The organism is Acutalibacter sp. JLR.KK004, from assembly GCF_036941085.1.
In the GTDB taxonomy this organism is placed as follows: domain Bacteria; phylum Bacillota; class Clostridia; order Oscillospirales; family Acutalibacteraceae; genus Acutalibacter.
The window spans coordinates 1-54,954 of the sequence record NZ_JAYMNQ010000001.1 but is presented as its reverse complement, the minus strand read 5'-3'; the positions used below and the strand labels follow the sequence as shown (position 1 = coordinate 54,954).

The following is a 54,954-nucleotide window of genomic DNA, read 5'->3' as shown; positions in this document are numbered from 1 at the left end:
GCTTTCAGCGGCTTCATCTGATGGCTCCATTGTACCAGATTTGGAAGCCGCACGCAAGCGGAGAAATTCCTCTACACTCGCCTTTGGAATGATGTATTTCCTCCCTATGCGAATACTGGAAACCGCCCCGCTTTTCAGCAGGCTGTAGGCTGTATTCCTGCCAACATGGAGCATGGCTTGCAAATCCCTAGCGGAAACCACATCCGGGTACTCCGCAAAAATTCTGCTTTTCATAAAATCACGTTTCCTTTCTTTTTGATTGTCTTGAACTCACCAGGGTGCAAACCGGGAAAGAATGCCGTCTATTGTTTTTCTATCCTCCTTTTCAAGCTGTGCACACAGCCTCCGCAGCAACTCTGTCTCTTTGGGGGTAAGCGTTTTCCGGGTCAGATAGAAGCCCTCCTCCACCTCCACACCGCCGCCATACCGGCCCCGGACAGTCTTCAGAGGATAAGAGCACATGAGTTCCTCCACATCCCGCTGGATAGTCCGCGTGGACACGCTAAATTCCTGTGCCAGGTTTTCGTATGTATCGTGCCGCCTGGCGCAAAGGGCCGCCAATACGGCTTTCCGGCGCTCCGCAGCGCTCATGTGCTCACCTCCTTCCCTCGGTCTGCATGAACAGGATAAAAGTTAAAGCAGACAGCGTGTGTCTGCTTTAAAAATAATTTGATTCACTTTATCATAACAGCTTATTCCGGGCATAAAAAAGCGGCGTTCAGCCCTGCATGAGGCTAACACACCGCTTTTTTTACGTAAAAAGAAAAGGCGCGGAAATGATATGCCGCGGCCCTTCCCACACCTTTCACTGTACTAAGTATAACAGGAAAAAGTCCCCTAAAATTCCCCTCTTTAAGAAAAAGAAGAGTGTATATTTTGCGCTTTTTTAGGCAAAATTTACAAACGCTTCTCGCTTTAAAAAAATTCAGACACGGAAAAGACCGCAGTTTTCACACCGCAGTCTTTCTCACACCTTTCACTCTACTCATTATATCACAAAAAAGTCTGCAAAAAGTCTGCACTTTTGGGGTTGACAAAAATTTACCGTCTTCTTTTCCTTACACACGCCAATCGCCACACGATACAGAATTCACACAAAAAGAGATGAAGCCTCAGCCTTTTGTGCCCGGTGTCTTTCCTTCATTCATAATTTTTCAGACTGGCTTTCAAACAATTTTTTCTATACTCATACGCGGCAGCGGGCGGGGTGTTAGGGGCGCAAAGCCCCTAACAAGCAGCATGTTCGAGAGAAGCGGAAAAGTGCCATGTGGCACTTTTTGTGGCGCTTTTCGAGAAAAAATGCGATGCTTGCTCGTCCAGAACCACAGTTCCGGACGCTTTGCCGCCTGCGGCGGTTCTCGCCCCCAAACCTCCCCGTTTTCCTCCTGCCAAACAGGCAAATCCGACCTGTCCAAAACCGGATTTCCCGTAGGCTTCTGTTTTGCCGCAAGGTACTTCTTCACTTGTCCGGGCACGGTTTTTCATAGAGTTTTTCCAGAAATTCCCCCAAAGGCCCCTCCAGAGACGGCCCTTTTTGGTTCAAATAAGTAGCAAAGGCTTCTGCTTTTTCTGGAGAAATACTGTCCGGTAAGTGCTTTTCCATCAGCTTTTTCTCCTGCTTTGCCGTTAAAAAATGCTCTTTGTGTTGTCGTTTTTATCACCGTGAGACGCGGAATCCACACGGAAATCCATGAAAAAACACCCTTTTGTACATGGCATAGCTTCCCTTTAGCTTTCACGCTGTGATGGATTTTTATCTTTCCCGAACAAAATCTCCCTGAATTTCTCGTTTGGGATAGGTTGTAGTCATGGAAAAGGGCCGCGGCTTTTTCTGCCGCGGCCCTGCCTGCACCTTTCACTGTACTAAGTATAACAGGAAAAAGTCCCCTAAAGTTCCCCTAAAATTCCCCTATTTTGAAAAATCTGGGCCTTTTGGCAAAAAACTGTAAAAACAGGTTCTTCTCCATTGGGTTCCCTCTGCCTGCACTTTTCACTGTACTTAATTATAACATAAAAAAGTCCGCAAAAAGTCCGCAAAAAGTCCGCACTTTTTGTGGCTTTTATTTTGATGCCAAGAGATCCTGGAAAAAATTGACAGAGTTTTTATAGAGGCTTTACGGATTTTGACCTACGTCTGGCCACAAGCAAGAAGGCTTTAAGGGCTTCTCTCAAAATACCTGTTTTGATTATATTTTTATTTGAAAAATCATTTTAAATTTGTGTTGACAGATAAATCCAAATATGTTATAATTTATAAAACAATACTGAAATTCTATTTTTGTATCTGGAATCTAAATATACCTCTTGGCTATGAAACCCATCAAACAGAATTGTCTATAAGCAAAACAGTTTTTTTAATTTTAAATACATTTAAAACTGGAACTGCCAAGTTGGAGTGCAGGGAGGAAGGGTTTTGTAGGTAGTCTCGATAATCCGCTGGAGGAGATGGTAGCTGTCATGATCTTAGCGACAGAAATCAAGCGAATTCTTTTCCGGTTCCCCAAAAGGACTATTTTGACGATATCTATAGCTGCTGCTCTGTTGTGCTGTTTTATCGGTTATTTGGGCAATATGCAGTCTGGGGAGAATGCTTTAATCCACTTGGGGCAGGCTGTGCCTGTAACGGTACAGATTGCAAGCCGGAATGGCAGAAATACACAGCGCCTGGAGATCAGGCAAAAAACTTTCCAGGGCATTATGGCCTTAGGTATCCGCGATGCGCAGTATACAGCCGGGGCGCGCATATCCATGGCTCCAGATGGATTTATTCCAGAAAACGGCATGTTGGGAGACAGCCTGTTGGCGGTAAACAATCTGACAGTGCTGGAAAATCCTGACGCAAACGCGTTTTATGAAAATGTGGAAGTACCTTTTTGGGAAGAAGGCCAAGCTGTTTGTTTTTTACAGGATGACTATGCTGCCAGGCAAAATCTTTCCGTGGGAGATATGTATCGCCCTTATATTTATTCGCCCCGGTACAATAGCGATGGCCTTTCCCTATATTATGAAAACCTGGGACAGAAATCCTTGAAAATTGTTGGCACTATACCTGATGATATGGTTTCAGGGGAGGTTATTGTACCTGTTGCGTGGCTATGGCAGGCAGAGGAGGATGCGGGCATCGAACCAGTGTGCAGTTCCTTTCAGGGGATTGTAGAGGATCCCCTGCATTTGAACGATTTCAAGAAAAATCTGCCAGCTTGCGGCTTGGGGCCGGTTGCTGTGGATGCGAACGAAGAAAGTGTGGGAAATGCTCTGCTGGTACATGACAGGCAGTATATTGAGAAAGCGGAGCAGTTGATACAAAACAACAGGATACTAAAAAGTTTTTTGCCTTTTTTCTCCCTGACGCTTATCATGATTACGATGATTGTCACCTTTTTTCTTATGCGCAGTGTACGCCGCGATATGGCGCTGGCTATGGCATTGGGACAGCCCCGAATCAGGTGTGCCCTTCCTTATTTTTGCAGTATCCTCATTGCTGATTTAACAGGGGGACTAGTTGTTTTCGTGCCTGTGTGGTGTATAACAAATATTTCCCCGCTGCGCTTTTTGGGCGTCTATGGAATGTTCTACGGCTGCGCCGCTGTGGGAGTGGCAGCAGCACTGTTGCTTGTATTCCGATTTGATCCTTTGACATTGCTGTCAGCATCTGAATAATGGAATACGGGACTGTTATGTGATAATGGAGAGGGGAGCGGTGCCGCATGGCGGTTCCTATGAAAATATTAACCGCAGAAAACGTCAGCTATGCATACAAAACAAAGTATCAGACGGTCTATGCTCTGCGCGAAGTTTCCTGTACCTTTGAAACCGGAAAGCTGTATGCCATTGTGGGCAGATCAGGCAGCGGAAAGTCCACCCTGCTGTCCATGCTTTCAGGAATGGCTATGCCTGATCAGGGAAAAATCATCGTGCAGGGGGAAGAACTGACAGCAAAGAAATTGCCAAAGCACCGCCGGGATAATATTTCTGTTATCTATCAGGCGTTTAATTTGTTCCCTCAACTGACTGTGCTGGAAAACGTAACCTTTCCTATGGAAATTGTCCGGCGCGAAAGGGACGGCTATACAGAAAAAGCCAGGACATTGCTGGAAAGCGTGGGCATAAAAGAGAACCAGTTCCGCAAGCTTCCCGCGCAGCTATCCGGGGGAGAGCAGCAGCGGGTAGCTATTGCCCGCTCTTTGGGAAGTCCCGGAAAAATCATGCTGGCAGACGAGCCGACCGGCAATCTGGATACGGAGAACGGAAAAATTGTGCTGGACATCTTGAAGGATTTATCCTATAAAAAAGGGTATTGCGTGATTATTGTAACCCACGATATGGATATTGCCGCAAAGAGCGATGCAGTGTATCATATGCAGGATGGGAGATTGGAGCGAGGGTAATGGAAAAGCCGCATATTCTTTTGATCAAAACAGCTCTTGGAAAATATTTCTACGAGGTCGGTAGGAATGAGATCGTTGCTATTCAAGATGATTTATTCGCATTGCTTAGTACTGTGATGAAAACAGGAGCGCAGCCAGAACAGGATGGACGAGAAGTAACTACCCAATACTATAATTTAGTGGAATGCGGTTATTTACAGCCTTGTGTGATAGAAGAGATACGACATCCTCTGACAGATGAGCTGCATTGTATGCTAGAGCGAAAAATAGAAAAAATAACCCTGCAGGTTACGCAGTCATGCAATTTGCGTTGTACATATTGTATCTATTCGGAGACTGGTAATTTTAGTCAACGTTCACATTCTTCCTTGCAAATGAGTTTTGAAACCGCAAAACGCGCTCTTGATTTTTGTCGAGCTCACTCAGAGGACACTACAAAAATACATATTGGTTTTTACGGAGGAGAGCCATTACTTTCATTTCCGATAATCCGGCAAATAATTGCATATTCAGAAAAAATATTTTCCGGAAAATTAATCAGTTATGATATGATTGGTCAAGTTACATATCCTTTTTGGGCACAAAATCTTAAACCATCTGATTTAGTCTATAGAATCAATAATTTTATAAGTAGGATGAGTGAGGAGAAGCATCCCGATGTTGTTCTGATCCGGCTTCCCTTACCAACGATAAAATATGATAGCAATAATCCATTTGATTTTGGCATTATCTCTTTTATAGTCTCACAGGCTGTACACGGTGATGGGTGTATCTGCTGTGCACCTTCTTAAACTCCGGCTATTGGATTCTGGGATAATCTTTCTGATAATTATCTTTCAAAATTTGGTTACCCGATTCTCGGTGTCTGTCTCAATAATTTAAGAGTCTATAGAACTGATATAGAAGGGGTTAGCACATATCGTGTTGGTTGGACCGAAATATCAGATGAGCTACAGATATTGAACCAAAATAACCAACTATCGTTTTTTCACCTTCAGGATACAGATTTATTTGAGCAGTCGCGAGGAGTTATGTGAAGCCAAAACTTACACAAGGAGCGTTTTAAAATGAAAAAAATTAAGAAACAGAATCCAAAATCAGCACAATCAGTGCATGAGTTTGCTTGCCCTTGTGCAGCACCTTGTTACACAGGATGTAGCAATAACAGGCACTATCTGTCGCTGGACACAGCCGTTGTTCCTGGTATGCAGACTGTGAACTACTAAAGCCACAAGGCTTCGGCGTGGGGGATCAGGGAAGCCTGGTTCCCCGCTTTCGTTTTTAATTCCACATAACCGGGGCAGAAGGAGCGCGGATAAGACATGAAAAACAGCTTGAAGCAGTTATTTCGGACGCCAGGAAAGACAGCCGTGTTTTTTCTGCTTTCCTGCGCGGCAGCTTTGCTGCTGGCAGTAAGTCTGGAGCTATGGATTTCAACCGACGAAAAGATTCAGACGGTAGAGGAAAGCTTTACCACTCTGGGAACCGTTCAGCAAAAAGGGGTTGACACTTTTCCCCAAACAGAGATATGGAGCGCCGGGATATATCCGGTCTTTGACCTGAACGCGGACTATGAAAAGCTGGATAAAACAGCAGGGTATATAGAAGAATTCTGGCCGGGTCTGGAAGAACCGGAAACAGAGGGCATTTCCCTGGCAGATTTGGATTTCCCAGAGGCGGAGTACCTCTTTGGCCCTGAGAAGCGGCCCTATTATGGTGCGTGGATTCCGCAGGCAAAAGAGTCCCAGCCCGTTACCGCCCTTCTTTCGGTCTGGGAGTTTACCCCTCTGGAAACAGCAGAGCCGGGGACGCCGTTCAAGGCGGAGGTGGGGCGTGTTTTGGCTGGACGGGGACAGTCCAGCAGCCATGAAGTGTACATTTGCGACCACTATAACAGAGAACCGGAAGAATTGGAGGCTGGCAAGACCTACATCGGATATCTTTCTTCCAGTGTGACCTTTACGCATAAAGATACGCAGGCTTTGCTTTCTGAATGCAGTTTGCTGCCCTATCCGCTGAGCAGCCACCCAAACTCTGCTCCCCCTTATTATGCGGAAGTGACGGATGGATTTTATGAGACGGAGCGGGGAAAAAGCTGGACAGCGCTGGCGGAAGCCATCGAACGGAAAAGATATACTTTCCCGGTTCTGCCAACCGGCAGCTTGAAGCTTCTTCCATCTTTTCATAGCGGAAAGGCCAATGTGCAGCACGGCCGTGAAATCTCCCAGGAGGAATTTGACAGCGGGGCACAGGTCTGCATGGTTTCCACGGATTTCCTCCAAAAACAGAACCTTGAAATAGGGGACAGGATATCCCTCTCCCTGTACTATGCGGATTACCGCTTTTCTCCCCGCATGGAATATGGCGGGGATGGCGTGCTGTACTACTCCCGGATGAATCTGGTAAATGAGAACGGGGAAATGTACCCGATTTTCTGGGAAAGCGAATATGAAATTGTGGGCGCCTACTTTTCTGCTGCCGTATATAATGCGCCGCGGGAGGCAATAGAGCTTTCCGATCAACTGCTGATTATCCCCGCTAATTCTGTAAAAGCTTCTGATACAGGTTCTGTAAGCGAGACGGGCCCCATGCTGCACACCACCACCTCCTTTACCATACCGAATGGGACAACTGAGAAATTTTTGCAGGCCCTGAAGGAAAATGTACCGGAGCACAGCAGGGTTGAGGTGAATTTTGAAGATGGGGGCTACGCCCAGATCCTCGCAAACCTTACAAAGATGAAGACCACCTCCATCCTTCTCTTTTTCATAGCTGCGGCGGTGGCGCTGACCGTACTTATGCTGATGCTGTATTTCTTTATCCTCAAGCAGGCTCGGCGCACAGCCATTGAAACCAGCCTGGGCATGACAAAACGGCAGTGCCGGATTTCATTGGTGTCAGGAATTATGGCTATCTGCATAGCCGGAACCTTATTAGGGGCAATGGGCAGCCTGGCCTTAACTTCCGCGTCGGAGGAATACTCATCCAGGGAAACAGAACCCATATTCAGCACAAAGTACAGCACCTGGACGCGTGAGGGGGGTTCCCTGCCTTTAACGAGTGAGCACAATGGCAGCGCGGCTTCTGCCCTTCGCGCCGTTTCTGTGGCCCTGGCTTTACAGGGGATTACCGTATTTTTATCCATTTTGTTTGTAAACCGAAACTTGAAGATGGATCCCATTCTGTTCATAAACGGAAAAGAGCAGGGCCTATGAAATCAGAGAGAAAAACAATATGCCTGATTGACGGCCCGATCAATTTGGCAGTGCTTTCCGCACTGGCAGGACGTGTTCCAAAAAATTTGACGCTGCTCAACCAAAATACGGATTATGTTCCCTCAGGGCCTTTGCCCATCAGCCATGGAACAATTTGCATGGCTTTACTGATTGAAACATCTCTGGAACAGGGAATCTTGGAGAATGTCAGGTTTATACATATTTCCATACATAATTCTACAGGACAAAATTCACTGGCCCTTTTATTGAAGGCATTTGAATATTGTGACATTATTCAACCAGATATAATTTCCATGAGCGTGGGAATATTTGACCGGCTGTATGCCAAAAAAATGCTGCCTTTTTTGAACCGTTGGCGTGGTAAAACGCTCGTATTCGCTTCAGCATCTAATGATATTCGGCTTGTGTAAGACAGCCTGTAAAAGAGTTGCGATAAAATCATTCATGCTGCTAACCTCCTAAATTGCGGGGCTGTCCCCGCTGTTATTCTCAAAATTCGTGTTTTTTGCAGCTTCAAAGGTGATGCCGCCCTCCTTGTGGTCAGATTTGGCCATGTTCAGATAGAACGAACACACCACGCCGTGGGCCGACCAGGGCAGCCCTACCATAGCGGAAAGCCAGGGCAGGGAGCCTGTATAGCCCTGGCGGATGCAGTACCCGGCCAGCAGCAGGCCCCCGATGGTCACAGCCCAGAGAAGCCAGCGGATATCGGAAATGAGCTGCTTGGAGAAGTCGCGCTTTCTCATGCCTTGCCCATCAGCTGCGCGAACCGGTACAGCACGGTCACCAGCTGCTCCCGGGTCATCAAATCTTCCCACATCCCGTTGAATTCTTCCGTGCTGCCGCCTACGACCAAGCCGCTGTCTACGGCCCATTGCCGCGCCTCCTTGCTGTAATCGCTGGCGTCGTTGTCGCGCCACTGCTGGCGCATCTCGTCGAAGAGCTTCTTAAACTGTTTTCCTTCCATGATAGCATCCTCCTTTGCAGGCTCGTCCTTTGCGGACGCAATTTTATTGATGTAATCGAGGCATACCCAGCCTTCCCCGCAAAAGCCCCAATTGCCCTGCTCTTGGGTGATAGTCAGCACCGTGCCGTCCGGGTAAGCCTTAAGGACTGATCCGTTTACAGGACTTGTCCGGCAATTGAGTCCAGCATCTGCGTTCACCTGGCCCTGATAGGCTTTAAAAGGCCCGGCAGGAACGTCGCTTAGCTTCTGGTTGACCTCTTTGGCAATCTGCCCCAGCCGGTTATAGATGTAATCCCCGGGGCAGGACTTGTTGGCAAACCAGCGGTGCGCCGTCATATTCTGCAAGCCAACCTGCCCGATGAGGCCCTTGTCCCCCATCCATTTCAGCTCTTTTATGTTGTGGCGCTGGCAGATATCCGCGCACAGGTCAATGAGTGTTTTCCAAACGTTGGCGTTAATGGCGTATGGATAGAACGCGTCGCTGGCGCACTCGATGGTGACGGCCCGGTGGTCGTTTGCGGGGCTGGAGGAGCACCACGACCTGTCCCCCTCCGGCACAATCTCCGCCACTCTGCCGTCAAAGCCGATAGCCCAGTTGCAGCTACAGTTTGCAACCTGGAAGTGGCTGCACAGGGATTCCACACTCATCTGCCCCACCACGCAATGAATGGTGATGGTGTCAATCGCATGATTTCTGGGGCTGTTGCGGAATGGGCTGATTTTGGTTATCCAGTTCTTGATACGGTTCGCCATACTCATCCCTCCACTTCCGGCAGGCCCGCGATGCTGGTCAGGAGCGACAGCACCCCGGAGAGAAGGGCTGTGCTGCCCACCACCAGCCAGTCCACCTCTGAGAGCATGGCCGTGGTGCCGATGGCCGCCACTGCCGCCTGGGCCACAGTCTTAACGGCCCGAATCCCCGCTGCTTTCCACCATTTTTTTGTCATAACAGCTTCCTCCTTTGATTATAAAAAATCGTGTTTTTTCAGCCGGTCATCATAGACCCGGCCTATGTTCGCTATGGCATGGACAGCCCGCCCGTTCTGGTAGTCCGGGTGCTCCCGGCAATAGCGTTCATAGCAGTTGATGTTGTAGAAGATTTCATTGAAATCTTCCTCTGTGTGCTTTTTCTCCCGGAGCAGCTCTGTGTTAAACTGCAAAATCCTGGCCCGGTGCATGTCCGCGTCCCGCTCGTCGTCAGCCTGGATGTGCTTTTCCAGCCGGGTTTCTACTTTGCCCAGCTTGTCCAGCACGTCCCCATTGATAGCCCTGCCCACCAGTCGGGCCAGCGCAGACCAGGGATTGATTTTGACGGGCGATACCTGCACCAGGGTCAGCAGCAGGAATATCCCTCCGCCGCCCCAGGCGAAAATCTGGCTTAACTGCATGGCCTCACCTCCTTTCCCGCAAAATAAATGCCCGGCCTTGTTCTTGACAAAGCCGGGGCGTGTGGTATAATAATGATAAAGAGGGCGCTGCTACATGGCGGTTAGCCCTCAAGAATCGTCTAACAATTTGTTAGCCGTCTGGATGGCAGTCAGGCGGCTAACACGCTTTTATGGGTGCTATGTAAGCAAGCAGTATTGCTACCGCCAGCAGTATCAGCACAAACCGCAGGATTTTCATCCAGCGTTCTTTTCCCATATCGCGCCACCTCCCTTCGTGTAAAACTCCGGGAAATGTACCACCTCCTCTCTATGAGGAAGTGAGCTAACCGCCTTTTATGTATACAGCGTCCTCCGGCGCAAATGTGCGCCTGCCCCTCTTTTTGAAGGTGCACTTTTTATTATAGCTGTGCTGTTGGATTTTGTCAAACCTCAGCTCAGCCCAGGCCCACAGCCCGCACAGATATTTCCCCGGTGGCAGACCGGGCCTCTATGGTGACATGAAGCCGCACAGCCCACTGCCCGGCAGACTTGTGCTGGTTCTGGAACTGCCAGGTTTCCCTTTTCTCATAGGCTTCCGTGCAGTCCTCCCACGCAGGCAGGGCGTCGTCCCCATTGTTGCAGGCCAGAATCTTTATCCGCGCCTGGGGGTCTATGGACGTGGACAGCAGGGGGAACACGTACCGGGGCCGCTGGGCACGCCGGGCAGGCAGGGTCTTAAACTCCAGGATATCCCCGGTGCGCAGGGGCACAATGCCGGAATAGGCGGCATAGCTGCTGCCAGCCTGATCCGTAGCGCTCACCCTGGCATACAAGTCCGCGTTTAAGGGCAGGCCTGCAATGGGCAGGCGGAACAGGGCGCCCGCGTCTCCTTCCCCCGCCGCCTGGGCGGGCTGCCAGCCTGTGCCGTCCCACTTTTCCAGCCCCTCTGTAAAGCGCGACACCCCGGAAGAGAAGGAAGGATCCGGGGTCACTTCCGCCTGGAAGAACTGCGCGTCCCCCTCCGCGTCGGCGGCAGGCAGGAACTCCAGATAAAAGCCGGTTTTCACCCGCTGGCCTGCCTGGGGCGAGGAAATCCGGGGCGCGTCGGGCCGCTGGTTAAACACCAGCACAAAGCAGCCGTCCTTATCCTGCATATTGGATACCGTCAATTCCCCAGGCAGGCACCCCATGGGAAGGACGCCCGCCTGCCCATAGTAAGGCGGCTCGCTGGTATACGTGTTGCTGCTTGCCTGGTAGACGGCGCTGGCAGACGCGCTGGCCCGCAGCCAGAACCGCCAGGGGGGTTCAATGTCCGCGGGCTTTGAGGAGGAAGCGTTCGCGGCCAGGCCCTCCGGCGTGAAGCACCGCTCCCGGTTCCAGGCGTTCTGGAAGATGGCAAGGGGCGCCCCTTCCTCTGCCGGAAGGTTTCCCAGCCCCAGCTCTGTGGGGGAGGGCAGGCAGAGCCTGTCCCGCAGCAGCTCCGTCTGACTCACCCCGGCGCCCAGGTCGGCTGTAACCGCTATGGGCAGCAGGGCCGACCGGAAGGAGGGCGACAGGCCATGCATAAACCCAGCCTCCCCGTCATAGGCGTTGCCGTAAGGGGCGTAGGCATTGGCCCCCGCAGGCGGATTGTCTGAAACGTGCTGGGGCATATACCACTGGCCCGGTCCTGCGGCGCTGCACAGCCACTGGCGGATGTTGGAGTAGCCATACCGGGGATTGCCGTTAGGCAGGCCCGGCTCGGCCCCGTCAAAGGGCTTGGCGCACAAAAGGCGCTGGGACAGGATGGTTACGGATCCGGCGGGATGGCCCTCATGGTTTATGCCCGCCACCTGCCAGATAATGGGACTGCCCAGATATCTGCTGTCCGGGTCTTTTATTTTGTCAAAGATGGACAGATCTTTCAGGGGCACTGTCCCCCGCTGGGCCGCAGGGCGCCAGCTCCCATCCTCCCCCCGGCCCTCCCGCAGGGGCGTTTCCGGGCCGAGAATGAAGCAGGGCCGCACAATATGGGATACGGCGGCAGAGCTGGTATAATTGCCCAGTGCCCCATTGGCTTTTACGAAGTGTTTCCGCCATCCGGAGCTGTAATACATGGTGCGGGTGAACCAGTCCGCCGGCTCCCCGTCCACACGGCAGATGCGCCGCTGGGCCGCCCCGGCCCCAGTGAAGAAAGCAAGGGCAGCGCCGTCCTTATAGGTCTGGCTTATGCCTGTTTCAATGGCGGACAGCAGGAAGCAGGAGGCGCTATAGCCGTTTGCCCCGGAGGAGACGGCGTTGCCTGTGCTGCTGATATGGGGCAGCTTTGCCCGCCGGATATAGGGGCGCAGGGTGAAATCCGCCATGCAGGCATATTTCTGGTTCAGCTTGCCCCCGGGCGCCCCGCTGTACATTTCAGCAGGCATGCTCTCCGCTTCCACCCCGTCCAGGGCCATGCACCAGGCGCCATCGCATTCCTCACTGTAAAGGGCGGAGGGCTTCCCCTGCTGGACTACAGCCATCAGCCTGTCTTTGCCGCCCAAGCGCACCTGCAGCAGGTCGCCTGCCAGCAGCTCTCCCGCTTTCCGGGGCGGGGGCGCGTCAAACAGCAGGGTGTAATACCCATCCTCATCCGGTTCATCCGACACCCGGACAGTTCCCGCAAGATTGCAGCACACCACCAGCCCGATGCTGCCCCCCTGGTTTGCAGGGAAGCTGACATTCCCCTGGCCGCTGCCCAGCACCGTGCACACCTGCCCGGCAGTGTTTGCCACCGGGGTGCGGGTGCGCCAGGGCCAGGGCTGGGTTTCCCCGTAGGGGGTATCCTCATAGGTGCTGCCGGCCGCGGCAGAGGCGGACACGCACCGCTGCCGGGCGGCGTCGCCTGTAAACAGGGCAAGGCGCGCCCCTTCGGCTATGCCGTTCTGGTTCGCCACACCAATCTCTGTGTTGGAGGGCAGGAAAAAGCGGTCTTTCACGGTTTCGCTGCCCCCGCCGTCCGCCGCACACTTTGCCACAACCAGCTCCGTGGGCTGCACGGCTTTCCGGAACCCTTCCGACAGGCCGCCCATAAAGCCGGGGGCCAGCGCGTAAGGGTTTGCAGATACAGCCCCCGCCTTTGGGGGTGCGTCTGCTTTATGGGCCGGGGCATACCAGCCGGAGAGGGATTCGCTGTTAAGCCAGCTCCGGATATTCGATAGGCTGTAGCGGTTATTCCCCTGCACCTGGCGGTCTGTATTTTCGCTGTCCGGCTCCGAGGCGTCAAAGGCGTAAAGTGCCACCTGGTACTGGCTGCACAGGGTAACGCTGCCCGCAGGATACCCCTGGTGGAGCAGGTCTGCCACCTGCCAGGCCACAGGCTCCCCCAGGCAGAGGCTTTCCGGGTCCCGGACTTTATCCCCCACATTGAGCATGAGAAGTGTTTTTGCCATGTTCCCGCCTCCTAGATATAAGCTTTCCCGGCTTCAAACCGGCCCTGCAGCAGCTCCAGCGCCCCGGGTCCATCGAACTCCTGGGCCTCTACAAAGTCAAGCCCCTGGGCGTCCAGCAGGTCCCGCAGGTGCATTTGGAACACCAGATGGGCGAAATCGCTGGTGAGGGCCGCCAGCTCTGCCCGGTCTGCCTTGCCTGACAGCTTTTCGTACTCTGCCCCCTGTCCCTCTGCCAGCAGCTTCACCGCCTTGATGTTGTTGAGCACCGCCACAATCAGGGGGTTGAAGGTGCGGCTGGCGCTGGCAGGGTCGCTGTCCAGCAAAGCAGGCACCTCCTCTGTGTATTGGGGCTGGGGATCCAGGGCATAGCTGGGCCGGGGCATCTCAGGCTTCCTCCCCTGTTTGGGCCGCAGGCTTGCACAGCACCAGGGACAGGTGCTTGTCCCCTGTGGGCAGCAGGCGCTGGGTCAGCTCCACCACCTGGGTGTACCCCTGGGCTTCCAGGCAGTCTTTGCCCCCTGCCGCTACTGCTACCGTATCCAAAGCCCCTTCTTCCTCCAGCAGGCCCAGATACCAGTCTAGGCCGCGGGGGGCGGGGGAGGCCTCCAGCCGCAGGGTCAGGCGGGGGCTGCCGCCGTATACCGCGCCATAGGCTTCCTCTGCTGCGGCGGCTTCAAAGGTTTTCCCTGTTCCCAATTTCACTGTAAACATTTACTTTTCCTCCAATCTTTTCAGCAGTTCCCATTCTTCTTCCGGAAGTATCTCCAGCGCCCAGTCTTTGGGGACATGGATTTGAAAACGCTTTCCTTCCCCCCTGGCCCGGTACAGCCTGTTCCAGTAATAGGCGTTTGCCAAAGCCCGGGCCTTGTGCATAGGGCAGATATACACGTCCTCCACTGTCTCCCAGATAAGCCCGCCAGAGCAGGTTACCCGCGTGCCCTGGGGCACCAGCACAGCGCTCTGCTGGGCTTCTGAGATATAAAAGCGCTGGGTACACACTGCCGGCTGGGCCTGGGGCCTCCCCTGAAGCTTTAAAAGCTGGGCCAGTGCGTCCAGGTTCTCCCCCTCGGCCCGGCTGGGAATGTTCTGGTTGCCAATGACGTTCATCAGCACCCGCTCCTGCACCAGGATGCTGGCTACCCACTGTATAATCTGCCGCTCCGGGCTGGCGGGCTGCACAGCGGCGCCCGTGTTTTTTTCATAATCCGACACCAGCCGAGCCACAATGGCTTCCGCACTGGTGTCTGCAAACTGGTATTCAGGGTTCCTCATGCTCTCACCTTGCTTTGCGTAAAAATGAAAGCCCCGGCCTTGTTCTTGACAAAGCCGGAGCATGTGGTATAATAAATATAAAGAGGGCGCTGTCACATGGCGGTTAGCCCTAAAGTTTGACTAACATGAAGTTAGCCGCTCGGGGGCAAGCCGGGCGGCTAACACGCTTTTGGGGCTAAGTAAACCAGCAGCAAGGCTGTCAATACCAAACACACTGCAAAACGCAGCAGTTTTTGTCCCATACGCGCCACCTCCCTTCGTGTAAAACTCCGGGAAATGTACCACCCCCTTTCTGTCGGGGATGGGCTAACCGCCTTTTATGTATACAGCGTCCTCCAACGCAAAGCTGCGTTTGCTCCCCGTTGGGAGCGTTTTTATTATACCATCCTGTTGGATTTTGTCAAATCCTATTCTTCCACATGGATCTCCACCTCCACTTTGGGCACGAGCCGCCCCGGCTCCAGCGGATCCTCGGAAAAAGAAATGTTCTGTACCACCGCCCGGGGTTCCCATTGCTCTATGGCCTCCCGCACACCGGCTATCATCAGCACCTTTGCTACCGGGGCGGGCTTGTCCACAAATTCCTGGGATAAGCCGAAATCCCGGTACATAGGCACCGAGCCTTTAGGCGTTGCCAGCACTAAAGCGATATTTTGCAGTACGGCGTTTACGGCCTCCGGCTCGTTCAGGCGGATGTTCCCCAGGTCTGCGGCGCTTACTTGAAATCCCATGGCATCAGCTCCTTAGATATTCCTGCAGCTCCACGTCCACGACTGCCAGCAGGGGGTTGCCCCAGACATCGCTTTCCTCGTACTTGGCGCTATGCTTGAGGATGTTCCAGCGGTACTTGCCGTAGGGCTTGTCGCCGATTACCAGGGGCACAGCCTCCCCAGAGCGCTCATAGGTCCAGATTTTCACCAGCTCCCCGATGATGTCCGCCCCCAGCAAGGGAGTAAGCTGCATGGAAAAGCTGATTTTATCCGGCTCTATCCCGGTAAACTCTGTGAGGGCGTTCTGCAGGTGGCGCTGGTGCACGGCGTACCTGGCCTCTCCGCTCCATTCTGTCCCCTGCAGGGTTTCTGTGGTTTCCTCCGATACCTGGAAGATGATATCCCCCAAACAGCCCACCACCATCAAACCACCCCCAGAATAAAGCCGTCGCCACTGTCTACAGGCAGGTACACAGCCAGCACCTGTTCATTGACTTTCGGCATCCACTCCCCCAGGGCCGCCTTGTGGGTGTGTCCGTCCGCTGCTTCCACAGTGACTTTCGCCCCTGGGTGCTGCAGCACGTACAGCCAGCCTGAGTGCTGCTCTGAAAACCTTACCCGGGCGCGGCGGGGGCCGGGGTCTGCGGCCTCCACAATGCCGGTCTGAATGAGAGTACTTATATCCATATGGCCTGCCTCCTTTACAGTACCTTGCGCAGTTCTATGTCTGTGGTGTAGCCGCTGGCGTTTACCGTATGCACCGCCCTGCTCACCAGGTATTTCCCACCGAAGGAAGCCCAGCCCTCCAGCATCACCGTCACCCCGGCCACCATGCCGGAGTCGCCTGGAAGGGAGAACCGGGCCGTCTTGGCAAATTTGTTATGAAGCCGCAGGTGGTTTTCCGCCAGGGCCTGGGCCTCGCCTGCACTCTTTACCCTGGCGGTTATCTCCAGCCGCTTGTGGTTCTTGGCTTCTTCGTCGTAATCCCCTGATTTAGCAATGCCCTCTATGACCTTTCCCGTCGCCGGGTCTGTATAGCTTACCCGGCAGGAATCATACTGCGTCCCTGCTGAGGTCGCTGAAAACCGGTAGGAAATATAATCCCCGCCCCCTTTGCGGATGGTGGCAGCAGGCGGCTGCTTTTCGTATTCCCGCTGGTCAAATAAAACCAGGGTAGCATCCTCTATCATTTGCGGTACTGTGTAGAGGATGAACTTGTTGTGGAGGGAAGAAAGCAATCTTCCGGCATGATGATTATCCTTGATTTGACGCCAAAGGGACATCAATTCATTGCCCAAATACGCGATTCAGGACAGTGGAAAAAGGTAAAAAACGGACTTGATGCTGTCCGCAATTATTCGCTTGCGGCAATCAGTGCTGTGGCGGAAGGGGTTACTTCCGCAGGTATCAGCGCCTATTTCTCCGGCAAAGCAAATCATTGACCCAATGCGATACCGCCCTCGCACACCTCTGCTTCATTTCTTCGTGAGATGGCGCAGGGATTGCTTTTTCTGTCAAATACCACAGCAAGGCCGCGCAGGAAATGTATCGGGTGAGCCACCCTATTGCGCAGATCACTGTGGTTATACTAAAAAATATGACCCACATGATATTCCTTCCTACCTTCTAGATTTTTTCCAAGGCGGCAAACCTTCCGATACGCTTTCCGGTTTTATCTCTGGCACGTCCAGCACGATGCCCGCCGGGAAGGTATACAGGTGCAGGTACCGGCGGTTTGCCATCATAAGCCTGTTTGTGAGGTTCACGCTGCCCAAGGCCTTATACGCGATGCTGTCCCACATGTCACCTTGCACGGTGGTGTATGTTTTTGCCATCAGTACCGCCTCCTTGCCATATCCCGGGCATAGTCGTCCATCACCCGGCGCACTTGGGCCACAAACTCATCCCCGTACTGCCGCAGTTGCTGGACGGTGTCAGGGGTGGCATTGCCCTCTATCTGGAAGTAAATCTGCACTACCACAGGCTCCCCGCCCCCGGAGGAAGCAGGCAGGGCACTGAGGGAGGGACGGGCCTGCAAGGCCGCGGTGTCGCGGGCGTTCAAAACCTGCTCTCTGCCCTGGAAGAACACCAGTTCCGGGCCGTTCTCGCCTACCATAGCAAAGCCGGGGGCCGCGTCTGTGGTGCCAGAGGCGTAGCCCCGGGTGACGGAAAGCCCCCCTGCCATTGCCCCTTGTATGGCCGCCATAGCTCCATAGGCCACACTGCGGTATGCCGCCTGCACAGACGCCGCCATGCCGTTAGCCCCATCAATGTATCCCTGCATGGTGGAGCGGGCCGACATAGCCGCCTGGGCATACATATCCATCTGGCGCACAGCGCTTTGGGTAGTAGGCACCGGCGGGCACGTCGGAAAAATCTGCCTGTCCAGTGACCGCCGGGCTGCCCGCCGCGCGGTAAAGCACCGCCGCCAGCATGGCCCGGCTCATGAAAGTATTGGGTGAAAATGTGGCGCTACCAGTTCCGCTCATGATGCCATGCTCCCGGCACCAGGCTACATCCTCCGCATACCAGGCTCCAGTGGGCACGTCTGTGAAATCTGCTGCCAGCGCCGGGACCGTGAGTCCCAGCAGCAGGACAAATGCGCAAATAAATGAAATTATTTTTTTCATAGAATCCGCTCCTTTTTAGTAGTCTGCAAACCGGTCGTTTTTGTCCAGTGCGGTCATCCGCGCCATTTCCTCATCAGTGAGCGCGAAGTCAAAGATCTCAAAATTTTCCTGGATATGCGCCTCGTTGCTGGAACCGGGGATGGCAATGTTCCCGGCCTGCAAGTGCCAGCGCAGAATCACCTGGGCAGAGGTTTTGCCGTGAGCTGCCGCGATAGCTGAGATAGCTTCATCATTGAACAACGTTTGAGTATTTCCCCGCCCTCCCAATGGGAACCAGCTTTCCATCACCGTGCCGTATTGGGCGATGTGCTCTTTCATGACGGTGCTCTGGTGATAGGGATGGGTTTCGTTCTGAATCAGGGCAGGCTTCATTGTCGTGGCGCTTATCAGCCGGTCAAAATCTTCCGGCTCGTAGTAGTTTGACAAGCCAATGGAACGCAGCTTGCCATCGGTCACAGCCTGCTCCATGGCTTGGTATGCGGCAACATCGTTTTCCGGCTGGGAGTGATGGAGAATCATCAGGTCGATATAATCCAGGCCCAGGCGCTGTAAAGAAGCATCGATAGCTGCCGGGCCGTCATCATAATCCGACGTCCACATTTTTGTGGTGACGAAAATTTCTTCCCGGGTGACAAATCCCTCGTTGATGGCCCGCCGGATCCCCCGGCCCACACCATCTTCGTTGCCGTAAATGCGGGCGGTGTCGATGAGCCGGTAGCCGTCCTTTAATGCCCAATAGACAGAGTTCTCCGCTTCCTCTGAGGACAGCCGGAAACAGCCGATGCCCAAAATGGGCATTTCAATGCCGTTGTTGAGCAGGACCGTGCCGCTCTCCAGGTCAAATTCACCCACAGCTTTTTCTGCCGGTGCTTCGCTCTCCGCTTGGCTGGATTCGGGTTCCACAGACGCTTCTTCCGCCAGTGAGCTGGAGGGAATTTTGCTATCAGCGGCAGGAGTGGGCGCTGCCGCCTGACTGGAACTCTCCGGCCTTTCGGAACTTTCCACAGTACGGGACGTGTCGCCAGCACATCCGGCCAGCAACAGGCACGTCAAAAGCAAAGCAAGCAATACATGTAATTTCTTCATGAACATATCCTTTCCTATTGGATTATCAGCGTTTCCCCCGGGGCCAGGATGATGCGGTTCTCCACGTCAAACCGCTCCGCGATTTCACGGTCAAAGCCCACCTTCTCCTGGTCTGTGGTCATGTGGTAGGGAATATTGTGCTTGGCGCCAACCATTTCCGCACACTGGGAGGCTTCCTCCAAGCCCATGTTGAACACACCATCGCAGCAGAAAAAGGCGTAGTCGATTTCTTTCTCCGCCAGCTCCGGCATTTGCTCCGTTGTGGAGGTATCGCCGGTCACGCAGATGGAGCGTCCGTCGGAGAAAGTCAGCACATAACCGGCGCACTGGTTCACGTCGAGCCAATCGTTGTACCCGGCCTCCACAGCCTCAACGGTCACAAAACCCAAGTCAAAGGTCTGATGTTCGCCATTTATAACGGCTTCCCGATGGGTGATGATCTGGCAGTCAGGGTTGCGGTTCTCCACTTTTTCAACGGCGCTGTGGTCATAGTGGCCGTGGGTCACGAGGATCAGGTCTGCGGGCAAATCGTAGCTGTCCCCGGCGTAGGGGTCGATGTAAATTACTTTGCCCTCGCTGGTGACAATGCGCAGGCTGGCCTGGCCCTGGTAGAGCAGGGCAGCGGGGCTGGTGTCGGGTGTGGGGGCAGGTGCGCTCTCTGCTGGGACAGGAGTCGCCGGAACTGAGGTTACGGCAGGCGTTTGCTCCGCCTTTGGCGCGGAGGATGATACCGCCCTCTCCCCCTGGGGCGCGGAGCAGGATGCAAGGAACACCATGGGAATCAGCAAAAGAAAGATCATTTTGCGTTTCACTTCTCCAACACCTCCGCGCAGCCACGCAAATGTTTCACCACCTCGAGCCGCTGGGGACAGACCTTCTCACATTGCCCGCACCCGATGCAGTCAGAAGCCTTACTGCCCCCGCCCACTGCCTGCCGGTAAGCGGACTCGGTCTCTGCCGCCTGGCCGTTTGCCAGCCGCTTATTCATGGCGGTAAATATCTCCGGGATAGGGATGTTCCTGGGGCAGCCCTCCACGCAGTACCGGCAGCCGGTGCAGGTGATGGCCGCCGACTTGCCCATGATCCGCTGGGCCTGCTGGATGATTTTCTGCTCCGTATCGTCCAAAGGCCGGAAGTCCCTCATATAGCTGAGGTTGTCCTCCATCTGCGCCAAATTGGACATCCCGGAGAGCACCGTCATGACCCCATCCAGGGAGGCCGCGAACCGAATGGCCCAGGAGGCCGAGGACATCCCGGGACGGCATTCGCTGAACAGCTTTTTTACCTCCGCTGGAGGGTTCGCTAGTGCGCCGCCTTTTACCGGCTCCATGACCACAATGGGGACGTTGTGCTTTCGGGCCACCTCATAATTGGCCCGGGCGGTGACCTTCGGGTTTTCCCAATCCAGATAGTTGATCTGCAGCTGTACAAAATCCACATCGGGATGCTGGTTCAAAAGCTGGTCCAGCAGTTTTGGCCCAGCGTGGAAGGAAAATCCCAAGTGCTTGATCAGCCCCTTCGATTTCTGCCCATAGACAAAGTCCCACAGCTTCCAGCGGTCATATTTTGTGTAAGCGCCCTCCATCAGGGCGTGCAGCAGGTAGTAGTCGAAGTACCCGGCCCCAGTGCGTTCCAGGCTGGTGGCAAACTGCTTTTTCGCGGTCCTCTCTCCGGGGGCCATCATGGCGTTGAGCTTGGTCGCCAAGGTGAACAAATCTCTTGGGTAACGCTCCACCAGCGCCTTGCGGACAGCCTGCTCCGAGCCGGGATAAACGTGGGCGGTGTCATAATAGGTGCCGCCCGCGGCCATAAATTGATTCACCATTTCCTTCACCTGGGTGATGTCAGTCAAAATCCCCTTTTTAGGCAAGCGCATCAACCCAAAGCCCAATTTCTGCATGAGTGTCCTCCCTGTTCCACAAAAGGCCCCGCACAGAGCAGGGCCTCTATTTGATATATTTATGCGTTCATCTCCGCAATCGCCTTGTCAATTCCAGCCACTTCCTCCGCGGTCAGCCGGATATCCCCCGCCCCGGCATTCTCCTTCAGGCGGCTGGATTTCCGGGTCCCGGGGATGGGTACAATCCAGGGCTTCTTGTTAATCATCCACGCCAAAGACAGCTGGCCCAGCGTGGCATTTTTCTCCTTCCCCAGCCGGGTGAGGTAGTCCATCAGGGGCTGTGTCTTGTCCATGGTCTCATCGCTGAACCAGGCGGAACCCTTGCGGAAATCCCCATTTTCGAACTCCTCGCCCTTGCGGTAAGCGCCGGTGAGCAGCCCTTTGGCGATGGGGCAGCAGGACACCAGCCCGATGTTCAGCTCCTCGAAAGTGCTGAATAAAGATTCATCGGGAGCGATCAGGGAGTACACATTTTGGGAGGCGGTCAGCGGGCAGATTGCGTGTGCCCGGCGGATGTATTCCTCGCTGGCCATGGACACGCCCCAGTGCCGAATTTTGCCCTCCTTGATCAGCTCCGCCATGACCTGGGCCACGGTTTCCGGCTCCACATTGGGGTCTACTCGGTGCTGGTAGTATAAGTCGATATAATCCGTATTCAGCCGTTTTAGGCTCTCGTCCACGGACTTTCGGATGGTCTCCGGGCGGGAATCCACATTGAGCTTGGGATGGTACTCGTTTTCGCTGTAGTCGAACCACACGCCGAACTTGGTGGCGACCACCAGCTTGCCACGCATACCGGCAAACGCCTTGCCCAGCAGCTTTTCGTTGTGGTGAGGGTTCTCCTTGTAGCCGTAGGTCTCGGCAGTGTCGAAGAAGGTGTAGCCATCCTCCACAGCCTCACGCAGCAGGCGGACAGCCTCGTTTTCCTCGGTGGGCGCGCCGTTGGCGTGGGACAGGCCCATGCAGCCCAGCCCGATGGCGCTGACTTTCAAATCCTTGCCTAAAATTCTGGTTTCCATAATAATCCTCCTGATAAATTTATGATTAGTCCATATACTCCGAACCCATGTTGACGTCCTTGCGCCTGCCGTAGACTTTCAACTCCGCCAGTCCATTTTCCAGCTCCTGGAACTCCGCATCAGTCAAATTGACCTCGCTGGCCCGGAGATTTTCCAGTATCCGCTCCTGATTCTTGGAGCCGGGTATCGGCACCACACATGAATATTTGTGTAGCATCCAGGCCAGGGAGATTTGCGCGTTTGTACAATTCTTTCTCTTTGCCATATCGGACACCAGGTCGACAAAGGGCTGGTTCGCCGCCAGATTCTGCTGACTCAGCTGAGGCACCCAGCGGCGCACATCATCCCCCACAAACTTGGTGTCAGCCGTCACCTTGCCGGACAGGAACCCGCTGGCGATAGGCGAGAACGCCACAAATCCGATGTTATTTTCCTGGCAGTAGGGAATGACCTTCTTCTCATAGTCCCGCTCCATCATGGAGTAGATGTTCTGCACGGCATTTACCGGCGTTACCTGGTGCGCCCGGTCGATGAAGTCCACCGTCACCATGGACAGCCCCCAGCCCCGGATAAGTCCCTCATCTATGAGCCTGCCCATGCCCTCGGCGACCTGCTCAACCGGCACGGCGGGGTTGATGCGGTGGAGGTAGTACAGGTCAACATAGTCCGTTTGCAAGCGGGTAAGGGACGCTTCCAGATGCTTTCGGATGGCGTCATAGGCGGAGCGCCTGGCCTCGCCTGTGCCGATGAAGAGCTTGGTGGCCAGCACCACGTCCTCCCGGCGGCCCTTAATGGCTTTACCTACAATCTTCTCATTGTGCCCGGTTTCGGACATATAGGGGCCGTAGGCTTCAGAGGTGTCCAGGAAATCACAGCCATAATCCAGGGCCTTTCGAATGGCCTCAATGCTGTATTCCTCGCTGGGGATCTGCCCGTAGCCGTGGGAGAAGCCCATGCAGCCCATACCGATTTCGCTGACTGTCAGCTTGCCCAATGCCATTAAGTTAAGCGCCCCCAAAGAGCCCCGCTATCGTGCCGGAAGATAAAACCAAGAAATCCGATTACCCGAGGAAACAGGTCTCTGGAAAGCCCGTCCCCGCCTTACCGGAAAGCGTTTTCTGTAAAGCAACCCTTCCAGTTCTCGAAAAGGTTTCCGTAAGAAAGCACAGCAGGCAAAGACAGCGTCGGAAAAATTGAGGCGCTGTTTTTGTTTTGTGTTGTGGCAGGAAAGCTTCACGTTCCAGGCTGCTGCCTGTGCAAAGTTAAAAATCAGGAAAGCAGCAAAAACCTCCTGTAAAATAAGTTCTGGAATTTTGGAGTGGAGATGAATGAGCGCCACTGAATATTTCAGGCTGCGGAAAGATGTTTCGATGCCCCAGCGTTTGGCGTAAAGAGCTTTCAAAGTTTCGGGCGGAAATTGATTTTTATTCAGATTTGTCAGGAAGGTTTCCGTTTTTCCATTGCAGAAATTTACGCGTACGATACGGAAAGAAAGCCGGTAAAAGCCAACGCTTTCTACAGGCAGGAAATCGAAAACACGCTGACTTGTAAGCTTATAATAATCTGCCGGAACAGGGATATTTCTTGTTTCCAGTTTTCGTTTTGTGAGGCGCCCCAAAGTGAGGCTTGCGGGTATATCAAATTCGGGAAAACAAGGAAGTTTTACACCAAAAACCGAATCCCTTTCCTTCAGGCGGATGACATATTTCCATCCCCGGTTTTCCAGATGCGCCAAGTTGTTCAGGGACGCATAGTTCCGGTCAGCTAAAAGGATAACCGGCTCTGAAATCCGCGAACGGTCTGTCATTTCACACAGAGCTTTGCCTTCATTTTTCTCGTGTTCCTTTTGGACAATTAAGTCTGTATAAATGCCGTTTTCCAAGTCAAAAAGAGCGTTTATCAGGTGCTTGTTCCAACCGTGCTGGCGGTCTGTTCCGGGCAGATAAGAAAGCAAATCTGCAGGGTATGCTGATGATTTCAAGGACGTTCCATCCACTGCCAGCAGCCGATATCCCCGGTACTTCTTTTCGGGGGTAAGTGAATTTGAAAAGCTGTGAAATAAGTCCTCCAAGGCTTTAGGCAAAAGCTTTTTCCGCTGCTGCACAAAGGCGGAGGCAGAAGGTGTTTTTTCTTGAAAACGGAAAGCTTTCATGAGATTTTTGCCCACGCTTTCACAGCTCATGGTGAGCAAGAAGAAAATGATATTTTCAAAATCCAGCGCCCTGCGGCGGGTGAAATCCCGTCCCGGCCGGCTGGCGTAAATTTGGGGATTCTTTCCCATTTTCCTTACCTGAGACAGCAGCTTTTTTCGTAAGTTTTTTGCGGTTTGTTTCATTTTATAAGCCCCTTGAAGTTTTTATTTTTCAAGGGGCTTCGCCGCATATTTTTCTCATTTTGTCAAGGGCTTTTTGCCGGTTTCTTTATCTTTTTACAAAATGCTTAACTTAATGGCATTGGTCAGCTTGCCACAGTTTCTGGTTTTCATGGTTTGCCCCCTTTAGTCTGCCGGAGCCCAGCCGGAGAAGTTGCGTTCCTGTTCCTCCAGGGTGGCGGTGTAAAAGCCTTTGCCGTTATCGATTGCTTTGATTCTTGCCATCTCGTCATCTGTCAGGGCAAAATCAAAAATATCAGAATTATCACGGATATGCTGGGGGTTGGTGGATTTTGGGAAGATAATGTTTCCAGCCTGGATATGCCAGCGGAGAATGACCTGCACGTTGGTTTTGCCGTACTTTTGGGCCAGTTCGGTAAATACCGGCTCATTGATAAGCCCTGGGTCGCCGTGGCCGATGGGATACCAGGATTCGATCACTGTGCCGTAAGGAGCCAATCGTTTTTTCAATTCCTCCTGCTGGAAATAGGGGTGGCACTCCACCTGTAAAACCGCCGGTTTGATAGCAGCGGCCTCACAGACTTCCTCCAGCCGCTCAGACTCAAAATTGGACAGACCGATTGCCCGCACCTTACCCTGGGCCACGGCCTTTTCCATATCCTTCCATGCGCCCATATAATCGCCTACCTGCTGATGCAGGAGCAGCAGGTCAATATAGTCGATGTCCAGCCTGGAAAAGTCGCTCTGCTGATCCACATAGTGTATCATGCCCACCTCAATGTGGTCTGTGCGAAGACGGGTGAGCAGATCGGCAAAAGCGGCTTTCACCTCGTCCATGTTCCGGGTGCGCTTATACTGCCCATCCAGCCAGGCAGAGCACAGGTGGGCCTGCAAAATAAACTTTTCCCGCCTGCCCTCCATGGCCTTTCCCAGCACATCCCGCACATAGGGCTCCGGGTTATACAGGTCGAAATAATTGATGCCTGCCCCAATGGCGGCTTGGATCAACGCCAGAGATTCCCCCTCCGCCCGGTTGACAAAAGCCTCGCTGCCTAGACCGATTTCACTGACATTCAGGCCGGTTCGACCCAGCCTTCTGAAATTCACAAAGAAACCCCCTTTCCGATTATCTCAGCATAGATTGTATTGCCAACTCCCTCACCGCCGCCCGCACATTAAAGCGCTTGGGGCAGTGGTCCGTGCAGGCCCCGCACTCGATGCAGTCGATGGGCAGACCGCGCTTACGGAAGTCCTTGATGGGCCGGAGGGCCGCTTTCTCCCCGGTTTGGAATTTGCAGTATATTTTCAGCATTGCCGGGATATCAATGTGCCCAGGACAGCCCCGGGAGCATTTCTGGCAACTCCCACAGCCTGCCAGCTTTTCCGCTGTGATAGGCACGATGGTTTTCGTCCTCATGGTGAACCCTCCTGACTTTCTTTGAGTTCAGTATACCGGCTCTGGATGGGAAAGTACACACCATTTCAGCAGGAAATGGGGCATACGCCACACTTTCTCTGAAAGTGTGGCGTAACTCCTTGTGCTGCTTTGGAATTTGCCGCTGCAAGCGGCAAATTCAGGCAGACAGCCGGTAAGCTGTCCCTCTCATCACGCTTTCTGCTGTCTGCGCCACACTTCACGCAAAAATGTGGCGTAACTTTATCAGAGAAATATTGGTCAGGTGTTGCATATTTAGCAGGTGTATATTATAATGGTGGAAAGGAGGGCTGACCATGCCGGAAAAGAAGGTGGACTTGCGCGTCCAGCGCACCAAGGAGAACATCCGCCGGGTGTTTGAGGAGATGATCTGCGAGATGGACTATGAGGAAATGTCCATCAAGGAGCTGACCGAACGAGCGAAAATCAATCGCAAAACATTCTACCTGCACTACGACTCTCTGGACGACCTGCTTAGAGAGATTCAGAACGACCTGGCCCAGGACTTTATCAAGCGCACCGAGGGCATGGTGCGTCCTCGGGACATGGACAAGATCACCCGGGAGTTTTTCCTGTCCCAGGAGCGCCTGGGCAGGCTGGGGGAGCGCATCACCTGCGCGGGCAGCTACCACTATGTGAGCCGCCGGATCACCAGCGACATCATGAAACAGACCTGGACGGAGAGCCCTGGCGACCCCTTCCGGCAGGACATCATTATGACCTTTATCTCCCAAAGCACCCTGGCCATTTACAAGCAGTGGGTGGCCGACGGCAAGAAGATCCCGCTGGAAGAAATTATAGAACTGGCTATCCAGCTGGTGTGCCATGGGGTAGATGGGATAAAGCTGTAAAGCAAAAGCGCGGGGCTTTCGGGCCTCGCGCTTTGTATGGTTATTTGTCCATCTCTGCCGACACCTGTCTGAGATAGTCCCGGATGGGCAGGTGCTGTGGGCAGTGCTTCTCGCACTGTCCGCACCCGATGCAGTCCCCGGCCTTACCGTGGCTCTCGGTGAGGTTGGCGTAATAGGTTGCCGCCACCATGCCTTGCGGCCCGCTGAAACGCTTGAGGTTGTTATAGATGGCGAACACGTCCGGGATGGCAATGTTCTTGGGACATTTGGCTTCGCTGACGCAGTACCGGCAGGCGGTACAGGGCACAGCGATGCTGGCCCTGATGATCTCTGTGGCCTTTTGGAGCGCGGTGTTCTCTGCTTCGTTCAGGGGCTGGAAATCCTTCATATAGCTGAGATTGTCCTTCATCTGCTCCATATTGCTCATGCCAGAGAGGACGATCTTCACATTCTCCTGGCTGGCGGCGAAACGAATGGCCCAGCTGGCGGTGGACAGCTCCGGGCGCTGTTCCTTCAGAATTATATCCGCTTCTTCGGGGATGCTGGCAAGGCTGCCGCCCTTGATAGGCTCCATGACCATCACCGGCTTGCCATGCCTCCGGCAGACCTCATAGCATTTACCGGATTGGACAGTGGGGTCTTCCCAGTCCAGGTAGTTGAGCTGGATCTGCACATATTCCACCTCCGGGTGGTCGGTGAGGATGCGTTCCAGCAGGCCGGCATCATCGTGGAAAGAGAAACCAATGTGCTTGATCTTGTCCTCGGCTTTCATACGGGCGATAAAGTCAAAGGCATTTGTCTGCTGAACTTTCTCATAATTGCCGCTGCCCAGAGCGTGGAGCCAGTAGTAATCGAAATACTCCACCCCGCAGCGCACCAGTTGCTCGTTGAAGATTTTAGGCAGGTCATCGGCGGTATTGACCGCGTACATGGGCATTTTGTCGGTGATGGTGAAACTATCCCGGGGATAGCGCTTGACTACAGCCTCCTTGAACGCCCGCTCGGAATTGCCGCCGTGATAGGGCCAGGCGGTGTCGAAGTATGTACCACCCGCTTTGATGAAAGCGTCGGCCATCTCTTGGAAAGCGGGGATGTCGATCTGTGTGTACTGGCCGCCCACGGTGGGCAGGCGCATGAGGCCGAAACCGAACTTTTGCATGGGTATCCCTCCTTGATTGGTTTGCCGGAATTTCTATGGGATAATTATAGCAGGCAAAGATGGGGATGTACACCACATTTCGGCAGAAAAAGAGGTTTATGCCACAGGCGGGGTGGAATTTTTATAGAGGCGGCCTTTTATGATAGGACTCACCTCATCCTTTTTGCCGCCGCGTCCGCCAGTCCCATTCGGTTCAACGCTTCGTCGATTTTTACGATGTCCTCCACACCCAGCGCCACGTCGGCAGACGCAAGATTTTCCTTCATGCGCTCTACATTGCGAGTGCCGGGGATGGGCACGATCCAGGGCTTTTTGCGGATCATCCACCCCAGGCAGACCTGGGCCATAGTAGCGGACTTTTCCTCCGCGATGCCACGGATCAAGTCCAGCGCCTGCTGGTAATACCGGAACCCTTCCTCCGAAAACTGGAACCGCCCTCCGCGGTTGTCCTCCGGGTGGTCGAATGTGGGCCGCTCCGCGTAGCGCCCGGACAGGAAGCCCTTGGCAAGAGGCGTGAAGGCCACCAGTGTGATGCCCAGCTCCTCAAAGACGGGGAACAGCTTTTCCGTGTCCCGGTCGATGACGGAGTACACGTTCTGCACCGCCGACACGGGGCATACGGCGTGGGCGCGGCGCAAATAATCTTCCTCCACGCAGGAGATACCCCAGGCGCGGATCTTTCCTTCTTTCTTCAGCTGTGCCATGGTTTCAGCGACTACCTCCGGCTCCACATTGGGGTCTACCCGGTGCTGGTAGTACAGGTCGATATAGTCGGTCTGCAAACGGCGAAGGCTGCCCTCAATGGATTTTCGGATGGTTTCCGGACGGCTGTCCATCTCCAGGTGGTCGCCCATATGGCGTACCCCGCACTTGGTAGCCAGCACGATTTTGTCCCGGAAGCCCTTGATACCCTGGCCCACAGCTTCCTCGTTGTAGGCGGTAGTGCCGTCCGGATTGGTGCCGGTGTAGCACTCGGCGGTGTCGAAGAAGGTGTAGCCCATCTCAAAAGCAGCCATGATTTTCTCCGCCGCCTCGGCCTTTTCCAGGGGGGTGCCAAAGGCGTGGGAGAGGCCCATACAGCCCAGGCCAACCGGGCTGATTTCTATGCTTGTGTTCCCTAAAATACGCTTTTCCATATTGATTCCTCCGTCTAAATGCATTGTACAGACTCTTTTGCCCAATCGGCCACCGTTTTTTCTGATTGTGCCGCCTTGCTGCCCACAACCGCCAGCCCCCTGCCAAAGCTGGCCCCAGCGCAGAGCTTCCTCAAATCTTCTTCACACCGCCCCAGCCCGCTGCCCTCGTGGGTCATGAGCGGGAACACCCGCTTGCCGGTAAAGTCCAGCCGTTCCAGTTGGCTGAACACGGCGCAGGGGTAGGTGCCCCACCAGCAGGGGCCGCAGACGAAGATGCTGTCATAGCCGTCCAGGCTGTCGAGATATTTCTTTAGCTCCGGGCGGGCATCTTGCTGTAATTCAGCCTTTGCCTCTTTGATGCATACATCGTAGCTGGCAGAGTAGGGCTTCACGGTTTCGATCTCAAACAGATCGCCGCCCACGGCCTGCCGGATGAACTCCGCCACAATCTCTGTGTTGCCTTTGGGCAGGCTGACAATAGACCCGCCCGCGTAATTCTCTCCCTTGCGGGAGTAGTAAAGGATCAGGTTTTTCATCACTTATCAAACTCCTTGGACACGTCCTCCAGCAGCTTGCGGATCTCCAGATGCTGGGGGCAGATTTTCTCGCACTTGCCGCACTTTAAGCAATCTTTGGCCTTGGTGCCCTCGCCGGTATGGATGCTGTTATAGTAGTAATCGGTGTTCCAGTTGCCGAAGGCTTTTTTGGCGTTGAGTAAGGAGAACAGTTCGGGGATATGGATGCCCTTGGGGCATTCCTCCATGCAGTAGCGGCAGGCGGTGCAGGGGATGAGGTTCTGGCTGCGGAAGATTTCCGTGACCTTGCGTACGGCCTCCTGCTCGGCAGGGGAGAGGGGCTTAAAGTCCTGCATATAGCCGGTGTTGTCCTCCACCATCTCCATATTTCCCATGCCGGAGAGCACCACCTTGATGTTCTCAAACCCGGCGGCAAAGCGGATGGCGTAGCTGGCGTTGCTCATATCAGACCCAAGACTGTCAAACACCTTCTGGGCCGCTTCCGGCAGGTTCACCAAGCTTCCGCCCTTCACCGGCTCCATAACCACCACGGGCTTGCCGTGCTTCACGCACACCTCATAGCATTTGCGGCTCTCCACGGAGGGGTCCTCATAGTCCACATAGTTGAACTGAATCTGCACCAGTTCCACCTGGGGGTACTCGGTCAGGATCTGCTCCAACATCTCCGCCCGGTCGTGGAAGGAGATGCCGAAGTGCTTGATCTTGCCCTCAGCTTTCAGCTCCAGGGCGGTTTCATAGGCGTGGTAGCGCTTGAATTTTTCAAAGATATTCTTATCCTGGGCGTGCATGAAATAGAAGTCGAAATAATCTACGCCCACGGCCTCCAGCTGGCTCTGGAACAAGGGCCGGATGTCTTCCTGTTTATTGAAATGGTGGGTGGACAGCTTGTCGGTGATGGTGTAGCTCTCCCGGGGATAGCGGCTCACGAGGCAGGCTTTCAGGGCCGCCTCTGACTGGCCGCTGACATACCCGTGGGCCGTGTCGAAGTAGGTAAAGCCCCGTTCCATGAATTTGTCCACCATTTTGCTGAACAGCTCCGTATCCACCTTGCCATTTTCCAACAGGGGCAGGCGCATACAGCCGAAACCGAATTTTTTCTCGCCAAACATATTGCTCATTTTTATTTCCTCCCAGGTTTTTTCTGTGCCCCTATCATAACAAATCTTCCCAGGGCGAATCAATTCGATTTTCCGTGGTATTTCATAAGAAAGGCTTATAGAAAAAGCGCCCACCTCTTTGGTGAGCGCTGCTGCTTTATTCTGACGGGGCAAACTGTTCTTTCAGCACATCTGCAAATTCCTCCACATAGTACCCGGAGTTTTCCTTGTCCCAGAAGGCACAGTAGTTATGTAAAAGGGGCTTGCCGCCCCGTGTCAGGGGGATGCGCCGCAGGCCCCTGCCGGACTGCCCGGCAAGGGCGCCCTCCAGCAGCAAAAAGCCTTTGCCGCTGACAGCCAGCAGCTGCCCTTCCTCCAGGCTGTGGGCAAAGAGGAACCCGCCCTGCAGCCCCACCTGCTCCCGGTAGTAGGTACACTCGGTATCCCATTGCTCTATAGAGCTTACCAGAATGCAAGGGAAATCTTTCAAATCTCCTGCTTCCACAGAATTCCGCTGGGCAATGGGGTGGCGGGCTGTCAATTCCACCTGGTAAGGGCGCGCCGCCAGGATCTTATTATAGTACCGCTCTGAAAAGGCACGGCGCTGGTCGCTCAAGAGGAAATCCGTGCGGTCGTCCCGGATCAGCTTGTACAGGTCCTCATGGCTGCCGGTGATGAGGTGCAGCTCCACGTTGGGGTGGCGCTCTGCAAACACCTGCACTGCCTGATGGAACTCCGGCCCGGCGAAGCTGCGCAGGCAGCCCAGCCGCAGCTGGGCCTTGCCCTCGCCGTCTACTTGCTTGATTTCCCGGCAGAGCTTATCCCACTCGGTGGTGATGGCGAGGCTTCTCCGGTAGAGCAGTTCCCCCGCTGGGGTCAGGGAAAATCTACGGCCCTCCCGGCGCAAAAGGGGTACGCCCACCTCTTTTTCCAGCGCCTGCATCTGCTGGCTGATAGCCGACTGGGAGATAAAACATTCCTCCGCTGCCTTGGAGAAACTGCCGTTGCGGACCACAGACTGAAAATATTTCAGCTGTTTTAGCATGGCGCTATTTCAAACCGGCGCTGGCAGGGAGATTGGCAGCTGGTCTTTTTGTTCACAGAAACCCCTCCTTTGGATTTCCTATATTTTACACCCTGGAGTGGGGGGGAAGTCAAGGGGGCATAGCTTTTTCCTTTCTGTTGTACATATTTTCAAGTAGGTAGTTCCCTACACCCTCCACCATGACAGGAGGCACCTGCCACCGAGAGAGCGCAAAGGCTCCCTGGCGGCAGGTGTTTTCCTTTCACATATTCTTGAGGCGAAAAAGCAAACTGCTTTTGCCGCCCTGGGCGCGGTAGCGCTGCTCCGTGTATAGCAATTTTGCTTTCCTCAAATCCTGTAATGCTCTGCGTACTGTAGACTGCGACAATTTCAAGTCCCCAGCAATCGTAGGAATTGCAGGCCAGCACTCGCTATCTTTATTGGCCCGGTCTGCAAGATAGATATAAACGGCCACTGCCCTGTGCTGCAAGTCCATCTTGTAGAGAAAATCAAACCGGCCCATCCTGCACTACCTCTGGTTCCCTGTTGTGGGGAGCCACCTCTTTTAGCGGCCTGTTTTGCCTGTTGGCGGGGCCTTTCTTCTTTGACGTGCGTTTGCGCTGCTTTTGCGTGGGAGCGTCCTGACTATGCCCACCAGCAGGCACATCTTCAAGAGGAGTATCGTCCTCCTTTAGCAAATCCGGGTGGTATTTCAGCACGATGGCTTGAAGCAGTTCATTTTTCTCTGCATAGGCAACCTTGCGGTTACCGTTCTCCGGAACGGAGTACTGCTCGTCGAACTGGATGCCCCAATCAAAATAGAGCTTTAACCTGACCTTCATGGGATAAAACCCGGTTTTCATTACGATAAACTGACCCTTTGGCATGGACTTCAACTCGTCAGGAGTCATGAGCGGTCTTTCTATCATTTGCAGGGATTGACTGGGGTCGTTCTTGCTCCGGGAAACAGAGCCCGACATCACTGTTCTGCTGCCCAGCGCCTTGGACAGCACCTCGGCAGAACCGCTGTTGGGCGCGAACCCGCCGAAGATGATGTCGGCTAAGTCGGCGGGATTACTCCCGCTTTCTCGCCTAAGAACCGTACGTGACAGTTTCCCGTCATACGGCTCAAGCATTTCATCACGCTTTCGCGCGGCGCTCCAAGAAAATTTGCTGGCAATGTTTGTGGACGTAGACCATGTTTTTGACCTCGTCCGTGCCGCCCATGTTGATTGGTGTTTTGTAAAATATTTCTTTATCTTTACCAATATCCATGGGAAGACCACAGTGAAAACAACACCCATTTTGTTCTTTCCAGACCTTTTTGAACCGTCCGGAGAGATACTTTATCCCGCGCTGAAATTTGCGGTCTTTGAAATATTGGGTGTCAAAATAGGGGTTTGCGTCCATTCGTACTTTGGTATGGCGAATGATGGGGAAGTAGGCAATATTCAGTAGCCGCTCTTTATCTGTAGAAAATATCCAGTTTTGCAGTTCCCGACTGTGCCAATAATTCCTCACTATCCACTTGCGGTTCTTGTTGGGATGGCGGCGCTTGGCCCATCTCCACAGCATTTCGTAGAGGATGTGGTCAATGCGTGAGAATGTCTCGCTGGAACAGACAGACTGGTGGTAGTTCGCCCAGCCCCGGAGCTGCTGATTCAACTTGTGTATCAACTGCCCTTGCCCCCATGATTTGCCTTGCCCTAAAACCGTATCGTGCAGCTTGGAGATAAAGGCTTTCACAGACTTTTGTGACGGCCTGACAATGAGCTTTCCCTTAAACTTACGAAATGTCCAGCCCAGCATATCAAAACCGTTATCAATATGAGTGATGACCGTTTTTTCTTCGGATAGTTCCAGACCCCTGGTTTGCAGGAAATCGCGGATGATTTCTTTTGCTTCTTCCGCAATCTCCTTGGTAGCCGCAGTGACAATAAAATCATCGGCATAGCGCACCAGATTGACCTGGCTCTTGTTGTGGACGAACGCACTGTATTTCCCTTTCCTGCTCATGTCAAAGCGGCTTGATAATACTTGCTGTAAACCATCCAGCGCCATGTTGGCGAGGATGGGGGAGATGATACCGCCTTGTGGTGTGCCTTCATCCGTAGGGAACAGTTCTCCCTGGAAGACGAAACCGGCTTTTAGAAATTGCTTTAATACAGACTTGTCCATGGGAATATTGTCTATAAGCCATTGGTGGCTGATGTGGTCAAAACACCCTTTGATATCTCCTTCCAACACCCACTCCGGGGAAAAGCTGCGGCTAAGGGCCGTGAATATATATTCACAGGCATCCTGGGCGCAGCGCCCTTTGCGGAAGCCAAAAGACTTCGTGTCTGCTGTTGTCTCCGACACCGGATCGAGGGCCAGGGCATAGAGCGCCTGCATGGCCCTGTCATACATACAGGGAATACCCAGCGGGCGTTTCTTTTTCTTGCCCGGTTTCTCGATATACACCCGGCGGAGCGGTTTTGCCTTGTAGCCTTTGTCTGTCAGGGTGAGCGCGCCGCGCATTTTCGCGGCGGGAGTTTTCCAAAGCTGCTTGTCCACGCCCGGTGTGTTTTTACCCTTGTTCGTGGTCACTTTTCTGACAGCCAGCACTTTAGCGTAGTACGAATGAATTAACAAATATTGCAGTCTTTTCACTGTGTTCCATTTCTTTTCATGGTGTCGCCGATAATTAAGCAACCTACAGTTGCTTAATTATCGCAATCACTGGCTTGCAGCCTATTAACGTCCAGCTCCGCTTTCTTCCAGTCTATGGATTTCCACTGCTGAGAAAGCACAGCTTTGTCCGGCAACCTCTCAGGGCTTTTACGCCCCGCCGTTGAATGATTACCGTTCATAGGTTTACCTCCATTTCTTGCCATGAAATACCATCATGTTAACCATGATTTATGGATAAGTCAGCGCCCTTTCAGGCTGGGGCAAAGTTTGAACCCCTATCCCGCCCCATTACAGAGCAGGCATTCGCTTTTTATCCTGTTCCTCTACCCTCTGCGCCGTTTCTTCTCCTTGCGGGGTCGATACCTTTCCATTCCTGGAAAGGAACGCATAGGGCTTACCACGTTCCGTGTAACGAATAATTATGCGTGCTTTAGGAGCCGTCTATGAGCCGGGAGGATTGCGTCCATTTGTCCAGGGTACAAGATACTTCCCCAGACCACCCCCGCACCTTTTGGTTCAGGCGGTTGCACCGTATGGCGCCAGCCTTATTTCGCCTGTTCAACGTAACGACCCTTACAACGATTCACATTACATTCTCCATGGCACGCTTATCCTGGCAGTACGACCGCATTAGGCTTGCAGTTTTCCCACGTTGTCCCACAGGTTTCCAACCCCGCCGTTACCAGCGGCGCAGGCTGTGGTAGGATTACCCCAAATGGATAGGGTAGCTTATTAGGCAATTCTGTTACGCGACTTCGTGTCGCACGTACTGAACATTATCCATGAAAATTTTGACGTTATCCCCATTACGCAAAACTACATTTTGCAACTGCACAAGGTTCTGTACAGCCACATGAATAACCCAATGGCTGGTAAAACCAAAAGTGTGCAGAACTATATCAGTGCCACTTATCCAGATGGCCATGTGGAAACTCTGTTTACCCCGCTGCCTCCCTATGAAACAACGGAAGCACTGGATGGGATTTGTGAGGAATATAATCGTGTTATCGGGAATATGGAAGTTGAGCCGCTCATAGCGATTCCTGTTTTTATTCACGATTTTCTGTGTATCCATCCGTTCAACGACGGGAACGGCAGAATGAGCCGGTTGCTTACGACTCTGCTGCTTTACAAAAATGGTTTCTATGTTGGAAAATATATCTCTCTGGAGGCCAAAATCGCCAAAAACAAAGACCTTTACTATGACGCGCTCAATCAGGCCCAGGCTGGCTGGCACGAGGGAAGGGAGGACGCCATTCCCTTCATCAAATATTTATTGGGTACGGTTCTTGCCGCTTATAAGGATTTTGGGGAGCGCTTTGCCTTGGTAGAAACCAAGCTTCCTGCGCTTGAAACCGTACGGCGTGCTACGATGAATAAGATTGGGCGATTCACAAAGCAGGACATCCGGGAACTATGTCCTGCTCTCAGCATCAGTTCCATTGAGGGTGGACTTCGTAAGCTGGTAGCGTTCGGTGAACTAAAACGCGAAGGGGTTGGGAAAAACACCTGCTACTTCAGGTTGAAGTGATTCCCTTCATTTAGCAATTATTTCCCTTAAAATTTCAGATAAATTAAGAGAGCAAAGATAATGATAGGAGCGGACTTGGTTTCAAGTTCCGTCTGCAACTCAACAATACCATGGGAGTAATTGACAGTGACTACTATTTTTCTGACAACGAGGGACACATCTTCGCCAAGATAACTAATGACAGTAATGAGGGCAAGGCAGTTTCGCTTAAGGCCGGAGATGCCTTTATGCAGGGCATTTTCCTGCCATACGGCATCACGCGGTCAGATGACGCCCATGGCGTAAGGAATGGTGGTATGGGCTCTACGGATGGGGCAAGAAAGTGAGCTGGCAATTTTGGGTAACAACTCTCCTGATAGTTATTCTCAATACGTTTCTGATGGTAGTATGCATTAAGAGAACGCTGTATATCCTTAGAGATAGGCATCCAGACTGGGAGCTTGAGGTTTTTGCCGCCAGATGGAATATTCTTTTGGATTGAGTTCGGGATAGCAATGTCAATCCCGTTTCTGGGGGTATTGTGTTGCATTGCATTCATCTTTGGTAGTAATATCATATGCGATGTAGCTGCGCGGCGTATTGAGAATAATGGGCGGCACTGATTTCCAAAATGCGCTCGTATTCTTCCTGCGTAATGAGCTGCATTTTCAGCAGTAGCCGGAGCATATTCACGCTATAAACGAAAGCTGAATTGTTTATATCCATACTCACAACAACCCTTCCATATATTTTATTCCGAAACTGACGATAATGGCATAGTCGACTCGGCCCATAGCGGTTTTGTCCAGTCTACCGCTATACCGAATCAGCCTGCGCTTATCTATGGTACGAATCTGCTCCAGCAAGACAACAGATTCCATTTCCAGCCCCTCCGCATGGACTATGACGTGGGTGGGCAGTTTCGCTTTCTCCGATTTGCTGGTGATAGCCGCCACGATAGTGGTCGGGCTGAATTTGTTGCCGGTATCATTCTGGATGACGAGGACAGGCCGGGTACCGTCCTGCTCACTGCCCACGACCGGCGATAAATCGGCGTAGTAAATTTCGCCGCGCTTAACATTTCTCATAATTCCCTCCATAAGTAGAGGCGGCAGTCAAAGGACAGACTACCGCCTTGTATCAATCGTTTTGCTCGTCCATATTTGTTCTCAACATCCCTGGACATGGAACGCACCTTCCAACCATGCCATTGGTTTCATTGGATTCTCACCACCCCCAGGATCTCTGGAGGGCGCCCTCCTTTGCTGCGACGGGTCACGCTCGGCTTTAGGACGGGACGCAAGTATCATTATCCCTTCTGCCGGTCATCGCCATCGATGGATGTGCGTTCCATCGTCTGAGCCTGGAGGCCAAAAGCTGGCGTCCGCTCATGTAGCTGCCGCTCCTCACGGCGGCAGAAGGAAAGTAAAAGGTGCGCTGGGTATTCGATTTTCAAAGAGCAAGGAGGGGATAGGAATGACCCCTCACTTTCCAAGCCGAAAAGTTGAGGGGTCTATGCGCAAAAATTTTAAATTTTCATGAGAAATTTCAATTTCTCAACTATTTTGCTGATTTTGCGGCACACATTGGACTGGTTGATACCCAGAATCTTGGCAAGATCAACTTGGGAAAACCCTTGTTGGAAATGCAGTGTTATCAGTTCCTGTTCATCTATTGACAGTTGCAGCACGGCCTTGTGAAGCTTGTCCACCAAGACATTCTTTTCTGCCTGACCTGCCGTGTCAGTTACCGTATCCACCAGGATGTCCTCACCGTTGAACTCGTTCGTGGTAAGCATATCATAGGAAAAATCGCTGTTATCTTTTGAGCGTTCCTTCAAGTATTTCTGACGGCGTTTGTCCTTGTAGAACGTTCTGTACTCGTCCTCGGGAACTTCCATCAACATACCGTGCAGAGGGATAAACCGCCTGCCATGGTATGTATCTGCCTGTTGACGAAACTCGGCATAACTGAGCTCCAGGTAAGTTTTTCCATCCAAAACGAACACTTTCTTCAGTGCATATTTCACCGTATATTCCTCCAATCAATCTGTTTTGGGTTGACAAAACGATTGATTGGGGTGGGCCTCGACAACCGGTTGGAATAAACAGGCCCACATTGCGGAAAGTACCCATCTGAAAAGACAGACCGATACCCTCTGCAATGTGGGCAGAAGGACAGAGTTCTGAGAATTGCACGTCAAAAATAAATTTTAGAACAAATAAACTGAGTCGCAGTTCACTCAGGTGGGCGCTGTTCATAACAAATCCACCTGTTCAGACACTGTGCAATTTGCGCCTATTCACTGTTGGCGAACAGTGCCAAATAATCAAATGCAAAATTGGGGCAAGCATTTTGACAGTTCACACCCTTGGCAAGTGAATTCCAACCCGGCCAAAGCGGGTACAGCCACCCGCCCCGACAATATGGTTTTTTGAAATTACAAGATCAAAAATATGCAGAAATAAGTAGAGCCGGTGAACTCCATCCTTCCTGGTTCGCCGGCTCTACCTTGTGTTTTACGATGAATTTTGAAACGTGCTGCTACATTAACTCTACTACATGGTCATGATAATATGATGGATAAGCGGTGCCTGACAACTAATATCTTATCGGTTTGTATCATGCGTTTCAATCCCGATGTAATGAAATGTCCCATTTGTGTCATGAAATGATTCATCGCCTTAGCGTATGGTATGCCCACAATAGGAACGCACAGCCAGGAACGCGAACAATGGTATCTCAATAATACAGGCCCCGATCATGGCGTAAGGCGTCCAGATTGCCAGGCCGCCCAGGTTTAAGAACTTGAAATCAGTGATGGCATAGAGGATACTGGCCTGAATACTGGTTCCACTGGCAGGGAGGATGCTGCACGTCCAGGTGGACAGGTTCCCCGGCATGGTCATAGAGAGTACTACCGGCGCAATGCAGAACACCAGCCCTGCGGCCAGTGAGGCCACGGTAGTTTTGCATTTGGATGAGAGGAACAGTGTAAAACTTACAGAAGCCAGCACCGAAAGTAATCCAGCTAGCGCAAACAGAAGCTGAAGCTCCCCAATATTCATGCCAGCCAGGGTCACGATGGAATAGAGCATTTGAACAGAGGTTTTGATACACTCCCAGCCGAACAGGCAGTTGACAACCAGAATATGACTGGTGGCGCAGACCACAAAGGCGGCCCCGCTGACAAAAAGTGCGGCCAGCAGCTTGGAAACAGCCAGTTTGCTCCTGCCATGCCGGGTACAGCGCAGTATGTCATCCGCGCCGGACTGGTAATCGGCAGAGAACACCGGAGCGGCAATCACCACGCAGAACAGCAGCACCAAAAAGCCCATGATGTTTTGATAGTCCAAAATGGTAGAACTCATGCCAGGGTAGACTTCAAAGGGCTTTTCCACTTTCTGATACATCTCCACGGCCTCACGCTGGGCGGCAGGGCTGCCCGGCTGTTCCATGGCCATCAGAGATGAAATCCGGGCTTCGCAGACAGAATAGTAGTCATCAATCTGGGCCGGGTCGATCTCCATGATAGCAGGGGCCATGCCAGTGTCAGGGTCGGCAAAGGCTTCTTTGACACCATGGAGCAGGGGGGCTATGGGGAGTATCTCCTTCTCATAGACACCCTCCGGCAGATCGTAGGACTCCGTGACGCCGTAGGACGTGAGGCAGGCTTGATAAATTTCCACGGCCTTCCGCACCCGCTCTGGGGTGACAATGCCGCTGGCATCCGCCTGACGCTCCTTTTCGTAGGCGATAGAGGCCAGCCCGGTCAGGTTGACCTCATTCCCGGACTCGTCCGTGTAGTTGCTGTAGCAGTAAGTTGTTGGGAGATAGGCCAGCAGGACGGAGAGGAGCAACGCCAGCGCCAGCAAAATCCAGGTGAGCCTTGACTTCAAGACCCGCTTCAGTTCCAACCGAAAGATTCTCATTTAGTGATACCTCCTGTCATTTTCCCCGCCGCTTTCCGGGAACATCCACAAATACAAATCTTCCAGGCGGGGTGTGGCTGCGGTGGAAACAGCGTTGCAGGGCTGCTCCGATAGATAACGGATAGAAACGCTGCCGTCATTCTCATTTCGCAGGTTCGTAATTTGCAGTTTGTTTTCATACTCAGGCACAGATTCTGCCGGGACGGTACAGGTCCATACCTTGCCCTCCACCAGCTTGGTCAATTCCTCGGTTGTCCCCGTCGCCAGCAGCTTGCCGCCCTTGATGATGGCGTGACATGTGGCAATATACTCCACGTCCGGGACAATGTGGGTAGAGATCAGCACAATGCGGTCATGAGCGAACTCCGACAGCAGATTGCGGAAACGCACCCGCTCGCCGGGATCCAGACCACCGGTAGGCTCGTCCAAAATCAAGACCTCCGGGTCATTGAGCAGGGCCTGGGCAATCCCTACCCGCCGTCTCATGCCGCCGGAGAGCTTGGCAACCTTCTTGTCTGCGGCGTCCGCCAGGGAGACCTGTTCCAGCAGCTTGTGAATTTTTCGCCGGGCTTGCTGCTCGGGGAGCCCCTTTAATGCAGCCACATAGGCCAGGAAGTCCTTGACTGTGAACTCCGGGTGAAAGCCGAAGTCCTGGGGCAGAAAGCCGAATACATCCCGGTACCGCTCTGCCAGCGTCTGGATGGGAACGCCGTCATACACTACCTGACCGGAGGTGGGGTGCATGATCCCGGCAATGATCCGCATGAGGGTGGTTTTGCCCGCTCCATTGGCCCCCAGCAGGCCCCAAACTCCCGGCGTCAGTTCCAGGCTGATGTCGTTGACTGCTTTTTTGTCCTTGAATTCTTTAGAAACATGATCGATCCGCAATTCCATGTGAAAACTCCTTCCCTGCTGATAAAGTAAAAGCACTCTTGCCTTGGCACGACTATTGTACCAAAAGCAAGAGCGCCTTTTTCTCGTTCTTTCATACAGGATTTTACTGTTTTCCTACGGACTTCCTTACGATTTTCTCACAGAGCGGTGATTTGGAGAATTTATCGTGTGAGGATGCTTTTTCGGGGCAGCTTTGACACCACAAAGAAGAGCAGATATCCCAATACCCCGCCCAAGGTATTCAGCATGAGGTCGTCAATGTCCGCCGATCTGCCGGTAAAATACTGTGTGAACTCAATGGCAAAGGAGAACAGTGCCAGGGAAAGAGCGGTTTTCCAAAAGTTGCGCATTCTCCGGAATGCCACCGGCATCATAAGGCCCAACGGAATGAACATCACGACATTTGCGACGGTTTGGGCAATCTTCTTCGGCTCTGGCATACCCCAGGTTTCTTGAAGGCCCCGGAATGGCACAAGGTTCAGGGAACGGTCTGCCGTGGCTGCGTTGGATGCGCCGGTAATGACCGTTGCCGCCAGGACTATGATAACGCAGGCGCTGAACAGGAAACAGGCAAGCTGCTTTGCCGGAGGCACACGTTTCCGAAGCAGGAAGCAGATGGGCGCATAGAGAACAGCCATGCCCAAGAGGCAGACGGCGCTGATAATACAATAGCCCAGGATTTCTCTGATCATAAACATAGCTGTTCCTCCCAAAACAAACACCGGCTGTTTTTGTTCTATCATACCAAAGCCGCCGGGGTTTGTTTTGCGTTTTCCCTACGGATTTTCTAACGATTTTCCTACAATCCCTTCTCTGTCAGAATTTTATCGAATTTCTTCTCCGACAGGATCTCATGGGTCACCAGTTGGCCGTCATAGAATAGAGAGAAGGTGGTAAAGGGCGAGGGAGCGTTCTGGGCATCCGCTCTGGTCTGGATATGGACAGACTGGAAAACGGCGTTCCGTTCCTTTGCCATGCGCTCCAGCACCGGCACATACTTTGCCGTAAACGGGCACTGGTTGGTGTAATAGAGCACAAATCCCTTGGGCATGGCTCCATGCTCCCGCACGGTATCCCGGAAGCGGGGCCGCTCCGCTCTCTCCTCAAAGGGCAGATACAGCAGCTCAAAGTAAGGCTTCGCTGTATCCGCCGTCACAAAACCCTTGTGCCGTATGTAGCCGGGATCGGAGAGAAAGCCAAGTTTTTTTCTGGCGGACAGGATCACAAGCCCCTTCTTTTTCTTCGCCTTGCTGTCCTCGATGCAGGTGTCCAGCAGGAGGCTGGAGTACCCATGCCCCTTGAGCTGCCCGGATACCCACAGGCAGTTGATATATATGTACCCCTCCGCCTCAACGGGCGCCCAGGCGTATTCGGCGGGGATATACTCAATAAAGCATTTCCCCCTGACATTACCCTTCAGGAAAACAAGTCCCTCGTCCAGCCGCTCCTTCAGCCAAGCCTTTTTGGACATGACCTGCACGTCCTTGCTGCTGGATATGGCGCAGCAGATGTGCTCATGGTCAAGATTGTCGTGGGTCAGTTTGATAAGATACGGTTCTTTCATCTTTTGATCCATAAGATTGCCTCCAATTATTTAGGTTTCAGTCCGTTTTGCCGTATATCGTCCAGTTCTTCCGCTAATAAGCAACCTGATTCATACAATCGCAAATATTCCTTAGATACATCTGAGTCAAAAATTAAGATGTCATCCGAGTTTATGGTGACATCTACGCCACTGCGGTAAAGCCGTCTAATGGGATGGTCTGCCATAGATTTGACCCGCCCAAGCAGTACATTGCTGCTCGGTGTGATATTGAGACGGATGCGGTAATCCGCTAAAAAGCGAACAACTTTTTTGTCTTGAATGGCGGAAATTCCATGCTGAACCTCGTTCAGTTCCAATTCCTCTACCGCTCTCCGTACATCATCCGCACTTCCCCATTCACCGACGTGCGCTTTTAGGCGCAGCCCTTCTTGCTTTGCCCTGCGATAAATAGTCTTAAAATTTTCAATCGGCTGGGCAAATTCGTCTCCGTATAAATCAATCGAATAAAAAGCCGTATTCCCCCAGAAGTGTGACAGGCAGTCCTCCAAATATCCGATGGGACAGTGCCTCGACAGGCCGATTTGCAGCCGCAGTTCAATATTGGGAGCAATCTCCCTCTGCGCTGTGGTAAAGGCTTCAACCAACTCATCAATATCGTTATGAAAAAATTCCCTCAGCCCCCAGACATCTTCTCCAATCTCCAGCACGGTAACGCCGTCATCGCTTGCCTGCTGAAAAGTCGCGCCAATCAAAATTCTTCTCATTTCTGGGGTATCAAATCTTTTTCCAAGGTTATCTCGATTCCAAGCGTGCATTTCGTCCATGGACGATAGGCTGCCATGGATAGGTTTAATCTGTACGCCTGTCATCTGCCACAAATACTCTCGGCTTCCGCCCAGCACAAAATGGTTATGTAAGTCTGATTTTGGAAAAGAGCGGATCTTTCCCAAGTCTCTCTGTTCCAGTGCGGCTATGAAATCATCCATTCCGTAGCTCCTTATTTTTTGATACCGTCTATTCAACTTGTCAAGCGTTTCTGCTTTTAAGATGTTTCAAACGGTGCCGCCAAATAGTCTTGTTCAAATTCTTCCAGCGTGGGATAGCGGCATATTTTTAACCCTATCTTTTCATACAGATGACCAAATTCCTCAAGAACACGGTCGAACGTCTCTGCGGCTGCGGACAAATTTTTAGTGGAAAATCCAGAGAATAGATCAAAGCACGGAAGATGAAAACGTGCCTCAAATTCATCGAAATAATTCTGGCAGCTGGCAGCAGTCATAAGAGACAGATAAAGGCTGTCCAGTTGAACGGCCCGGTGCATCTTCCAGCGCCAGTTGGAGAACGCTTCTTCATAAGTGCCTTTCAGGGCTTCCGGGGAAATCTCCGACTTAGGGGACAGCCGGTTTCTGAGACCGACCAGAAACTCTCCGGTCAGCCTAACTAGAAATTTGGCTGCTTGCTTGATACTTGCCGCGCCCTCTGCCATAATCAGCCGATGATAAGCATCCATGAAACCATCCGGGAGACAGTCAAAAGCCTTTATCTCCGTGGGGATGCCTTGTATGCCGAGGTGAACATAAGATTTATTGACCAGATACGCCACATATTCTATGTAATAGAGCAGGATAGCGGATAGATAGGTACATTCTCCGTCTGAATCGGACAAAAACAGCTTTCCCAATATTTCCAAAGCAGAATGGTAGTACCCTTCCGCTTTTTCAAATTCTTCCGCACAGAGGGGCCGGGCCAGCACTTCCTTGAGCTTGTTCTGAAGGAGAAAATAACGATCTTTGACTGCTTGACTGGCAGTATATACGATAGCTGCGTCCAACAGCTTTGCTACGTGGGGATGTGGGTACTCTGCGGTACGCTTAATATCCTCCCAAGTCTGGCAGTAGATGTCATGTCCCACATCCTCAATGATAAACGCTTTGGCAAGTTGCCAGCCTGATTCATGATTGATAATAACCAGCAGGTCCAGGTCGGATTTTTCATGGTATTCGCCGTTGGCAAAAGATCCGACTATTGCAATCAGATCCACCGCACCCGGGCAGACAAGGCTGGCTTTTGCTTTTACTGCCTGGATGATTCGCTGGTTGCGCTGAAGCAGAGCTTCTTTCATCCTATAATCCATGAGATTACCTCCAATTATGTTTTACATGTCACTCCATAGCTTCTTGTTTTTTGTCATGCTACCTATCAAATTTACTCGTATATAACTTCTGGCATATAATTTTCTATCAAGTTGTAATCTTCCTTGGAAATTATATACACTCCGTTGCCAGTCTGCTCAATGAAATATTTTCCATTATCTTCATATAGAAACAATCGGCCAATCATGTTCTCTCCGCTAAAGAAGTCTATATTGATAATGTTTTCAACACGAACAGGTGTGCCGATTTCCCCGCTCATTGAGGTGGGCGCAGTATGTTCTAATGTGTTCACAATGCTCTCCATATCATTCCGGGCGCTGATCGTGATGAGAGTATCCGCATTCTTTTTGAGAGAGATGCTGTCGATTGAATCCATGTTCGGTAATTTAAGCTCATAAACGGTTCCGCTTAATTCTTTCGCTTCTGTAAAATCCGGTATAACTGGCCTTCCTGCTGCCTCGAATTTGACACTATAAAACCTGTCTTCTTTTTCATCGTAGAGCAGTAGGTATTCAAAATTGCAGATTGGCAAATCCTGTTCCTGTTCTGTCGTGAATGCTTCGTCGATCTGATTGGGGCGAACGGTATATTCATCACAGGAAACTCCAAAGATCGTATATTCCGGAAGATATGTTGTTACCAGCATCTGCACATCAATCACTTTAAGGGAACAGGTTTTATCGTCTCTGATGTTCATTTCTGTATAATTTGATATTGCTTCGTTCAAGCGGTCAACAACAACCTGCTCCCTTGGCTTATGTTGCAGAAGCAAACAAATACATCCAATCCCAAATAAAACAAAACCTGGAAGAAGCATTAAAAATTTCTTTTTCATACATGTCACCTGTTGATTTCCTGTTGTTGTGTTTACGATACGGCAGGCAGCGCCACCGTAAAAACCGTCAGGCCGTCCCTGCTCTCCGCCGTGATCGTCCCCTTATGGAGCGTGACAATCTGCCTGGCGATGGCGAGACCCAGCCCGGCCCCACTGGAGCTGCGCCCCGTATCCAGCCGGTAAAATTGCTCAAAGATACGCTCCAGTTTCTCCTGGGGAATCGTTCCGCCGTGGTTGGAAAGTCTCAGCTTTATGCAGTCCTCGCCGCTCTCGGTTTCAATGGTGATCTCGGTTCCGCCGTAGCTGTAATTCACCGCATTGCGCAAAAGGTTGTCAAAGACTCGCTGCATCTTGTCGGCGTCACAGTTCAGCAGAATGTCCTCCCCGGCTGCAAGCCGGCAGGTCAGGCCCTTTTGATCCAAAACCGGCTGAAACTCATACACCAGCTGCTCCAGCAGGCGGGTCAGGTTGATCTCGCTGTATTGCAGGGCGATGGTGGACAGGCTGTACCGCGCGATTTCCAGAAACTCGTTGATCAGATCCTCCAACCGCTCCGACTTAGCGAGGGCGATGGTGAGATACTTTTCCCGCAGTTCCTCAGAGAGCTGCTTTTCATCCCGTAGCAGGTTCAGGTAGCTGATGGAGGAGGCCAGGGGCGTTTTCAGGTCGTGGGCCAGGTACATCACCAGATCGTTCTTTTTTTGCTCGGCCAGGAGCATATCGCTCTTTTGCCGGTCGATGGTATGTTTCGCCAAATTTATTTTACGCTCAATGGGAAGCAACTCCGGGGGCAGGGAGATTTCCCCTGGTATATCCTGAAGCAGCGTATCCATTCCTTTGCTGATATCTGCATAATACTTGGTCAGCCAGCGGAGGAAAATCCAGAATAGCCCAACTGCTACCAGCAGGAGGGAAAGCAGGATGATGGCGTCTTTGTGGCTGCGAAAAATATGTTCATAGAATTGAAGAGCAACATCGTAATCCACACCCAGGACGCTTTGAAACAGGGCAATCATCCCATTGGCAAAGCGGCCTTGTAAGAGGACCGTGTAGGAAAAATATATCGCAATGGTAGTCGCTGCCAGTACAGTGACGGCGCGGAGGAATATCTTCCTGCGCAGCGGCCTGAAGCCTTTCTTACTTTTCAATGGTGTAGCCGACCCCCCATACCGTTTTTATGAACCTTGGGTTTCGGGCGGGCTCGCCCAGCTTTTCCCGCAGCCGTCCGATGTGGGCCATGACGGTGTTATTGCTGTGCAGGTATTTTTCACCCCACACTGCCTCAAACAATTCCTCGGAGGGGACGACAATCCCCTGTTTTTCACAGAGATACCAGAGGATGGAAAACTCGATGGGAGTCAGCTGGACTTCCTTCCCGAACAGGAAACACTTGTGGTTGTCCTGGGTGATGACCAGCCCCCGGATGTCATATTCATGGACAGGGTCCTCCTGCCTTGGGACGGGTCTGTTATAGAGCCTGTACCGCCGCAGCTGGGTCTTGACTCGGGCTGCAACTTCCAGGGGATTGAAGGGCTTGGTGATATAGTCATCAGCCCCGATGGTCAGGCCCATAATCTTGTCCCTATCTGCCACCCTGGCAGTGAGCATGATAATGGGGCAATAGGACTTTTCCCGGAGTTTCTTGCAAAGCTGAAAGCCATCTGCATCGGGGAGCATCACATCCAGGAGCGCCAGGTCGAATTCTGTGTGCTCCATGCAGTCAAATGCCTCTGCACCGGTATAGCATTTATGGACTATATAGCCATCGCCGGTTAGATAAATCTCCAATACGTCAGCCAGTTCTTTTTCATCATCTACCACCAGGATATGGGCGATACTATTCACAGAATTTGCCATTTGGCTTTCACTCCCTTTTTTTCTTGCAAATGCCAACAATGGTGTTGGCGACACTCAGCACAATATACAGGCCCGTAAAGTTAATCCAAATATCCTGATACGCCGTTTTTGCCAATGGTTCCCGCAAACTGGTAAACCAGACATAGGCGAAGGCCAGCAGCAGGGACGGGATGTACGCGGCCACATACCGCAAGATGGGCGGCTTAATGGGTAGACTGGTACACAGCTCAAACGCCGCAACGCCAATCAGAAGGATGATCGCCCTGTCCAGCTCATGCCAGTTGCCGCTGGGGTCCTCATAAATATCGTTGTAGAGATACAAAACGCTGTTTAACAGCGTAATTACAGTATAGATGATGCAATAGACCGACACAAGATCGATCCATTTTTGTTTACTCATTTTCCCTTTGCCTCCCTAAGATTTCACTGCCATTATATCAAAGTTGTTTTTCTTCTTTTTGTGTTTTCCCTGTGGAATTTCTTAACATTTTCCTATTCTTAGCTACTTAATATCCTTTCGCCGGAATAGCCATATCCCGCCCAGGCAAAGTGCCGCGCTCAGCCCTGCGTCAAGCAGAATGATCCGTACCGGGTGCAAAATATCTTGTTCTGATAGTCCTGCCAGCTGTGTAGTCTCCGAAACAGGCGGAACAGATTTGCTTGTAAGCAGGTTACACATGGTTGCCACCTCCATAGTTTTGTGATTTTGTGTTGTAACACAAGAAAGCGGCAGTCTGCTTAAAAACCGCCGCTTTCCATGAACTATGAGATCTGCGTGAATGTAGAGTGCTGTTTGCGGTAGGTATCGTTGTCTTTTTCACTGAGTTCCCGTTCCGCCTGGGCCAGCTGGCGTTCCAATTCTTTGATTCGGGCCTCGTTGGTTTCGGTACCCAGCTGCTGTTTCAGCTCCTGCTGCTTCTTTTTGAGTTTTTCGATTTCCCGGTCCACCTTGCCCGTATCGCAGACCCACTTTTCCTCCGGCTTTTTGGGCGCGCCTGCCGCCTTTTCCGGATCGTCGAAATGAATTTTTGGCTGACCATCCTCATCCTTGCCCATCCAGTAGCGGCCGGAGGGCTCCTGTGGTTCCTCGGGGACGTACTCATCCATCGTGGCCTTTGGCTGGCGGCTTTGAGGCTCCTCGGGTTTCTGAACCTTAGGCGCGCCCTGTGTCTTCTCAGGAGCGGACAAGGGGCGGATTGCTTCGTGATTCAAACCAGAAATTGGCGTCATAAGATATTCCTCCTTAAAATATTATGCAGAAAATGAAACACTGGGTTCTGTTTCTGCCGGAACGGCTGAAACCTCTCCAGCCGGCGTATAAATCATCGGCTCACTGGAAACTGGTTCTGCCGCCTCGACAGGCGGGATGTTCTTCAGCGCCGCTTTCGCCGCCTCGCTGATTTGGACCTGGTCGGTCTCCTGGGAACGGCCCGGCTCTGCGCCTTCTTCCGCCCGCTTGTGTTCCTCCCGGCGCTTTTCGATGGCGGCTTCTTGCTCCAGCTTGGCCTTTTCCTTTTCAGCCTCCGCCTCAGCCTTCATGCCCTCGTCCAGTTTTTCCTGATATTTGACGGCCTTCTCGGTGCATTCGCCAGTATAGCCCAGCGCACGTTTCATCTTCTCCATGTCGCCTTCAGCACTGGCCTGGCGGTACACACTCATGGGCGTACCCGCCAGCTTGATATTGGAGCTGGCACCCAGGAGTCCATCCATCATCTGTACGTTCATGCTTGCGTCTCCTTTCTATGGCTAATTTTGCAAAAAGTTCTTTGCTTTTATCAGTATATAGAGCAAAGGACACCGTTTCAAGGCTCTTGTAATGAAATGCTATCTGGATGTCATGAAATGTTTTGTGAGATCATGATTTCGTTGCCCGCATCCGCTCGACCAAGAACTGTTTTTTTATGGTAAGGACATTGCAAAACCCAAATGTCACAGAAACATCCGTATCATTCATCCGATCAGCTTAAAAACAGGCTGAATTGTTACAAAACTCGGACATTACAAAATTTTTTGTCTGTATCCATGTGTTACTGCTGCAGCTTTATGGTATCCACAATGGACAATTGCCCGATTCTTTTGACTGGCCGCCGAATTGCCAGCGCCGCAGAGCCGAAGCATAACATGACAATCAGCAGCAGGGAGGCAACCGGAAGCTGCCAGGTTGTTCCCCATTTATCTGCAATCAGGAACTGGAACATCATCTTATTCAACGGCAATCCCAGTACACATCCAGTGACACATCCTAAAACTGCATAGGTGGTTGCTTCTGCAGCAATCATCTTATAAAGCTGCCCGGCGCCCATTCCAATGGAACGCATCACGCCATACTGTCTGGTCCTCGCCGCCACGCTGGCATTCATACTGTTAAAGATATTGAATACGGTGATCAGCGCAATGATAAACAGGAACCCGTAAATAAACACGGCGCCTGTATAGTAGGAACTCTGGGATTCCGAATTTGACAGTCGTTTATCTGCAATGGAGACGTCAGATGGAAGCAGGCTCCGTATTGCCGATACTGTCTCATCCGTGCCGCTGCCTGCAAGCTGTATATCCACAGCCGTATAGCCTGCCGCACCGATGCTTTCCGTAAACAGCTGTTCTGAGCATATAATGTATCCAAGGCTTCCCGCTTCACTTGATGCGTTTGTAGAAGAAAGGATTCCCGCAATCCTCGCCCGTTTCTCCCCAAAAGGCGTATGGAGCGTCACAGTATCCCCGGTCTTCCATTGCATGCCATCCCGGTAGGACACTAAGATATCCCCGGCTCCTCCCGAAACCGCATAATATCTTTTTCATTTATTTTTATCCATCACTCCGGATGCCTCCGACATATAAAAAGTAAAATTGCAATTTCCACAGCCAACAGAGCCAACAGGACATACAGCAGTACCGGCCAGGCCGAGACACCTCCCGCAAGCAGCAGCATTACCACCGGAACCACATATTTCCGAGGGTGATGCCACAGATCGCTTTCAATCTTCCGGCCAGATCGGAGCCAGGATACCACGAATATAGACATGACGCATAACCGATTTCTCCTTGAAAAAGGGGCGCTTACTCTCTGGGGATAAGTACCCCGGAAAATTTGTTTTATTCATTTGTTTTTCTATTCTTGTGATGATAAATCACCAACACCAAAACGAAGGAAACAAGCTGCGCTGCCATAATCCGGACAATCTGCAATTCGTCCGTACCCGTTGAAGAAACCACATGCAGCATATTGGTGGCAACGGTATTATTGAACAGATGGTCACCAAGTCCAACCCATAGGTTCCTTGTCACGCGGTAAAGAAGCCCCCACTTGACACCCATGATCCCGGCGAGAATCACATAACCGATGCTCATAAAAGCCATTGCCCCAAATGACACCTCACCATCTATATAGCTCCTGATTGGCATGACAATGTGCCAAATGCCAAACAGAAATGCGGCAATCAAATTTGCGGCCATAAAGGGCTTTGTTTCAGAGAGCAGCTTAATAAACAGCCCGCGGAAAACGCCCTCCTCCATCCACACATTGACGATATTGAATAATACGCACAACGCAAAGAAAACAAAGCCGGTATTCTTTATCGGGGAGCCGGTCAGCGAAAAACCGCTGATATATAGTTCAAAGTGCGCGGGATTGCCCTGTATGGCCAGAATTGCAAATTCAATGCCGTATGAAATGGCGAAGCAAACAGTTCCCAACAGCAAGCCCTTCAAAACGCCACAGGCAAAACCTTCTTTTTGAAACCCGATATCGCTCCATGAAATTTGCGCGCATTTTAGCGCCGCTGCTAAAAGGATGATTCCGGCAGCCTTGTGAAGCACATTTTCTCCAATCGCCGTTTTGTCTGTTTCAATTAAAAAATACTCTATAAACCTAGCCGAGAGGCAAATTGCGAATATTGCAAAGCACAAGCGCCGCCCCTTTACGCACCTTTTAACTTTCACGTTTTCCTCCTGTAAATTCCAGTTTACCGCTTTGATTATAGCGCAACCCTGGCCCCTAAACGCTCCTTTGAAAAACAACCGTCTGCTCCCGCATGGAGATTTTCCCCACCTGATACCCATAGTCCGCTAATTCCTTTTTGTATCTCAGGAACGAGTGATCAATAGGAACTCCGGCAATCTCCTGAATCTGCGCAAAGGTCAATTTGAGGGTTTGGCTTCCATCCTTTTGCACATAGGCCCACAGAGCGTCATATTTACTCATGAAGTTCCTCCATTTCTCTACACAGCCGCAATATTCAGCAGCACATTCAGCGAAAATGTACCGCCAGACTTCTCCGTCAGCACAGCCCCATGGTACTTCTCCGCCACCGCCCGGATGTTGGATAACCCGGTACCCGCCGGGGGCAGCGGCTCATCGGCGCAGGTGTTCTCAAAGGTCAGCATATAGAAATCTCCCTGACGCTTGCCGCTGATACGGATAGCCCTGGCTCCGTTGTTTGCGCGGCAGGCGGTAATGGCATTATCCAGGACGTTGGCAAAGAGCACGCACAGATCAAAATCATCGATCCCGCAGGGGTTTGGCAAAACCAGGGACACCTCTGCCGTAATCTCTTTGGCCAGCCCCAGCTTCTCCCCCAGCAGAATATCCACCACCTGGTTGCCGGTCTGGTAGGGGAAGGACAGAGCCTCCGAGACGGTTTCCAGCTTTTTCAGATACTCCCGGCCCTCGTCCAGCTTCTCATTCTTGAGCAGGCCGTCCAGCACAGACAGATGGTTCTTGATGTCGTGACGAAAGGATTTCGTTTGCTCATAGCGGGCCCGGGCCTCAGCAATGTAAACTTTCTGAGCCTGGGCTGCCTGGGTCAGCGATTGCAGTTCAACCTGAGCCTGAAAGCCCCGGCAGAGCTGCCGGTAGGCGTACAGGGTGCACAGCAGCGCCGCCAGCCCCGTGATTTGCAGGAAGAACAGCGTGCCGTGCTTACCAACATCCTCCAGGGAAACGGAGGGGACAAAAAAGCTGTAGGCGGTCTGGAGGATGTACAGCTCCGCCCCAAAGAAAAACAACCCAGGAAGCAGGAGAAGCCCGATATAAGGCGTTTGGCTGTCCTGCGTCCAGGCCAGGAGCTTCCGCACAGCGCGGTAACAGCCAATGCATGCCACAAAATAGAGGGCCTGTGCAACCAAAAGCAGCAGATATAACTGAGGGGTCCCGATAAAGCCGGGAAAGAAGGCCACCTCCACAGAGTTGATAATTCCAAAAGAGAGCTGCGAAACATAAAAGGCCAGCACCGCCGCCACCCAGGAAATGGGCCGCTGGTTCCCCAGCGCAAAGCGGCTGAGGGTGTACAGCCCCAGGATTCCTGCGGCAATGGAGATAATCCCATCGTCTTTAAAGCCCAGCGACAGACACTGAATGACGCAGAGGGCAAGGCAATAGACCGCAAAATGCCAAAGCCTGCGCCCCTTCCCAGTAAGGCGGCTGACAAAAAAGATGTGCATTATACCCTGCCCAAGGATGCTGATCCCGTCCATAATCAGGCTGAAATAATCCATATCAGATACACCTCTCTTTCATATGGCGCAAAAGGGCCTGGGTCAATTCCCGCTCCCGCAGCCGCGAAACCGGGATGCGCTCTCCCTGGGATAGCAGGACCTGCCCATCCTGGCATCCGCCCACATAGTCCAGATTCACCAGGTAACTCCGGTGGCACTTGAAAAAACGGCTGTCCACGCGCTGTTCTAAATCTTCCAGCCTGTCATAGTAGTCCAAAACAATACCATCCTTTTTGTGGATGTAAATTTTCCTGCCCAGCACCTCGCAGTACAGGATGTCAGAGAGAGGAACGACCTGGCAGCCGGAGCCTCGCTGTATCACCAGATTTTTTGCCGCGTCCCGCTCCAGCCAGCGCAAGGCCCGGTCCATTGTCCGCCTGAACCGATCCCTATCCAGGGGCTTGAGCAGGTAATCGAAAGCTTCCAGCGGGAACACATCAAACACGCGATCTTTCAGCACCGTCACGAAAATCAGCAGACTGCGGCTTTCACGCTGCCGCAGGAGCGCGGCTGTTTCCATCCCGTCCGGACGCTCCATCTGGATGTCCAGAAAAATAACATCAAATTCATCTGAGGACTTCAGCAGCGCATACCCGCTGGAGAAACAGTCAACCGAATAGTCACAGTCCGTTTCCTTCATATAGCCTGCAAGCTGATCCACAATTTCTCGGGCCATCTGTGGCTCGTCATCGCAGATAGCAAACTTTATCATGCATATCACCCTGTTTTTAGGTTAACAAAAAGACGGCAAAGAGACAACCTATTTGTAATGAAATGTTGGAAATCCGTCACGAAATGTTTTTGGCGGCAGATATAGCATATTCCTGGCAGGGGATGTTGTCAACGAAAAAATTTTGCGCTCAGACTATTTGTTTGGGTTGAGGTAGCTGGTTAAGTTTAGTATAGATGCGCTATTTCTATTTTTCTGCCGACAGTATCTTTCTTTGGGTAATTCCCTAGACCCGCCACCATGACAGGAGGCACCTGCCACCGGGAGAGCGCAAAGGTTCCCTGACGGCAGGTGCTTTCTGTCACATCTTATTTAGGCGAAAAAGCAAGCTGCTTTTGCCACCTTTAACCCGGTAACGCTGCTCCGTTTCCAATAACTCTGCTTTTCTTAAATCCTGTAAAGCCCTGCGCACCGTAGACTGCGACAGTTTCAGCTCCCTGGCAATAGTGGGAATGGCGGGCCAGCACTCACTATTCTTATTCGACCGGTCAGCTAGATAAATATAGACAGCCACTGCTCTGTGGTGTAGGTCCATCTTATACAGAAAATCAAACCGGCCCATCCGGTGCTACCTCTGATTCGGATTCTCGGTTACGGGGAGCAACCTCTTTCAGCGGCCTGTTCTTGGAATTGCTGGGTCTTTTGTTTGTGGATGACCTCTTGTGCTGCTTTTTGTCAGGTGTATCTTGCTTCTGTCCACCATCCGGCGTATCATCCTCCTTCAACCAGTCAGGATGGTACTTCAGCACAATGGCCTGGAGCAGTTCATTCTTTTCCGCATAGGACACCTTGCGGTTGCCGTTCTCTGGTACGGCATATTGTTCGTCGAATTGGATACCCCAATCAAAATACAGCTTGAGCCTGACTTTCATTGGGTAAAAGCCCGTTTTCATCACGATGAACTGACCCTTGGGCATAGACTTTAGTTCGTCTGCCGTCATAAGGGGCCGTTCAATCATCTGCAAGGACTGGCTGGGATCGTTCTTGCTGCGGGAAACGGAGCCGGACATGACCGTGCGACTGCCCAGGGCCTTGGACAGCACTTCGGCGGAATTACTGTTGGGCGCAAACCCGCCGAAGATTATATCCTGCAAATTATCGACTATAATCTCTGCGCCCTCTTTGCCGTAGTTCTTTTCCAGCTGCGCAAATGACTGTATAATTGGCACGATCTGCAAGCGGCGGGAGCGGGAGGCCGAGAACATCATCTCAGCAGACTCAATCTTTGGAATGGTGCCAAACTCGTCGGCGAAGAACACACATCGATTTTTCAGTTTACCGCCGTTTTCATCGGCAACGGAAAGGATTTCACGGTATAGCTGCTGGATAATGAGCGAGATCATAAAAAACGAGTTAGGATTTTCTTCCGGTAAAATAACGAACACGGCGCATTTCTCGTTGCAGAATCGTTCTGCGTCTATCTCCGTATCAAAGCAGAGGATTTGCTCGAGCTCCGAGTCTAAAAAGGAGTTCAAACGCGACAGCGCAGTGCCCATGACACTTGCCATGGACTCCTCTGATGTGTTCAGTGCGGCCCCGGCAAACCATTTTGCCTTGTGATCATTTGGGAGCATGGACATGAGTTGCTGGAACTGGTTTTGCCCTTTTTGCTGGGATGGAGCCAGCAGTTCCTGAATGATTTTGAACACCGAAACGATATGGCGTTTCTGCGGTTCACAGAACTCTGCTACCAGCAAAATCGTTGCTGTCAGCAGACCTTCAGCGGCATCGTAGAAGTAAGCGTTGTCGCCAAAGGACGAGCCGTCCATGCCG

Annotated in this window: 64 protein-coding genes and 1 pseudogene (1 of these 65 only partly in view); 8 read left to right on the top strand and 57 right to left on the bottom strand. The window is 52.2% G+C overall.

All coding sequences use genetic code 11. The features are described 5' to 3' along the window. The 3 genes from VSQ30_RS00320 to VSQ30_RS00310 form a co-directional block, all read right to left on the bottom strand. A protein-coding gene (locus tag VSQ30_RS00320; protein ID WP_160644985.1) for a helix-turn-helix domain-containing protein crosses the window boundary here: on the bottom strand, window positions 1-234 show its 5' portion. It extends 18 nt beyond the left edge of the window; only the first 234 of its 252 coding nucleotides appear in the window; its start codon is at window positions 232-234; the stop codon falls past the left edge of the window. A 36-nt stretch (window positions 235-270) separates the two neighbouring features. Beyond that, window positions 271-591 (bottom strand): HTH domain-containing protein, encoded by a 321-nt coding sequence (locus VSQ30_RS00315; RefSeq protein ID WP_166554326.1) that lies wholly within the window; start codon window positions 589-591, stop codon window positions 271-273. A gap of 868 nt (window positions 592-1,459) precedes the next feature. Further along, window positions 1,460-1,603 (bottom strand): hypothetical protein, encoded by a 144-nt coding sequence (locus VSQ30_RS00310; RefSeq protein WP_334461257.1) that lies wholly within the window; start codon window positions 1,601-1,603, stop codon window positions 1,460-1,462. Between the two features lie 854 nt (window positions 1,604-2,457). On the opposite strand from VSQ30_RS00310, the gene VSQ30_RS00305 reads away from it, so the two are divergent. The 5 genes from VSQ30_RS00305 (at window position 2,458) to VSQ30_RS00285 (ending at window position 8,034) form a co-directional block, all read left to right on the top strand. Beyond that, entirely contained in the window at window positions 2,458-3,660 is a 1,203-nt protein-coding gene (locus VSQ30_RS00305) for a hypothetical protein (protein WP_334461255.1), read from the top strand. A gap of 59 nt (window positions 3,661-3,719) precedes the next feature. Further along, window positions 3,720-4,388, top strand: a complete 669-nt coding sequence (locus VSQ30_RS00300) for an ABC transporter ATP-binding protein (protein WP_160644444.1) — start codon at window positions 3,720-3,722, stop codon at window positions 4,386-4,388. Next, entirely contained in the window at window positions 4,388-5,179 is a 792-nt protein-coding gene (locus VSQ30_RS00295; RefSeq protein WP_334461252.1) for a radical SAM protein, read from the top strand. Before VSQ30_RS00300 ends, VSQ30_RS00295 begins: the two co-directional genes overlap by 1 nt. Before the next feature lie 531 nt (window positions 5,180-5,710). Next, complete coding sequence (locus tag VSQ30_RS00290; RefSeq protein ID WP_334461250.1) at window positions 5,711-7,603, top strand: FtsX-like permease family protein; 1,893 nt, start codon at window positions 5,711-5,713, stop codon at window positions 7,601-7,603. Further along, a complete protein-coding gene (locus VSQ30_RS00285; RefSeq protein ID WP_334461248.1) occupies window positions 7,600-8,034 on the top strand; it encodes a S8/S53 family peptidase in 435 nt (144 codons plus the stop codon). Before VSQ30_RS00290 ends, VSQ30_RS00285 begins: the two co-directional genes overlap by 4 nt. A gap of 48 nt (window positions 8,035-8,082) precedes the next feature. Here the strand turns inward: VSQ30_RS00285 and VSQ30_RS00280 are convergent, their stop codons facing one another. From VSQ30_RS00280 to VSQ30_RS00225, 12 genes are all read right to left on the bottom strand, one after another. Continuing rightward, window positions 8,083-8,370, bottom strand: a complete 288-nt coding sequence (locus VSQ30_RS00280; protein ID WP_334461245.1) for a hypothetical protein — start codon at window positions 8,368-8,370, stop codon at window positions 8,083-8,085. After that, window positions 8,367-9,344, bottom strand: a complete 978-nt coding sequence (locus VSQ30_RS00275) for an N-acetylmuramoyl-L-alanine amidase (protein WP_334461243.1) — start codon at window positions 9,342-9,344, stop codon at window positions 8,367-8,369. The genes VSQ30_RS00280 and VSQ30_RS00275 overlap by 4 nt, the downstream gene beginning before the upstream one ends. Before the next feature lie 2 nt (window positions 9,345-9,346). Continuing rightward, window positions 9,347-9,538, bottom strand: coding sequence for a holin (locus VSQ30_RS00270; protein ID WP_160645003.1), 192 nt, complete (start codon window positions 9,536-9,538; stop codon window positions 9,347-9,349). A gap of 18 nt (window positions 9,539-9,556) precedes the next feature. Continuing rightward, window positions 9,557-9,979, bottom strand: coding sequence for a hypothetical protein (locus VSQ30_RS00265; protein ID WP_334461242.1), 423 nt, complete (start codon window positions 9,977-9,979; stop codon window positions 9,557-9,559). A gap of 434 nt (window positions 9,980-10,413) precedes the next feature. Next, window positions 10,414-13,368 (bottom strand): DUF6273 domain-containing protein, encoded by a 2,955-nt coding sequence (locus VSQ30_RS00260; RefSeq protein WP_334461241.1) that lies wholly within the window; start codon window positions 13,366-13,368, stop codon window positions 10,414-10,416. An 11-nt stretch (window positions 13,369-13,379) separates the two neighbouring features. Further along, the gene (locus VSQ30_RS00255) at window positions 13,380-13,751 is read right to left on the bottom strand and encodes a hypothetical protein (protein WP_334461240.1); all 372 of its coding nucleotides are present in this window, start codon (window positions 13,749-13,751) and stop codon (window positions 13,380-13,382) included. A 1-nt stretch (window position 13,752) separates the two neighbouring features. Then, the gene (locus tag VSQ30_RS00250; protein ID WP_334461238.1) at window positions 13,753-14,079 is read right to left on the bottom strand and encodes a hypothetical protein; all 327 of its coding nucleotides are present in this window, start codon (window positions 14,077-14,079) and stop codon (window positions 13,753-13,755) included. Next, the gene (locus VSQ30_RS00245; protein WP_334461237.1) at window positions 14,080-14,640 is read right to left on the bottom strand and encodes a hypothetical protein; all 561 of its coding nucleotides are present in this window, start codon (window positions 14,638-14,640) and stop codon (window positions 14,080-14,082) included. It lies immediately after the preceding gene. A gap of 407 nt (window positions 14,641-15,047) precedes the next feature. After that, the gene (locus VSQ30_RS00240; protein WP_160644609.1) at window positions 15,048-15,371 is read right to left on the bottom strand and encodes a GPW/gp25 family protein; all 324 of its coding nucleotides are present in this window, start codon (window positions 15,369-15,371) and stop codon (window positions 15,048-15,050) included. Window positions 15,372-15,375: 4 nt separating this feature from the next. Further along, window positions 15,376-15,774 (bottom strand): phage tail protein, encoded by a 399-nt coding sequence (locus VSQ30_RS00235; protein WP_334461235.1) that lies wholly within the window; start codon window positions 15,772-15,774, stop codon window positions 15,376-15,378. Then, window positions 15,774-16,037 (bottom strand): hypothetical protein, encoded by a 264-nt coding sequence (locus VSQ30_RS00230; RefSeq protein ID WP_334461232.1) that lies wholly within the window; start codon window positions 16,035-16,037, stop codon window positions 15,774-15,776. Before VSQ30_RS00230 ends, VSQ30_RS00235 begins: the two co-directional genes overlap by 1 nt. 14 nt (window positions 16,038-16,051) lie before the next feature. After that, the gene (locus VSQ30_RS00225; protein ID WP_334461230.1) at window positions 16,052-16,540 is read right to left on the bottom strand and encodes a phage late control D family protein; all 489 of its coding nucleotides are present in this window, start codon (window positions 16,538-16,540) and stop codon (window positions 16,052-16,054) included. A gap of 30 nt (window positions 16,541-16,570) precedes the next feature. On the opposite strand from VSQ30_RS00225, the gene VSQ30_RS00220 reads away from it, so the two are divergent. Beyond that, the gene (locus tag VSQ30_RS00220; RefSeq protein ID WP_334461228.1) at window positions 16,571-16,792 is read left to right on the top strand and encodes a DUF2513 domain-containing protein; all 222 of its coding nucleotides are present in this window, start codon (window positions 16,571-16,573) and stop codon (window positions 16,790-16,792) included. A gap of 177 nt (window positions 16,793-16,969) precedes the next feature. Here VSQ30_RS00220 and VSQ30_RS00215 read toward each other — a convergent pair whose 3' ends face one another. The 11 genes from VSQ30_RS00215 to VSQ30_RS00165 form a co-directional block, all read right to left on the bottom strand. Further along, complete coding sequence (locus VSQ30_RS00215) at window positions 16,970-17,185, bottom strand: tail protein X (protein WP_334461226.1); 216 nt, start codon at window positions 17,183-17,185, stop codon at window positions 16,970-16,972. Continuing rightward, window positions 17,185-17,676 (bottom strand): hypothetical protein, encoded by a 492-nt coding sequence (locus VSQ30_RS00210; protein WP_334461224.1) that lies wholly within the window; start codon window positions 17,674-17,676, stop codon window positions 17,185-17,187. Before VSQ30_RS00210 ends, VSQ30_RS00215 begins: the two co-directional genes overlap by 1 nt. After that, complete coding sequence (locus tag VSQ30_RS00205) at window positions 17,618-17,980, bottom strand: S-layer homology domain-containing protein (RefSeq protein ID WP_334461222.1); 363 nt, start codon at window positions 17,978-17,980, stop codon at window positions 17,618-17,620. The genes VSQ30_RS00210 and VSQ30_RS00205 overlap by 59 nt, the downstream gene beginning before the upstream one ends. A gap of 15 nt (window positions 17,981-17,995) precedes the next feature. Beyond that, complete coding sequence (locus VSQ30_RS00200) at window positions 17,996-19,066, bottom strand: aldo/keto reductase (RefSeq protein WP_334461220.1); 1,071 nt, start codon at window positions 19,064-19,066, stop codon at window positions 17,996-17,998. A 14-nt stretch (window positions 19,067-19,080) separates the two neighbouring features. Continuing rightward, complete coding sequence (locus VSQ30_RS00195; RefSeq protein ID WP_334461218.1) at window positions 19,081-19,878, bottom strand: MBL fold metallo-hydrolase; 798 nt, start codon at window positions 19,876-19,878, stop codon at window positions 19,081-19,083. Then, window positions 19,875-20,966, bottom strand: coding sequence for an aldo/keto reductase (locus VSQ30_RS00190; RefSeq protein ID WP_334461216.1), 1,092 nt, complete (start codon window positions 20,964-20,966; stop codon window positions 19,875-19,877). The genes VSQ30_RS00195 and VSQ30_RS00190 overlap by 4 nt, the downstream gene beginning before the upstream one ends. Before the next feature lie 59 nt (window positions 20,967-21,025). Continuing rightward, window positions 21,026-21,985 (bottom strand): aldo/keto reductase, encoded by a 960-nt coding sequence (locus tag VSQ30_RS00185; RefSeq protein WP_334461215.1) that lies wholly within the window; start codon window positions 21,983-21,985, stop codon window positions 21,026-21,028. 25 nt (window positions 21,986-22,010) lie between these two features. After that, complete coding sequence (locus tag VSQ30_RS00180) at window positions 22,011-22,985, bottom strand: aldo/keto reductase (RefSeq protein WP_334461214.1); 975 nt, start codon at window positions 22,983-22,985, stop codon at window positions 22,011-22,013. A gap of 27 nt (window positions 22,986-23,012) precedes the next feature. Next, a complete protein-coding gene (locus VSQ30_RS00175) occupies window positions 23,013-24,320 on the bottom strand; it encodes an IS4 family transposase (RefSeq protein WP_334461212.1) in 1,308 nt (435 codons plus the stop codon). A 162-nt stretch (window positions 24,321-24,482) separates the two neighbouring features. Beyond that, window positions 24,483-25,424 (bottom strand): aldo/keto reductase, encoded by a 942-nt coding sequence (locus VSQ30_RS00170; RefSeq protein ID WP_334461211.1) that lies wholly within the window; start codon window positions 25,422-25,424, stop codon window positions 24,483-24,485. A gap of 19 nt (window positions 25,425-25,443) precedes the next feature. After that, window positions 25,444-25,734 (bottom strand): 4Fe-4S dicluster domain-containing protein, encoded by a 291-nt coding sequence (locus tag VSQ30_RS00165; protein ID WP_334461210.1) that lies wholly within the window; start codon window positions 25,732-25,734, stop codon window positions 25,444-25,446. 314 nt (window positions 25,735-26,048) lie between these two features. Between VSQ30_RS00165 and VSQ30_RS00160 the strand changes: the two genes are divergently transcribed. Further along, window positions 26,049-26,603 (top strand): TetR/AcrR family transcriptional regulator, encoded by a 555-nt coding sequence (locus VSQ30_RS00160; RefSeq protein WP_334461207.1) that lies wholly within the window; start codon window positions 26,049-26,051, stop codon window positions 26,601-26,603. Between the two features lie 40 nt (window positions 26,604-26,643). On the opposite strand, the gene VSQ30_RS00155 is transcribed toward VSQ30_RS00160, so the two are convergent. The 9 genes and pseudogenes from VSQ30_RS00155 to VSQ30_RS00115 form a co-directional block, all read right to left on the bottom strand. Further along, window positions 26,644-27,762: an aldo/keto reductase gene (locus tag VSQ30_RS00155; RefSeq protein ID WP_334461205.1), complete on the bottom strand. Its 1,119-nt coding sequence runs from the start codon at window positions 27,760-27,762 to the stop codon at window positions 26,644-26,646. Between the two features lie 149 nt (window positions 27,763-27,911). Then, on the bottom strand, window positions 27,912-28,898 hold the full coding sequence (locus VSQ30_RS00150; RefSeq protein ID WP_334461203.1) for an aldo/keto reductase: 987 nt from the start codon (window positions 28,896-28,898) through the stop codon (window positions 27,912-27,914). Between the two features lie 14 nt (window positions 28,899-28,912). Beyond that, on the bottom strand, window positions 28,913-29,434 hold the full coding sequence (locus VSQ30_RS00145) for a flavodoxin (protein WP_334461201.1): 522 nt from the start codon (window positions 29,432-29,434) through the stop codon (window positions 28,913-28,915). Beyond that, a complete protein-coding gene (locus VSQ30_RS00140) occupies window positions 29,434-30,552 on the bottom strand; it encodes an aldo/keto reductase (protein ID WP_334461200.1) in 1,119 nt (372 codons plus the stop codon). The genes VSQ30_RS00145 and VSQ30_RS00140 overlap by 1 nt, the downstream gene beginning before the upstream one ends. A 136-nt stretch (window positions 30,553-30,688) precedes the next feature. Then, a complete protein-coding gene (locus tag VSQ30_RS00135) occupies window positions 30,689-31,576 on the bottom strand; it encodes a LysR family transcriptional regulator (RefSeq protein ID WP_334461198.1) in 888 nt (295 codons plus the stop codon). A 241-nt stretch (window positions 31,577-31,817) separates the two neighbouring features. Next, entirely contained in the window at window positions 31,818-32,078 is a 261-nt protein-coding gene (locus VSQ30_RS00130; protein ID WP_334461195.1) for a helix-turn-helix domain-containing protein, read from the bottom strand. Continuing rightward, window positions 32,065-32,613, bottom strand: a pseudogene (locus VSQ30_RS00125) (type IV secretory system conjugative DNA transfer family protein); the annotation flags it as partial. The pseudogene VSQ30_RS00125 and the gene VSQ30_RS00130, both read right to left, overlap by 14 nt. Before the next feature lie 82 nt (window positions 32,614-32,695). Continuing rightward, on the bottom strand, window positions 32,696-34,207 hold the full coding sequence (ltrA, locus tag VSQ30_RS00120; RefSeq protein ID WP_334461193.1) for a group II intron reverse transcriptase/maturase: 1,512 nt from the start codon (window positions 34,205-34,207) through the stop codon (window positions 32,696-32,698). A 53-nt stretch (window positions 34,208-34,260) separates the two neighbouring features. Next, on the bottom strand, window positions 34,261-34,407 hold the full coding sequence (locus tag VSQ30_RS00115) for a hypothetical protein (RefSeq protein ID WP_334461191.1): 147 nt from the start codon (window positions 34,405-34,407) through the stop codon (window positions 34,261-34,263). 578 nt (window positions 34,408-34,985) lie between these two features. Between VSQ30_RS00115 and VSQ30_RS00110 the strand changes: the two genes are divergently transcribed. Further along, window positions 34,986-35,759 (top strand): Fic family protein, encoded by a 774-nt coding sequence (locus VSQ30_RS00110; RefSeq protein ID WP_334461189.1) that lies wholly within the window; start codon window positions 34,986-34,988, stop codon window positions 35,757-35,759. 552 nt (window positions 35,760-36,311) lie between these two features. Here the strand turns inward: VSQ30_RS00110 and VSQ30_RS20570 are convergent. The 22 genes from VSQ30_RS20570 to VSQ30_RS00005 all read right to left on the bottom strand — a co-directional run. Continuing rightward, window positions 36,312-36,425 (bottom strand): hypothetical protein, encoded by a 114-nt coding sequence (locus VSQ30_RS20570; protein WP_350339950.1) that lies wholly within the window; start codon window positions 36,423-36,425, stop codon window positions 36,312-36,314. Between the two features lie 41 nt (window positions 36,426-36,466). Next, complete coding sequence (locus tag VSQ30_RS00105; protein ID WP_334461188.1) at window positions 36,467-36,826, bottom strand: type II toxin-antitoxin system PemK/MazF family toxin; 360 nt, start codon at window positions 36,824-36,826, stop codon at window positions 36,467-36,469. A gap of 440 nt (window positions 36,827-37,266) precedes the next feature. Continuing rightward, window positions 37,267-37,767 (bottom strand): sigma-70 family RNA polymerase sigma factor, encoded by a 501-nt coding sequence (locus VSQ30_RS00100; protein WP_334461186.1) that lies wholly within the window; start codon window positions 37,765-37,767, stop codon window positions 37,267-37,269. 655 nt (window positions 37,768-38,422) lie between these two features. Further along, the gene (locus VSQ30_RS00095) at window positions 38,423-39,670 is read right to left on the bottom strand and encodes an ABC transporter permease subunit (RefSeq protein WP_334461184.1); all 1,248 of its coding nucleotides are present in this window, start codon (window positions 39,668-39,670) and stop codon (window positions 38,423-38,425) included. Then, the gene (locus VSQ30_RS00090) at window positions 39,671-40,564 is read right to left on the bottom strand and encodes an ABC transporter ATP-binding protein (protein WP_322175742.1); all 894 of its coding nucleotides are present in this window, start codon (window positions 40,562-40,564) and stop codon (window positions 39,671-39,673) included. It lies immediately after the preceding gene. Window positions 40,565-40,725: 161 nt separating this feature from the next. Then, window positions 40,726-41,262 carry a VanZ family protein gene (locus VSQ30_RS00085; protein WP_334461182.1) on the bottom strand — a complete coding sequence of 179 codons (537 nt, stop codon included), beginning with the start codon at window positions 41,260-41,262 and terminating at the stop codon, window positions 40,726-40,728. Between the two features lie 101 nt (window positions 41,263-41,363). Then, the gene (locus VSQ30_RS00080; protein WP_334461181.1) at window positions 41,364-42,140 is read right to left on the bottom strand and encodes a YoaP domain-containing protein; all 777 of its coding nucleotides are present in this window, start codon (window positions 42,138-42,140) and stop codon (window positions 41,364-41,366) included. Between the two features lie 14 nt (window positions 42,141-42,154). Further along, window positions 42,155-43,096 (bottom strand): amidohydrolase family protein, encoded by a 942-nt coding sequence (locus VSQ30_RS00075; protein WP_334461180.1) that lies wholly within the window; start codon window positions 43,094-43,096, stop codon window positions 42,155-42,157. A 56-nt stretch (window positions 43,097-43,152) separates the two neighbouring features. Then, window positions 43,153-44,247 carry a nucleotidyltransferase domain-containing protein gene (locus tag VSQ30_RS00070; RefSeq protein WP_334461178.1) on the bottom strand — a complete coding sequence of 365 codons (1,095 nt, stop codon included), beginning with the start codon at window positions 44,245-44,247 and terminating at the stop codon, window positions 43,153-43,155. 71 nt (window positions 44,248-44,318) lie between these two features. Further along, a complete protein-coding gene (locus tag VSQ30_RS00065; RefSeq protein WP_334461176.1) occupies window positions 44,319-45,101 on the bottom strand; it encodes a DUF5301 domain-containing protein in 783 nt (260 codons plus the stop codon). 32 nt (window positions 45,102-45,133) lie between these two features. Beyond that, complete coding sequence (locus VSQ30_RS00060) at window positions 45,134-46,249, bottom strand: sensor histidine kinase (RefSeq protein ID WP_334461174.1); 1,116 nt, start codon at window positions 46,247-46,249, stop codon at window positions 45,134-45,136. After that, window positions 46,239-46,958 carry a VanR-ABDEGLN family response regulator transcription factor gene (gene vanR / locus VSQ30_RS00055; protein WP_160643230.1) on the bottom strand — a complete coding sequence of 240 codons (720 nt, stop codon included), beginning with the start codon at window positions 46,956-46,958 and terminating at the stop codon, window positions 46,239-46,241. Before vanR ends, VSQ30_RS00060 begins: the two co-directional genes overlap by 11 nt. A 7-nt stretch (window positions 46,959-46,965) precedes the next feature. Further along, complete coding sequence (locus VSQ30_RS00050; RefSeq protein WP_334461169.1) at window positions 46,966-47,358, bottom strand: DUF6608 family protein; 393 nt, start codon at window positions 47,356-47,358, stop codon at window positions 46,966-46,968. Window positions 47,359-47,720: 362 nt separating this feature from the next. Further along, window positions 47,721-48,188, bottom strand: a complete 468-nt coding sequence (locus VSQ30_RS00045; RefSeq protein WP_160643234.1) for a hypothetical protein — start codon at window positions 48,186-48,188, stop codon at window positions 47,721-47,723. Between the two features lie 21 nt (window positions 48,189-48,209). Continuing rightward, window positions 48,210-48,683 carry a hypothetical protein gene (locus VSQ30_RS00040; protein ID WP_160643236.1) on the bottom strand — a complete coding sequence of 158 codons (474 nt, stop codon included), beginning with the start codon at window positions 48,681-48,683 and terminating at the stop codon, window positions 48,210-48,212. Between the two features lie 302 nt (window positions 48,684-48,985). Beyond that, window positions 48,986-49,711, bottom strand: coding sequence for an ABC transporter permease (locus tag VSQ30_RS00035; protein ID WP_334461166.1), 726 nt, complete (start codon window positions 49,709-49,711; stop codon window positions 48,986-48,988). A gap of 340 nt (window positions 49,712-50,051) precedes the next feature. Continuing rightward, a complete protein-coding gene (locus VSQ30_RS00030; protein ID WP_334461163.1) occupies window positions 50,052-50,897 on the bottom strand; it encodes a CPBP family intramembrane glutamic endopeptidase in 846 nt (281 codons plus the stop codon). A 55-nt stretch (window positions 50,898-50,952) separates the two neighbouring features. After that, window positions 50,953-51,159 (bottom strand): hypothetical protein, encoded by a 207-nt coding sequence (locus VSQ30_RS00025; RefSeq protein ID WP_304433319.1) that lies wholly within the window; start codon window positions 51,157-51,159, stop codon window positions 50,953-50,955. 17 nt (window positions 51,160-51,176) lie between these two features. After that, the gene (locus VSQ30_RS00020) at window positions 51,177-52,451 is read right to left on the bottom strand and encodes a sensor histidine kinase (protein WP_334461161.1); all 1,275 of its coding nucleotides are present in this window, start codon (window positions 52,449-52,451) and stop codon (window positions 51,177-51,179) included. A gap of 1 nt (window position 52,452) precedes the next feature. After that, window positions 52,453-53,163, bottom strand: a complete 711-nt coding sequence (locus VSQ30_RS00015) for a LytR/AlgR family response regulator transcription factor (protein WP_334461159.1) — start codon at window positions 53,161-53,163, stop codon at window positions 52,453-52,455. A 319-nt stretch (window positions 53,164-53,482) separates the two neighbouring features. Further along, window positions 53,483-53,716 (bottom strand): helix-turn-helix domain-containing protein, encoded by a 234-nt coding sequence (locus VSQ30_RS00010; RefSeq protein WP_347563975.1) that lies wholly within the window; start codon window positions 53,714-53,716, stop codon window positions 53,483-53,485. 13 nt (window positions 53,717-53,729) lie between these two features. Then, window positions 53,730-54,954: type IV secretory system conjugative DNA transfer family protein (locus tag VSQ30_RS00005; RefSeq protein ID WP_334461156.1), on the bottom strand; the 1,225-nt coding region annotated here is incomplete at its 5' end.

What these genes read in the sequence shown, in the direction of transcription:
- VSQ30_RS00315 (WP_166554326.1), bottom strand. Translation starts at nt 591, where the DNA reads ATGAGCGCTGCGGAGCGCCGGAAAGCCGTATTGGCGGCCCTTTGCGCC.
- VSQ30_RS00310 (WP_334461257.1), bottom strand. Translation starts at nt 1,603, where the DNA reads ATGGAAAAGCACTTACCGGACAGTATTTCTCCAGAAAAAGCAGAAGCC.
- VSQ30_RS00305 (WP_334461255.1), top strand. Translation starts at nt 2,458, where the DNA reads ATGATCTTAGCGACAGAAATCAAGCGAATTCTTTTCCGGTTCCCCAAA.
- VSQ30_RS00300 (WP_160644444.1), top strand. Translation starts at nt 3,720, where the DNA reads ATGAAAATATTAACCGCAGAAAACGTCAGCTATGCATACAAAACAAAG.
- VSQ30_RS00295 (WP_334461252.1), top strand. Translation starts at nt 4,388, where the DNA reads ATGGAAAAGCCGCATATTCTTTTGATCAAAACAGCTCTTGGAAAATAT.
- VSQ30_RS00290 (WP_334461250.1), top strand. Translation starts at nt 5,711, where the DNA reads ATGAAAAACAGCTTGAAGCAGTTATTTCGGACGCCAGGAAAGACAGCC.
- VSQ30_RS00285 (WP_334461248.1), top strand. Translation starts at nt 7,600, where the DNA reads ATGAAATCAGAGAGAAAAACAATATGCCTGATTGACGGCCCGATCAAT.
- VSQ30_RS00280 (WP_334461245.1), bottom strand. Translation starts at nt 8,370, where the DNA reads ATGAGAAAGCGCGACTTCTCCAAGCAGCTCATTTCCGATATCCGCTGG.
- VSQ30_RS00275 (WP_334461243.1), bottom strand. Translation starts at nt 9,344, where the DNA reads ATGGCGAACCGTATCAAGAACTGGATAACCAAAATCAGCCCATTCCGC.
- VSQ30_RS00270 (WP_160645003.1), bottom strand. Translation starts at nt 9,538, where the DNA reads ATGACAAAAAAATGGTGGAAAGCAGCGGGGATTCGGGCCGTTAAGACT.
- VSQ30_RS00265 (WP_334461242.1), bottom strand. Translation starts at nt 9,979, where the DNA reads ATGCAGTTAAGCCAGATTTTCGCCTGGGGCGGCGGAGGGATATTCCTG.
- VSQ30_RS00260 (WP_334461241.1), bottom strand. Translation starts at nt 13,368, where the DNA reads ATGGCAAAAACACTTCTCATGCTCAATGTGGGGGATAAAGTCCGGGAC.
- VSQ30_RS00255 (WP_334461240.1), bottom strand. Translation starts at nt 13,751, where the DNA reads ATGCCCCGGCCCAGCTATGCCCTGGATCCCCAGCCCCAATACACAGAG.
- VSQ30_RS00250 (WP_334461238.1), bottom strand. Translation starts at nt 14,079, where the DNA reads ATGTTTACAGTGAAATTGGGAACAGGGAAAACCTTTGAAGCCGCCGCA.
- VSQ30_RS00245 (WP_334461237.1), bottom strand. Translation starts at nt 14,640, where the DNA reads ATGAGGAACCCTGAATACCAGTTTGCAGACACCAGTGCGGAAGCCATT.
- VSQ30_RS00240 (WP_160644609.1), bottom strand. Translation starts at nt 15,371, where the DNA reads ATGGGATTTCAAGTAAGCGCCGCAGACCTGGGGAACATCCGCCTGAAC.
- VSQ30_RS00235 (WP_334461235.1), bottom strand. Translation starts at nt 15,774, where the DNA reads ATGGTGGTGGGCTGTTTGGGGGATATCATCTTCCAGGTATCGGAGGAA.
- VSQ30_RS00230 (WP_334461232.1), bottom strand. Translation starts at nt 16,037, where the DNA reads ATGGATATAAGTACTCTCATTCAGACCGGCATTGTGGAGGCCGCAGAC.
- VSQ30_RS00225 (WP_334461230.1), bottom strand. Translation starts at nt 16,540, where the DNA reads ATGATAGAGGATGCTACCCTGGTTTTATTTGACCAGCGGGAATACGAA.
- VSQ30_RS00215 (WP_334461226.1), bottom strand. Translation starts at nt 17,185, where the DNA reads ATGGCAAAAACATACACCACCGTGCAAGGTGACATGTGGGACAGCATC.
- VSQ30_RS00210 (WP_334461224.1), bottom strand. Translation starts at nt 17,676, where the DNA reads ATGGATATGTATGCCCAGGCGGCTATGTCGGCCCGCTCCACCATGCAG.
- VSQ30_RS00205 (WP_334461222.1), bottom strand. Translation starts at nt 17,980, where the DNA reads ATGAAAAAAATAATTTCATTTATTTGCGCATTTGTCCTGCTGCTGGGA.
- VSQ30_RS00200 (WP_334461220.1), bottom strand. Translation starts at nt 19,066, where the DNA reads ATGAAGAAATTACATGTATTGCTTGCTTTGCTTTTGACGTGCCTGTTG.
- VSQ30_RS00190 (WP_334461216.1), bottom strand. Translation starts at nt 20,966, where the DNA reads ATGCAGAAATTGGGCTTTGGGTTGATGCGCTTGCCTAAAAAGGGGATT.
- VSQ30_RS00185 (WP_334461215.1), bottom strand. Translation starts at nt 21,985, where the DNA reads ATGGAAACCAGAATTTTAGGCAAGGATTTGAAAGTCAGCGCCATCGGG.
- VSQ30_RS00180 (WP_334461214.1), bottom strand. Translation starts at nt 22,985, where the DNA reads ATGGCATTGGGCAAGCTGACAGTCAGCGAAATCGGTATGGGCTGCATG.
- VSQ30_RS00175 (WP_334461212.1), bottom strand. Translation starts at nt 24,320, where the DNA reads ATGAAACAAACCGCAAAAAACTTACGAAAAAAGCTGCTGTCTCAGGTA.
- VSQ30_RS00165 (WP_334461210.1), bottom strand. Translation starts at nt 25,734, where the DNA reads ATGAGGACGAAAACCATCGTGCCTATCACAGCGGAAAAGCTGGCAGGC.
- VSQ30_RS00160 (WP_334461207.1), top strand. Translation starts at nt 26,049, where the DNA reads ATGCCGGAAAAGAAGGTGGACTTGCGCGTCCAGCGCACCAAGGAGAAC.
- VSQ30_RS00155 (WP_334461205.1), bottom strand. Translation starts at nt 27,762, where the DNA reads ATGCAAAAGTTCGGTTTCGGCCTCATGCGCCTGCCCACCGTGGGCGGC.
- VSQ30_RS00150 (WP_334461203.1), bottom strand. Translation starts at nt 28,898, where the DNA reads ATGGAAAAGCGTATTTTAGGGAACACAAGCATAGAAATCAGCCCGGTT.
- VSQ30_RS00145 (WP_334461201.1), bottom strand. Translation starts at nt 29,434, where the DNA reads ATGAAAAACCTGATCCTTTACTACTCCCGCAAGGGAGAGAATTACGCG.
- VSQ30_RS00140 (WP_334461200.1), bottom strand. Translation starts at nt 30,552, where the DNA reads ATGAGCAATATGTTTGGCGAGAAAAAATTCGGTTTCGGCTGTATGCGC.
- VSQ30_RS00135 (WP_334461198.1), bottom strand. Translation starts at nt 31,576, where the DNA reads ATGCTAAAACAGCTGAAATATTTTCAGTCTGTGGTCCGCAACGGCAGT.
- VSQ30_RS00130 (WP_334461195.1), bottom strand. Translation starts at nt 32,078, where the DNA reads ATGGGCCGGTTTGATTTTCTCTACAAGATGGACTTGCAGCACAGGGCA.
- VSQ30_RS00115 (WP_334461191.1), bottom strand. Translation starts at nt 34,407, where the DNA reads ATGAACGGTAATCATTCAACGGCGGGGCGTAAAAGCCCTGAGAGGTTG.
- VSQ30_RS20570 (WP_350339950.1), bottom strand. Translation starts at nt 36,425, where the DNA reads ATGCTCCGGCTACTGCTGAAAATGCAGCTCATTACGCAGGAAGAATAC.
- VSQ30_RS00105 (WP_334461188.1), bottom strand. Translation starts at nt 36,826, where the DNA reads ATGAGAAATGTTAAGCGCGGCGAAATTTACTACGCCGATTTATCGCCG.
- VSQ30_RS00095 (WP_334461184.1), bottom strand. Translation starts at nt 39,670, where the DNA reads ATGAGAATCTTTCGGTTGGAACTGAAGCGGGTCTTGAAGTCAAGGCTC.
- VSQ30_RS00090 (WP_322175742.1), bottom strand. Translation starts at nt 40,564, where the DNA reads ATGGAATTGCGGATCGATCATGTTTCTAAAGAATTCAAGGACAAAAAA.
- VSQ30_RS00085 (WP_334461182.1), bottom strand. Translation starts at nt 41,262, where the DNA reads ATGTTTATGATCAGAGAAATCCTGGGCTATTGTATTATCAGCGCCGTC.
- VSQ30_RS00080 (WP_334461181.1), bottom strand. Translation starts at nt 42,140, where the DNA reads ATGGATCAAAAGATGAAAGAACCGTATCTTATCAAACTGACCCACGAC.
- VSQ30_RS00075 (WP_334461180.1), bottom strand. Translation starts at nt 43,096, where the DNA reads ATGGATGATTTCATAGCCGCACTGGAACAGAGAGACTTGGGAAAGATC.
- VSQ30_RS00070 (WP_334461178.1), bottom strand. Translation starts at nt 44,247, where the DNA reads ATGGATTATAGGATGAAAGAAGCTCTGCTTCAGCGCAACCAGCGAATC.
- VSQ30_RS00065 (WP_334461176.1), bottom strand. Translation starts at nt 45,101, where the DNA reads ATGAAAAAGAAATTTTTAATGCTTCTTCCAGGTTTTGTTTTATTTGGG.
- vanR (WP_160643230.1), bottom strand. Translation starts at nt 46,958, where the DNA reads ATGGCAAATTCTGTGAATAGTATCGCCCATATCCTGGTGGTAGATGAT.
- VSQ30_RS00050 (WP_334461169.1), bottom strand. Translation starts at nt 47,358, where the DNA reads ATGAGTAAACAAAAATGGATCGATCTTGTGTCGGTCTATTGCATCATC.
- VSQ30_RS00045 (WP_160643234.1), bottom strand. Translation starts at nt 48,188, where the DNA reads ATGACGCCAATTTCTGGTTTGAATCACGAAGCAATCCGCCCCTTGTCC.
- VSQ30_RS00040 (WP_160643236.1), bottom strand. Translation starts at nt 48,683, where the DNA reads ATGAACGTACAGATGATGGATGGACTCCTGGGTGCCAGCTCCAATATC.
- VSQ30_RS00025 (WP_304433319.1), bottom strand. Translation starts at nt 51,159, where the DNA reads ATGAGTAAATATGACGCTCTGTGGGCCTATGTGCAAAAGGATGGAAGC.
- VSQ30_RS00020 (WP_334461161.1), bottom strand. Translation starts at nt 52,451, where the DNA reads ATGGATTATTTCAGCCTGATTATGGACGGGATCAGCATCCTTGGGCAG.
- VSQ30_RS00015 (WP_334461159.1), bottom strand. Translation starts at nt 53,163, where the DNA reads ATGATAAAGTTTGCTATCTGCGATGACGAGCCACAGATGGCCCGAGAA.
- VSQ30_RS00010 (WP_347563975.1), bottom strand. Translation starts at nt 53,716, where the DNA reads ATGGACCTACACCACAGAGCAGTGGCTGTCTATATTTATCTAGCTGAC.